Here is a 47031-nt window from a genome sequence, read left to right on the forward strand (position 1 = left end):
GCATGGCCTGTAGGTCCATGGACTGACCATCACCCCAACGGCCATGGTCAGTCAGCTACTTGGCCGAATAGGTCGAGAATCATGACCGAGCCCTGTCCACTCGCGCTGACACCGGGCCGACCGCGGACGGTGGAAGCCAGTCGGCGAGTATGGGCGCATGACTGCGGAACCGGCGCTGCCCCGCGAGGTGAAGGCCCTCGACACGCCCGCGCTGCTCCGGCTGGAGGAGCGGGCCCTCGACCTCGGCCTCAGCCAGCGGCTGGACCCGGGGTGGGTGCGCGCGAACGCCGCGCCCGACGGCCGGCACTACCTGCGCCCGGCCCTCTGGCACGGCCTCACCCACCGCCCCGAACTGCCGGGGCAGCTGCGCTGCGCGGTGCTGCTGGCCGTGCGCACGGGGGAGCATGTGCGGAGTCTGCTGGACGTCCTGCCCGAGGACTTCGCCGCGCTGCCGCGGGCCGTCCCGGGTGAGGAGGGCCTGCGGCGGGCGCCGGCGGGCGGCCTCCGGTCGGTCAGGGAGTGGCAACTGACGGAGGGCTGACGGGCGTCGGCGCTCGTCCGCAGTGGGCCGCGACGGTGTCGGCGAAGGCGCGGGCCAGCGGGCCCAGGGTGTCCCAGTCGCGCAGCGCCCAGCCGACGGTGAGGCCGGGCAGGTCGGGCAGCGGCAGCAGCCGCAGGCCCGGGTGGCCGGGGCCCTGCCACTCGGGGAGTGCGGGCACGACGGCCTGGCCGAGGCCGAGTTCGGCCAGCAGGATCGCGGTGTCCCAGTCCGTGACGCTGGTGTCGAAGACCGGGCGGATGCCCGACTTGCCCAGCCAGTCGTCCAGTTGGGAACGGGACACCGAGTTCTGCGGCAGCCCGATGAGCCGGGCGTCCTGGAGGTCGGCGGGCTCGACGCGGTCCCGGGCGGCGAGCGGGTCGTTGGCCGCGACGGCGAGGACCCAGGGCAGGTCGACCACCGGCCGCTGGTCGATGCCGCGCACGGGGCTGCCGAGGGTGATCCAGGCCAGGTCGACGTGGCCGGCGGTGAGCGCCTCCAGGCAGTTGCGGCTGGAGACCCCGGTCTGGAACTCCAGGCTGACCTGCGGGAAGCGCTGCCGGAAGTCCACCACGGCCGCGGACATGAAATGCCGGATACTGGTGGCGCCGGTGGTGATCCGTACCGATCCGCCCTCCCCGCGCGCGAGTTCGGCGAGGGTGCGCAGGGCGTGGTCGATTCCGCCCAGGCCGGTGGCCACGGCGGTCTGCAGGTGGTGTCCGGCCTTGGTGGGCACCACGCCACGCGGGTGCCGCTCGATCAGGGTGAGGCCGAGCTCGCGTTCCAGACGCTTCACGTGCTGGCTGACGGCGGACTGGCTGCAGTCCAGGTCGCGGGCGACGGCGCTGAGGGAGCCGGCCCGGCAGACGGCGGCGAAGACGCGGAGGTCGTCAAGGGTCACGGGGATCCAAGGTAGTGCTTGGAAGTGTCCCAGCAAACCGGTGGATTGACTTGGATGTTCGGCAGGATCGATCATCGATCGCAGGGCCCGCGAGAAGGGCGGCAACCCGCCCGCTGCCTTCGCGGTGTTCCGGACGCCGGGGCGGGGGTACGGCGGGTGCCGACCCGTAGGACCCGGCCGGACCGGCTACGACAGCCACAACGGCTGCAACAGTGACATCAGGCGTGGAGGGGGAGCGGGATGCGGTACGCCGACGATCCGGGTGCGCAGTGCGAGGTGTTCGTCCGGGCCGCGGTGGAGCGGGTCTGGGAGCCGGTGACCGACATCGCTCTGCCGGCCCGGCTCAGCCCGGAACTCCACCAGGTCGCCTGGCTGGACGGCGCGGACGGTCCCGCGGTCGGCGCGCGTTTCGAGGGACACAACCGGCGGGTGAACATGCGCGACTGGCGGACGGTCTCCGAGGTGATCGAACTGGCGGAGTGCCGCGCCTTCGCCTGGGCCGTCATGGACGTGGACGGACGCTACGGTGGCCCGGTGTCGGACGTCGCGGGCTCGCTGGCCCGGTGGCGCTTCGACCTGACCCCCGAGGACGGTGGCACCCGGGTGCGCCAGTCGGTGGTCATCGGCCCCGGCCGCAGCGGGGTCACCCTGGCCATCGAGGCCCGCCCGGAGATCGAGGAGCAGATCGTCGCCTTTCGGCTGGAGGAGCTGCGCGGTGGGATGGCGGCGACCCTGGCCGGCGTCAAGTCGCTGGCCGAGGAAGAGCGTTAGGCCGACATGGAGACGATGGACTTCGAACAGCTGGTGACGGCGGTCCGGGCCTCGGCGGAGCGGCTCGGCGAGAGCGTGGGGGCGCTGACCGACTGGGAGGCCCGGGAGCCGTCGCTGCTGCCCGGGTGGAGCCGGGGCCACGTCCTCACCCACGTCGCCCGCAGCGCCGACGCCTATCGGTGGATGCTCGCCGTGGCCCGTACCGGCACCCCGCCCGGGCCGCGCGCCGACTCCGCCGAGTTGGAGCGGCAGTTGCGCGAGGGCGCGGGGCGGGGCGCCGATGCGCTGGTCACGGACCTGCGGGGCAGCCTGGACGGGCTGCTCGCGGACGCGGCGGCGCTTCCCGCCGAGCGTCGGGCGGTGCTGGTCACCGCCCTGGCGGGGTGGCGACACCCGGTCTGGTACCTCCTGTGGCGCGCCCGGCGGGAGCTTGAGGTGCACCATGTGGATCTGAACATCGGCTACTCGCCGAGGAGTTGGCCGGACGACTTCGTCCGGCGGGCGCTGGACGAGAGCGTCGCGGCGCTGGCCGCCCGGCGGGTCGCGCTCGCCCGGATCGGCGCCGAGGACCTCGGCCGCACCTGGCCCCTCGGCGAGCAGGGCCCGGTCGTGCGCGCCCCGGGGCACACGCTGCTCGCCTGGCTCGCCGGGCGCGCCCCGGCTGCGGACCTGCGTTCGGACGGTCCGCTGCCGGAGCTGCCGCGGTGGCCGCTGCCGCCCGTGCCCGGCTGGGGCTGAGGCTCAGCCCGGCTGGCCGGCCTGGCACTCCTGGCCCGCCTGGCCCTCCGCCGCCCGCAGTGCGGCCGCGATGTCCGGGAAGCCCCGCCGCTCGGCGTGGGCGCGGGCCGTGGTGCCGTCGGCGTCCCGGGCCCCGACGCTCGCGCCCGCCGCCAGGGTCGCGCGGACGGCGTCGAGGTCGCCGCGCTCGGCGGCGTCCAGCAGGGGCCGGTCGGCGGGGGACAGCGGACGGTCGGTCATGGCGGGGCTCCTCCACGGGGTCGGTGCGCAGGTGCGGTCGTTACCAGCCTGCGGCCTCCGGACGGTTGGTCGGGTGGTCGCCCGCGAGGTGCGTCTCACGGCGTGACGCTGTCCGCCCGCTGTTCCTGGGCCCTGTTCTCCGGCGCAGGCGCGTCCGGCTCCGGCCGCGCGGGCGGCAGGTCCAGCGCCTCGACCTGACGGGCGGTGATGAGCCGGACGGCGACGGCGAACAGGACGGAGTGGAGCAGGTTGAGCCCTGTGGCGGTCAGGCCGGCTGCGCTCCCCAGGACATGGGCCTGTGTGAGCACGCCCAGGACTGTGGTGGCGAGGCTGGCGCCCCACCACAGGTGGATGAGCACCGGGGCTCCCCGGACGCCGCTCCCGCGCCAGAGCCCCAGCATGAGCGGCCAGCGCAGCACGATGCTCAGCCCCGGGACGAGCCAGCCCGCCGTCGCGAGGCCCGACCCGAACGGCTGGCTGCCGGGAGCCAACAGCTCGGCGTTCGCCCGGGAGCGGCGCAGCCAGACCGCGCCGACGGCGAAGCTGGCGACGGTGAACAGGACGAAGAGCAGCCCCATGAGGCCCACCAGCGGCTTCGTGCCACTGTCGAGGGACAGCACCCGGCCCGCGGCGAAGCAGAGGCCGGACAGCACGCCGGTCCACTGGAGCCAGAGCGCCACCTTGCGGGAGTCCTTCACGCAGCCACCGCCCGGGGCTGGACGAGGCCGGCCGGGAGGTAGCCGGAGGTTATGCCGAGTTCCCAGCCGTGGACCTGGACGGCCAGGGCGGCGAGGGCGATCGGGACGACCGGGAGCAGCGCGCGGGGCGGCGCGTCCGCGGGGGTGGTGTCGCGGTGGTGGACGAGTCGGGTGGTGAGGGCCTGTTCAAAGGTCTGCCGGTCGTTCGTCAGCAGGGCTCGCAGCAGGTGCTGGTCGGGGCTCAGCTCGCCTACGGCGTCCAGGGCCTGGGCGGCGGCCGCGCGCTCCTCGGCGTCCGGCTTGCGCAGCGCGGGGGCGCCGGCCGGGACGGGCGCGAGGTGCGGGAGGTCCGGGACGTTGGCGTACCGGCAGAGCGCGTCCATGGCGGCGAGGCTCGCCGGGTGGGAGACGGAGGTCAGGTCGGAGTACGGCAGGCCCTTGCGCACCGAGGGCGCGTAGCTCTCGGCGAGGACGATGTAGCACCGGTACGACCCGTCCCAGAACAGTCCGCTGATCACACACATCGCGAAGACGTCGACCCAGGTGTCGGCCGTGGGGGCGAAGTCCGCCGTGTCATCGAAGCGGAGCTCCTCGCTGTCCAGCGTCCGGCCGATGAGTGGGAAGTCGACGGTGAAGTCGCCCTCCGGGTAGGTGCCGAGGTCCAGGACGCCGAAGGAGCACTCGGCCGCCGTCCTCAGGACGAGACGGGCGTCGGCGCCGGTGAGCGCGGGGTCGGCGCCCGTGGTGAGCGCGCCGAGGTGGTCGAGGAGTTCGTCGGCCATCCGGCGGATGGTGGCGATCTCCAGCCCGTCCTCGTGGAGGGAGTTCCAGAGCGCGACGAAGCGGCCGCGCGTGCCTCCTGGATCGAGGGCGTGCACGAGCCGCTCGGGGGCCACCTCGTGACGCGCCACATCGACCACTGGATGCCACCTCTCCGTCGCGCTGACGTTGCATTGACGGAAAGGCACGCTACCAGCGACTACTGACATCGATCGGGCCACCGGTTCGCCTGCGGACAACTCCCTCAGGCGACGGAGTCGAGCGCGTGCCGGACGGCGGCGTCGCCGATCGCGCGGGTGGGCCTCGGGTGAACGGCGGCACTCCCCAGGTGAGTTCGTCGTCCCCGTCGTCGTCCGCCCGGCCGCAGGGGGCTGCCTGTCGGTGGTGTCGGCTAGGGTGCGGACCGGCTGCGCCTGTCCATCGCGGGCCGGCGTGAGGGGAGGGGCGTCATGGGTGACGGTGCACACGGCGGTGAGGGCCAGGGCGGTGACGGCATCCAGTGGCTGGCGGACGCCGGTACGCAGGTCGACGGTGTGGTGTTCGCCCGGGGGATCCCGCCCGCGGAGCTCGCCCGCCGGATGGGGGCCGACCCGGCGGGCGTGACCGGACCGATCAGCGGAACGGAGATCTGGGGCCTGGACATCGAGGGCTACCGCCCCGGCGACGACGGTGACGGCGTGATCCGGGTCGGCGCGGCGGCCGGCTGGTGCTTCGCGATCGAGTACGGCGACTCGACCGGCGGCGAGCTGCTCACCGAGATAGCCCGACACGGTGCGGAGGTGGTGCACTTCCGCCCGATGCCCGAGCAGCCGCCGGCCCTGCTCGACTACGCCCGGGACGGCGCGGTGCTGTGCGGGTTCGGCCTCGGTGAGGAGCGCTGGCGCTGGGGGCAGGAGCCGGACCTGCTGCTGCCGGAGTTGGTCGCCGCCAAGGTTCTGGAGGCAGACGGGGTCACCCCCTGCGCCCCCGGCGGAGAGCCGTACCAGGTCGTCCGCCGCCGGGCCCTCGGCGCGGTCGGGCGGCGGTTCGGGCTGCGCCTGCCCCGGGCGGTGCTGGGCGAGCTGCGGCTGCCGGCGTACGCGGTGCGCGGCACGCCGGGGCTGAAGCCGCGCTGAGCTCCCGGACCGGTTTCCGCCCGCGAACGGGAAACGCCGCCGCCGGGGCGTGTCGTGGCCGCGGGGGCGGATGTGATGTCGATCGCGGTCGGATCCGGCCAAGTTGCCGAGGATGCCGCCTGCGGACGGTAGTGTGCGCGATCATGGATGCCGCTGAATTCGACCGTCGAGCCCGCGGTACGTACGTGGACTGGATACCGTCCGACCTGGTCGCCCGACTCATTGAGCTCGGCCACCTCGACCGGGTGCAACAGGGAGCGTCGTTCGGCGACTGGCACTGCGCCCGGGCGTGGGTGGAGCAGTTGGCCGGCGAGGGCCGGCAGGACGACGCCCTGGCCGTGCTCGCGCCGTACATCGAGGCGGGGTCCTGGAACGCGGCCCGCGTGCACGCCGAGTTGCTGGAACGGTGGGGGTACGCGGAGGAGGCGATCGCGTTCGTCCAGGTGCTCTCGGAGGCCGGGGTCGGGAAGGGCTCGGCGTTCGCGTACCTCACCCGGCTGCTGGCGCGGCACGGGCAGGGCGAGGCGGCGTACGAGCTGCTCCGGCCGTACGTCAAGGAGTCGCAGTTCGCGGCGGCGCTGGTCGACGTGACCGAGGGGCTCGGTCGGGACGAGGAGGTCGCGGAGCTGCTCGCGGCCAGGATCGCTGCACCGGCCGGGGGCCGGCCGCACGTGGAGCTCGGGATTCCGGAGCCCGAGAACGTCGTCGGCCTGCTGGCCGTGGTCCGCGAGCGACAGGGCCGTGTGGACGAGGCGGTCGCCCTGCTGCGCACCCGGAAGGTCACCTCGGTCAACGGCCGTGACCAGCTGGCCGACCTGTTGGCCCGGCGCGAGCGCATCGAGGACCTGAGAGCGTACGCGGCGGAGGACCCGCTCGGGGGCGCCGCGACCGCCCTGGCCGAACTGCTGGAGCTGCGCGGGGACATCGAGGGCGCGGTCGACGTCTACCGGGCGGCCGCGGCGGAGTCGCCGAACCCGGCGGTGCTGCTCGCGCTACTCCTGGCCCGGCACGGGCGGGGGGACGAGGCGATCGGGGTGCTGCGCGCCCTGCCGTGGGCGAAGGGCGGCAGCGAGGACTGGGTCGTGGACATCCTGTGCACGCTGTACGTCGACCAGCGGCGTGCCGAGGAGGGGTTGACGTACCTGGACGGCGTCCTCGCTCGATTCGACTCCCCGTCGTGGGAGTACGTCCGGCTCCGGCCCCGCCTGCTCGCGGCCTGCGGCCGCCTGGAGCAGGCGATCGAGGAGCTGCGGGCCGGTGTCGATGACCCCTTCGTGGCCGAGGAGTTGGCGACGCTGCTGGCCGACGCGGGTCGTCCGGAGGAAGCCGTTGCGGCCCTCGGCTCGGCGGACCGCTCGCTGCGGGCCTCACTGCTCGTCACGCTCGGGCGGATCGACGAGGCCATGGCCCTCTTCCATCCGACCGCCTGACCCACCTCAGGCCGCGCCGGCGGCCGTGCGCAGCCGCGCCGCCGAGCGGGACAGCCGGAACGCCGCGAGCGGGCTCGGGCAGAAGCCCAGCGCGCAGGCGGTGAGCAGCGCGCCCGGGGTGAGCCTCCCGGCAGTGGCCGTGATGACCACGGCGAACAGCGGCACGAGCGGCACCGGGGAGAGCAGCAGCGCGGTCGCCAGCTGCTTCTCCCGCCGCGTCCACTGCGGGGACTTCGCCACCCGGACCGCCGCGATGACGGCCGACGCCAGCCCGAGCGCCGACCCGATGGCGGGGACCAGGGCCAGTGGCAGGGCGAGCACCGCGAAGGCGAGGGTGAGGGTGGTCCAGCCCGCCGTCTCCGGTGCGGGCAGGGTCCGGCCCTCCTCGGCGAGGGCGGCGTCGGCGATCTGCCGGGGCGTGCCCAGCTGCTCCAGTACGGTGCGGACGGCGTCGTCGCCGGCAGGGCCCTCGGCGAGCGAGACCTCGATGTGCTCGCGCAGGTCGGCGAGGAGCTCCCGGCGGCGCTCGGCCGGGAGCGTGGCGGTGTAGCGCGCGACCGCGTCGAGGTGGGCGCGGACCAGGGGGTGCTCGATGGGGTTGTTCACGGGTGGTCTCCCGGGGCGAGGACGTGGTCGACGGTTTCGCGGAAGGCCGGCCAGAGCGCGGTGAACTCCGCCAGAGCGCCGCGGCCCGCGTCCGTGAGGGTGTAGTAGCGGCGGGACGGGCCGCTGGCCGAGTCGCGCAGGAAGGTGTCGGCGAGCCCGGCGCGGCGCAGCCGGGACAGCAGCGGGTAGATGGTGCCCTGGCTGGTCGCCAGCATCGGGTGCCGGCCGAGTTCCTGGAGCAGTTCGACTCCGTAGCGCGGCCCGTCCCGGAGCAGTGCGAGGACGCAGTACTCCAGGACGCCCTTGCGCAGCTGGGTCGCCACCGGCCCGTCGGGCGCGCCGCCCTCGGGTTCGGGGTTGGTGATGCCAGGTACCATGCAATGCAAGATATCAGGTGAAGCAAGGTATGCGCACCGAACACGACGGCGGTGTCACTCCTCCCGCCGCGGCGGCCGCCGGCCGGCCAGGTGGCCACCCGGTGGGCCGGTTGAACCCTCACCCGGTCGGCCGGTGACAGCCCGTACGGCGCACGCCCCCCGTCCGGGGCTTCCAGCGGGCGCTGCCGCGCCCTGGCCCCTAGGGTCTGTGATGCGCCGACGGTGCCGCGCGCCGGGGCGTACGCCGCCCTGCCGCGCGCCGGTGCGGTCGGCATGCCCGAGACCGCGCCGCGCGGCAGACCCCGAGAGGTGGACCGCTCCATGCACACCGTCGTCCGCGGCGCCGGCACGCTCGGCTTGGCTGCAGTGCTGCTCGCCCCCGCCGCCGGCTGCCAGGGCGACAGCCGCTCCGCCGCCGAGCCCGCGCCGACCTCACCGGTCGCCGGCGCCGCCGTCGCCGGCCTGGCCGCCCAGCAGCTCGACTGGCGCGCCTGCCCGGCCCCGAGCACCGCCCAGGGCGGCGGCAGCGCGCCCGCGAGCGACTGGCAGTGCGCCACCCTCAAGGCCCCGCTGGACTTCAACAAGCCGGACGGCGGGACCATCGACCTCGCGCTGATCCGCGTGAAGGCCAAGGACGAGCAGCACCGGATCGGCTCGCTGTTCTTCAACTTCGGTGGCCCCGGCGCCTCCGGGGTGGCCACCCTGCCCGCCCTGGCCGAGACCTACTCCTCCCTCAACGCCCGCTACGACCTGGTGAGTTTCGATCCGCGCGGGGTCGGTGACAGTGCCGGGGTGAAGTGCCTGGGCGACCGGGCGATGGACGCCAGCGTGGCCGTCGACAGCACCCCGCAGACCCCGGCCGCGGTCAAGGCCCTGGATGACAACACCGCCCAGTTCGCTGCCGCCTGCGAGCACAACTCCGGGCCGGTGCTGCCGTACGTCGACACCGAGAGCGCCGCCCGGGACCTCGACCTGATGCGGCAGGTGCTCGGCGATCAGAAGCTCTTCTACTTCGGCATCAGCTATGGCACCGAACTCGGCGGCGTCTACGCGCACCTGTTCCCGAAGGAGGTCGGCCGGCTCGTCCTGGACTCGGTGGTCGACCCGACCCAGGACCCGCAGCAGTCCGCGCTCGGCCAGGCCCAGGGCTTCCAACTCGCCCTCGACGACTTCATGAAGGCCTGCGCCGGCCAGGCGGGTGCCGCCTGCCCGACCGGCAGCGGCGGCGCCGAGGGCACGGCGAAGATCACCGAACTGCTGCAGAGGCTCGAACAGTCGCCGCTTCCCACCGACAGCGGGCGCAAGCTCACCGAGAGCCTGGCCGTCACCGGCATCGCCAGCGCCCTGTACAGCCAGCTGACCTGGCCCGCACTGGCCTCCGGGCTCACCGAGGCGATGCAGCACGGCACCGGCGACACGCTGCTCCAACTGGCCGACGCGCTGCTCGGGCGCGACCCGCAGGGGCACTACAACAACCTGAACGCGGCCAACCGGGCGATCTCCTGTGTGGACGACCGGCAGCGCTACTCCGACCAGGACGTCCAGCAGCAGTTGCCGCGGTTCCGCACCGCCTCCCCGGTGTTCGGCGCCTTCACCGCCTGGGGCCTGACCGGCTGCACCGGCTGGCCCGTCCCTGGCAAGGCCGACCACCCGGAGGTCGCCGCCGAGGGCGCCGCCCCGATCCTGGTGGTCGGCACCACCGGCGACCCGGCCACCCCGGTCGAGGGCGCCCGCACGATGGCGCGGCAGCTGGGGTCGGGCGTCGGCGTCACGGTGACGCTGAACGGCGAGGGCCACGGCGGCTACAACACCGGCAACCCCTGCCTGAAGCGGACCGTGGACGCCTACCTGCTGGACGGCACGGTGCCGGCGGACGGGACCACCTGCAGCTGAGAAGTGGCCCATGGTGGCGGGTGGTGATTGGCTCTGGGGAGCGGTCCAATCGATCCCTAGGATCGTCCACGTGAACAAGAACGCCACCAAGGTCGACTTCTACTTCGATCCCGTCTGCCCCTTCGCCTGGATCACCTCCCGGTGGATCCTGGAGGTCGAGAAGCAGCGCGAGCTGGACCTCAACTTCCGGGTGATGAGCCTGTCCGTCCTCAACGAGGGCCGCACCGACCTGCCCGAGCGCTACCAGCGCCTGATGACCACCGGTTGGGGTCCCGTCCGGGTCTGCATCGCGGCCGCCGAGAGGCACGGCGAGCACGTCCTGCGCGACCTCTACACCGAGCTCGGCACCCGCCTGCACGACCAGGACCGGGCCGCCGACGACACCCTCATCCGCGAGGCCCTGGTCGCGGCCGGCCTGCCCGAGGAGCTCGCCGAGGCGGCCGACAGCACCGCGTACGACATCGCGCTGCGCAAGAGCCACCACGAGGGCATGGACCCGGTCGGCGAGGAGGTCGGCACCCCGACCATCCACGTGGACGGGGTCGCCTTCTTCGGCCCGGTGCTGAGTGCGATCCCGCGCGGGGAGGACGCCGTACGGGTCTTCGAGGGGGTCCGGCTGCTGGCCGGGTACCCGAAGTTCTTCGAGCTCAAGCGGACCCGGACGGGGTCGCTGGACTTCTCCTGAGTCGCCGGTTGATCCTGATCCGCCCCGACCGGGGGACGGCCGATGACGGTCGCGGTCGGGGCATCGGGCTTTCCGGACGGGGGCCGGTCGGCGGCGGGTCGGCTTCCGGTCTGGCGCAGGTCCCTGAGGGCCGCGGCGAGCGGCCGGGCGAGCAGGACCAGCAGGATTCCGGCGGTCAGTGCCGTGGCCGTGGGGCCGACCGTCCAGGTGGCCAGCAGGGTGGACCCGGCGAGGACCCCGGCGGCGGTGAGGGTGCCGAGGCCCAGCTTGAGCCGGACCGGGGACGGCGTGGCCGGCGCAGCCCGTCCCGCCGGGCCCGCCACCGTACGGCAGGTCTGCAGCGCGCCGACGGCCGGCACGGCCCACCAGCAGGCGAAGGCAGTGAGGCCGTAGCCGCCGGCCGCGACCGCCGAGCCCAGCGCCGAGTGCGCGAGCGCCACCAGGCCCGCGCCCGCAAGGGCGGGGGCGGCGAGGCGGCGGACGGCGGTGGCGACCAGAGCGCGGAACGCGGTGAGGTCGCGGCGGGGAAGCGGGGCGACCAGCGTCAGCCCGACCAGCGGCAGGGTCTGGGCGAGGTGCGCCGCCCAGTCGCCGCCAGGCGCGGCGACCCGGCGGGCGCCCTGCTCGGCGGCCAGTGCGCCGACGAACCCGGTCGCCAGCGCGACGGCGAGGGCCGGCGCCGCGGCCCGGTCGCGCCGTTGGGTGCGGTCGTCGGCGGGCCAGATCGCCGGGTGCAGCCACAGGTCCGCGATCGCGGTCAGTAGCCGGGGCCAGGCGCGCCAACCGGCCCCCGTACCTCCTCCGCCAGGTCCTCGCCCCAGCGCTCGCGCATCGGCGCGGGGTAGAGCCGGAAGAGGTCGACGGGTCGGCGGGAGCGTTCGCGGCTCACGCGGGGTTCACCCTGAGGCCGGCCAGTCCGGCGGCGGCCACCTTCGCCATCGACCGCAGCTCCTGCTCCAGCAGTCGCCGGCCCTGCGGGGTCAGCCGTACCGGCCGTTGGCGGGGCTGCGACTCGGTGTCGTCGGCGGGCTCGATCAGCTGCTTGGCCTCCAGGCGGGTCAGCGCGCCGTAGAGGCTGCCGGGGCCGAGCTTCTTGCCGATCAGCCGCTCGATCGCGGCGTTCACGGCGTAGCCGTGCAGCGGGCCCTCGGCCAGCGCGCAGAGCACCAGCGTCTGGGCGTCGTACGCCTGCATGGGCGCTCACTCCCTCGGATGCGGTCGTTCCCGCTCACGATACTACGCGCCGAGTACTACGCGACAGGTACTACGTGGCGTGTACTATGCCGTCACGGTCGCGAAGGAGACGCCTGCGACCGAACGCGCCCTGGGGGTGGGGAAGTTGACGCGAGGATGGGGATGGCTGCCGATCGCGACGGCACTGGCCGTGGTGGGACTGGTGGGACTGGTGGGACTGGTGGCCGTACGGATGCCGGTCGGGGTGATGGGCACGCTCGTCCGGGTCCTCCCGGCGGAGCACGAGTTGGCGCGGCACGTGGCCCCGGGGGTGCCGTGGCTGTCGCACCTGCTGGTGCGCGGCGGGAAGGGTGGTGAGCGGCGATGAGCGGAACACAACGGCGCGCGCTGTGGGGCGCCTTGGCGCTGGCGGTCGGCTTCACCGCCTTCGCGTACGTCACCACGCAGGCCCGAATGCTGCGCGCGGTGATTCCTTGGCAGGCCGATCCGTACGACGCGGTGGTGTCCTTCACGCTCTTCCTGGTCCCCGCGCTCGCCGCCCTGACGGTCGTACGGGCCTGGCTCTGCCGCGGCGGCGGGCCGCAACCCGGTTACCGGGTGGACCAGTTGCTGCGCGCGGCCCGGCTCGGCGCCGCGCTGGTCGCGGCGACCGTCGCCACCGACGCGACCGCCGCGGTCCTGCGGGCGGAGCGCGAGCTGTGGGACGGGCGGACGACCTGGCTGATCGCCGCGCTGCTGCCGCTGGGTACGGGCGCCGGGTGGTGCCTGACGCTGCTGCGGCGGGCGGTCCGGGAGCTGCCGCCCGAGGAACGGCGGCGGCCTGGCGGCGACTGGTTGGACGACCTCGCGCTGCTCGCCGCGCCACTGGCCGACCTCGGGGCCGTCACCCGCTTCCTGCGCCGGCACACCGTGGCCGCCGCGGCGGGGTTGAGCCTGTCGGCCGGGGCGCTGGTGGTCAGTGGGCAGGCGGCCGGCGAGGGCTGGCCCGGCTGGCAGCTGGCCGTGGTCGAACTCGCCGTCTTCGTCAGCGGGTTCTTCGCCTTCTGCCTGCTCAGTGACGTCCTCCTCCGCATCGCCGTGACCCGGCCGAGGCCCGGCGCGGGGAGGGCCGCCGCCTTCGCCGCCGCACTGGCCGTGCCGGTGAGCGGCGGTCTGCGGGACGCCGTGTGGTCGCTGGCCGGGCTGCCGGGCGAGGTCGACTCGCCGGCCCGGCTGCTGGCGCTGATGGCGGTGTGCGCGCTGCTCGCGGGCGCCGTGACCCTGGTCGCCGTACGGGTGCGGGAGGCGCGATGAGCGACCGGGTCGAGCGGGTCGACGAGCACGACCGGGTGGTCGGCGTCGTCGACCGCGCCGAGGCGATCCGCCGTGGCTGGCTGCACCGGGTGGCGACCACCGTCTGCCGGGACGCGGCCGGCCGGGTGCTGGTCTACCGCCGCCCCGACACGGTGAGCCGCTTCGCCGGGCACCATGACGTGATGCTGGGCGGCGCCGTACAGGTCGGGGAGTCGTACCACGCGGCGGCGGAGCGCGAGCTGCGGGAGGAGCTGGGGCTGGCCGTCCCGGTGCGGCACCGGTTCACCTTCCGCTGCCGGGGCGTGATCGCCCCGTATTGGCTGGGCGTCCACGAGGCGGTGCTGCCGCCGGGCCCACTGACCGTCGATCCGGCCGAGATCGCCTGGCACGGCTGGCTGACCCTGCCCGAGCTGGCCGAGGCCGTGCGGCGGTGGCCGTTCGTGCCGGACGGACAGCTGGCGTTCGGTCGGTACCTGCTCGGTCTCCCGTCCGGGCCCGGAGCGTCCGACCATGGAGAGGTAGGCCCCGAACAGGGGCCAGAACAGAGACCAGAACAGAGACCCGAACAGGGACCCGAGCAGGGACCCGAGCCATGGGTCGAACAGGGCCCCGGCCAAGGGCCCGACCAAGCCCCCGAGCAGGGCTCAGGCTAGAACCCGGCGGTGGCCCGAGAGGCGGTGAGCGTGGATGATCCTACGAACGCGTCTGCGCACCGCCCACCACCGTGCGACCCCGCCCGGTTCGGGCCCCACCCCCGGCGGCCCCGGCAAAGGCCCGGGCCAATGGCAACGGCCAGGCCCCGGCCCCGGAGGCCCCCCACCCAAGCCCCCCGCCCCCTCATGGCGCCGCTGGCTGCTGCCGCTCGCCGTCCTCGCCACCCTGCTCGTGCTCGTCCTCTTCTCCAAGTCGACCCCGACCGGCACCAGCTACGGCTACACCGACTTCCTGAACCGGGTCGGTGCCGGTCAGGTGCAGACGGTGGACGTCAACGACACCGGCGGCGTGAGCGGCACGCTCAAGGACGGCACCCGCTTCACCAGTCAGATCCCCACCGCCCTGGACACCTCCCAGCTCAGCCACGCGCTCTCCGACCAGCACGTGAACGTCACCGCCAGCCGCTCCAACAGCGGCGGCTCGCTCTGGTCCACCCTGCTGCTGTTCCTGCCGCTGCTGATCTTCGGCGGGCTGTTCCTCTGGTCGGGCCGGATGGCCGCCCGGTCGCTCGGCGGCGGGCTGAGCGCGATCGGCCGCTCCCGGGCGAAGATCATCGAGGCCGAGCGGCCCGACACCGGCTTCGCCGACGTGGCCGGGTACGAGGGGGTGAAGCAGGAGGTCAGCGAGGTGGTCGACTTCCTGCGCAGCCCGGAGCGGTACGCCGCCGCCGGGGCCAAGGGGCCGCGCGGGGTGATCATGGTCGGCCCGCCGGGCACCGGCAAGACGCTGCTCGCCCGGGCGGTCGCCGGGGAGGCCTCGGTGCCGTTCCTCTCGGTGACCGGCTCCGGATTCGTGGAGATGTTCGTCGGCGTCGGGGCCTCCCGGGTCCGCGACCTGTTCGAGGAGGCCCGCAAACGCGCGCCGTCCATCATCTTCATCGACGAGATCGACGCGGTCGGCGGCCGCCGCGCGGGCGGCTCCCGGATCGGCGGCAACGACGAGCGCGAGCAGACCCTCAACCAGCTGCTCTCCGAGATGGACGGCTTCGACCAGAGCACCGGCATCGTCGTCATCGCCGCCACCAACCGGCCGGACGCCCTCGACCCGGCCCTGCTGCGCCCCGGCCGCTTCGACCGGCAGGTCACCGTGCCGCTGCCCAACCAGGCCGAGCGGGCGGCCATCCTCGCCGTGCACATCCGGGGCAAGACCCTCGCCCCGGAAGCCGACCTGGACCGGATCGCCCGCGGCACCCCCGGGTTCTCCGGCGCCGATCTCGCCAACCTGATCAACGAGGCCGCCATCAACGCCGTCCGCGCCGAGCGCGCCACCATCACCGCCGCCGACCTCGACGACGCCCGCGACCGGGTGCTGCTCGGGCGCCGGGAGTCCTCCAACGCGCTGCTGCCCGAGGAGCGGCACGCCGTCGCCGTGCACGAGTCCGGGCACGCGCTGATGGCCGCGCTGTGCGAACACGCCGACCCGGTCGCCAAGGTGACCATCCTCCCGGCAGGGGTCGCGCTCGGCGCCACCGAGCAACTCCCCGAGGCGGAGCGGCACCTGTACAGCGAGAGCTACCTGAACGACCTGCTCACCGTCCAACTCGGCGGACGGGCAGCCGAGTTGACGGTCTTCGGTGAGGGCTCGACCGGCGCCGCCAACGACCTCGCCAACGCCACCTCGGTGGCCACCCGGATGGTCCGCGAGTTCGGCCTCTCCCCGGACCTCGGCCCGGTCGGCTACTCCAGCGGCTCCCCGCAGTACCTCGGCGAACACCCCGAGGACCTGCTGCGTCGCCCGTACTCCGAGCAGACCCAGCGCGCGGTCGACGAGGCGGTGGCAGCGCTGCTGCGCCGCGCCGAGCGCCGGGCCGTCGAGCTGCTGGGCGAACACCGGCACCACCTGGACGAGCTGGCGGCGATCCTGGTCGCCCAGGAGACCGTGGACGGCGGCGTGGTGCTGGAGATCCTGCGGCACCCCGCGCCTGTGACCGAGACCGGGGCGGAGGCTTAGGGCTTGGGCGGGCGCTCGAAGAAGGTTCGACGGCCGGCTCTGGGCGGCCGCCTTCGAGGACGGCGTCCACTGCTACGCCTCCGACGGCTCCCTCATCGGCCGTATCCTCGTCCCCGAGCCCGTCTCCGACATCACCTTCGGTGGCCCGAAGAACAACCGTCTGTTCATCACCGCCACCACCTCGCCGTACTCGCCGGTGACGACGATGACGGGCACCCACCGTGTGACCTTCCCGAAGGAGTCGGCATGACCGAGACCCCGCCCGCGGACCTCCAGCGGCAGATCGCCCTCGCCCTCGGCGTGGCGCCCGTCCCCGATCCCGCGAAGGAGGCCGAGCGGCGGGTGGCCTTCCTGGCCGAGCAGCTGCGGGTCGCCGGCGCCCGCACCCTGGTGCTGGGCATCAGCGGCGGCGTCGACTCCACCACCACCGGGCGGCTCTGCCAGCTCGCCGTCGAGCGGCTGCGCGCCGAGGGGTACCGGGCCGGCTTCACGGCGATGCGGCTGCCCTACGGCGTCCAGGCGGACGAGGCGGACGCCCAGCGCGCGCTCGACTTCATCCGCGCCGACGAGGTGCTGACCGTCGACATCAAGCCCGCGACGGACGCCGCCTTCGACGCCCTCCTCGCCGCCGGGCTGACCTTCACCGACCACGCCCACGAGGACTTCGTGCGCGGCAACGTCAAGGCCCGCCAGCGGATGGTGGTCCAGTACGCGGCCGCCGGCGCCAACGGCGGCCTGGTCGTCGGCACCGACCACGCGGCCGAGGCCGCCGTCGGCTTCTTCACCAAGTACGGCGACGGCGCGGCCGACGTGATGCCGCTCTCCGGCCTGACCAAGCGGCAGGTGCGCTCGATCGCCGAGGTGCTGGGCGCGCCCGTCGAGCTGGTCGGCAAGGTCCCCACGGCGGACCTGGAGAACCTCGCCCCCGGCCGCCCCGACGAGGACGCCCTCGGTGTCGAGTACGACGCCCTGGACGACTTCCTGGAGGGACTGCCGGTCAGCGAGCAGGTCTTCGCGACGGTCCTCGGGCACTACCGCCGCACCGAGCACAAGCGCGGCCTGCCGATCATCCCGGGCCAGGTGTGAGCGAGCGGGACGCACGCGCGGCCGGGACCGTCCTCGGATCGGCGGTGGGCGACGCCCTCGGCCGCCCCTACGGGTTCGGCCCGGCCGGCGCCCTCGCCGCCCGCTTCCCGCCCGGCCCGGTGGCCCTGGTCGCGGGCGGCGGCCCGGTGCTGCGGGCGCCCGAACCGCTGCGGACGGCAGCTCAGTTGACGGCCGGGCGACCTGACGGCGCTACGGCCTGACGGTCACCGGAGGAGGTGGCCCCAATGGGCGGCCACCGCGACGATCAACGCCAGCGGCAGCAGCAGGTGCGAGGCCAGCGCAGTGATCATCGCGCAGAACCAGCGGCGGTGCGGCGTGGACCGCTGGCCCGCTATGGCGACGCCGAGCAGGGACGCGAAGACCACGACCCCGACCAGGACGGCGGTCTGGGCCACCGCCGCCCGGTGCTCCGCCGCGGTCTGCTCGCCCGCCCAGCGCCAGATCCGGGTCAGCAGGAAGCCGTCGAGCGCTCCGGTCAGGACGCCGAACACCGCGGCGCCGACCGTGTCCCCGGTCTCCGTGCCCAGGCCCCTGATCTCCGTGTCCGCCATCGTGCCGCCCCCCTTGATCGTCCGTGCGTACGGCTCGCTACCGTACCGAGTGAGCGGTTCGACGCCGAAGGGGGAAACGGCATGGGTGAAGTGACGGTGCGTCCGGTGGGGTGGGTGGTCGGCGGACGGGACGATGTCCGGGACGACGGGTGGGGGAGCGTGGGGGCGGTGATCCGGCTGGACGGCGGGCGGTTCGGGGAGGAGGCGCTGTACGGGCTGGCGGACTTCTCGCACCTGGAGGTGGTGTACCACTTCGACCGCGTCCCGGCCGGGAAGGTCGAGACCGGCGCCCGCCACCCGCGCGGCAACACCGACTGGCCGCTGGTCGGCATCTTCGCCCAGCGCGGCAAGAACCGCCCCAACCGGCTCGGGGTCTCCCGCTGCGCGCTGGTCCGGGTGGACGGGCTGGAGCTGCACGTCACCGGCTTGGACGCGGTGGCCGGTACGCCGGTGCTCGACATCAAGCCGTACCTGGCGGAGTTCGGCCCGCGCGGGGAGGTCCGTCAGCCCGCGTGGTCGACGGAGCTGATGCGCGCCTACTACGACTGCGAGGACTGACCGTGGCCCAGGACCGACTCGCGGTGGTGTCCGGCGGCGGGACCGGGATCGGGCGGGCGATCGCCGCCCGGCTGGCCGGGGACGGTGGCCGGGTGGTGATCCTCGGCCGCCGGGCGGCCGTGCTGGAGCAGGCCCGGGAGGAGATCGAGCGCAGCGCCGGAGCGGGCACGGTCGTGCCGCTGGCCGGCGATCTGTCCGACCCGGCGGCGGTCGGGACGGTGGCCGCCCGGATCGCCGAACTCGGGCCGGTGGACGTGCTGGTGAACAACGCGGGCGCGATCATCACCCCGCCCGAGGACGACAGCCTGGCCGCCCTGGCCGCGTCCTGGCGGCGGGACCTGGACACCAACCTGCTCACCGCGGTGCTGCTGACCACCGCCCTGCAGGGCGCGCTGCGCCGCCCCGGCGGCCGGCTGGTGGTGATCAGCTCGGCGGCCGCCCAGCGCGGCGGCGCGGGCCCGCACTCGGCCGGCTCGTACGCGGCCGCGAAGGCCGCCCTGCACGGCTGGGCCTTCGGCCTGGCACGGCAGTTGGGCCCGGACGGCATCACGGTGAACGTGCTGGCGCCCGGCTACGTCGAGGACACCGAGATCTTCGGCGCCGACTGGGACGAGGGTTTTCACGCCCGGAAGATCGCCGACACCCTGGTCGGCCGGGCCGGCACCCCCGGCGACGTGGCCGAGGCGGTCGCCTACGTCGCCTCCCCGGCGGCCGGCTACCTCACCGGCCAGGTGATCGGCCTGAACGGCGGGGCCGTGCTGGGCCGTTGAGCGTGGGGTTCGGCTCTCGCCCGCGCGTTCAGCGAACGTCTACCGACTCTCCCTACGGTGGCTCCGACCGGCGCAGCACGCCCAGTCGGATCCACCGCGTACGATCACAGGAGCATCCGTTGTCCAGGATCATCACCACCGCCATCCCTGCCCACGGGCACGTCAGCCCGCTGCTGGCGATCTCCGCCGACCTCGCCGCCCGCGGGCACGAGGTGGTGTTCCTCGGCGGTGCGCGGTTCGCCGGGGCGGCCGAGCGGGCCGGGGCGCGGTTCGTCGCGCTGCCCGCCGAGGCCGACTTCGACGACCGCGACCTTGACGCCCGCTTCCCGGGCCGGGCGAGTCTGCCGCCCGGGCCGGAGCGGATCGCCTTCGACGTCCAGCACGTCTTCCTCGACCCGATCCCGCACCAGTACCGGGCGCTGCTCGCGCTGTTGGAGGAGTTCCCGGCCCGGGCCGTGATCGCGGACGCCTTCTTCCAGGGCGCGCTGCCGCTGGCGCTGAGCCGCCCGAGGGCGGAGCGCCCGGCGCTGATCGGCATCGGCCCCACCCCGTCGATGCTGCCGAGCGTGGACACCGCGCCCTTCGGGCTGGCGCTGCCGCCACTGCCGGGCGAGGAGGGCCGGGCCCGCAACCGGGCGCTGCAGGAGGAGATGGACCGGCGCGGCGAGTCGCTGCAGCGCTACACCGCGAAGGCGTTCGCGGGGGTGGGCGTCCGGGTGCCGGAGGGCCCGCGCGGGCAGGCGATGGTGACGGTGCCGGACGAGTTCCTGCAGCTGACCGTGCCGGGCTTCGAGTACCCGCGCAGCGACGCGCCCGCCTCGTACCGGCTGATCGGCGCGCTGCCGGGGATCGTCGGCAACGAGCAGGCGCTGCCCGAGTGGTGGGACGAGGTGACCGGCGAGCGGCCGGTCGTGGTGGTCACCCAGGGCACGCTGGCCAACACCGACCTCGGCGAGCTGGTCGCCCCGACCGTCCGCGCCCTGGCCGACCGGGACGATGTGCTGGTGGTGGCCGCCACCGCCCGCCCGGACGGGCCGCAGCGGCTGGCCGATCTGCTGGGCGGCAGCCTGCCGGGCAACGTCCGCGCCGCCGGGTACGTCCCGTTCGACCGGCTGCTGCCGCACACCGCCGTGCTGGTCAGCAACGGCGGCTACGGCGGGGTGCAGACCGCGCTGCGGTACGGGGTGCCGCTGGTGGTGGCCGGGGCGAGCGAGGACAAGCCGGAGGTGGCGGCCCGGGTGGAGTGGGCCGGCGTCGGGCTCGACCTGCGGACCGGCCGCCCGGCGCCGGAGGAGGTGCGCCGGGCGGTCGACCGGGTGCTCGGCGAGGGCCGGTTCCGCGAGCGGGCCCGCGCGCTGGGCGCGGAGTTCGCGGAGTACCGGCCGTTCGACACCATCGCCGAGCTGGTGGAGTCGCTGTAGCCCCGGAAGACGCCGGGGAAACGATTCGTCAGTCGTCGTCCGCGTCCGCCTCCGGGGTGGGCGCGGCGGCGGGCTTGAGGCCGAGCTTGGCCTCAGCGGTGGTCCAGTCGGCGGCGATCGCGGTCTGGGCCGCGGCCAGGGTGACCTGTCCCTTGCAGATCGCGGTGTGCAGGTGGGTCTCCACCGAATCCTTGGGGTTGTTCGGCCCCTTGCCCGGGACGTGGCCGGGGGAGGGCGGCTGGATCCAGAGGTTGCGCGGGTCGTTGGGGTCGCCGCCGAGCTGCAGGCTGATCAGGTGGTCGTACTCGGCGTCGCCCATCGGGCCGCTGTAACCGTAGGACTTGGCGTTCTCGGCCTTCTCCTTGCCGGTGATGTTCGCCGGCGGACGGATGGTCGAGGTGTAGCCGCCCGGCTTGCAGATGGTGTCGTTGATGTTGCCCTGGTTGACCGCCGGGCTGATCGCGCCCGGGGTGCAGTTCGGGTCGGGCAGCGGCTGCTTGTCCGCCGTGTAGCGGTAGTGGCAGCTGCCGGCCGCGGGCTGCGGCTGGACGTCGTACGAGGGCTTCGGGCCGGGCCCGGTCACGATCGCGGCCGGGGCGGGCTGGGCGGCGCCGCCGCCCGCCGGAGCGGAGCTGTGGGCGCTCTCCTTGCCGTGGCCGCTGTCCTTGGCGGTGTGGCCGCCGCCGGACGAGCAGCCTGCGGCTGCGGCGAGCAGGACGGCCGCGGCTATGGCGAGGGCGCCTCGGGCAGGAGCCGGCACGGAATTCCTCCAGGTCGTTGCGGGGTGACGCGCGGCCGGCCGGCGATGGTGCCGGAGGCCGCGCCAGCGGACACTACCGTGTCGAGGGGGCCGAAGGGGTGACGCCACGTCCGGGCGCGGGAGGACTGGTGCGGGCATGCAGAATCGTTTCTGCATCCTTGACGCGACAGCCGGGGGTTCGACGGCCCCGACGGCCGGTTCCACATCTGTCGGAGTCGTGAAGGAGCGGTGTTCAGGCAGGGTTCGAACGATCCGCCCGCCGAGTTCGCGGCCGTGCCGCAGCCTGACGTCGATCGCGGCGAAGTCGCGGTACGAACAGTCGGAGGGGAGTCATGAACGGACTTGCGCGGAAGGCACGTTGGCCGGGTGCATCGACCGCGGCGGGGGCACTGCCGCTCACCGGGGCGGGGGCCGCGGCAGCCGCCCCGACCGCCCCGAACGCGACGGTACGGCAAAGCGCCGCCCAGGGCACCGTCGCGCTCGGCGGCCACGTCGAGTCGACGACGGTCACCCCGGACGGCGCCCGGGCGTACGCGGTGGTCGGCTTGGCCGACAGTCGCGGCGGGATGGTCCGGGTGCTGCGCAGTGTCGGCACCGGCGCCGCCGCCGCCAATCCAGGCCCATCTCGTCGGCCAGCCGCTCGGTGTACAGGCCCCACCCCTCGACGTGGGCGGTCAGCTGGCCGCTCGGCTTCTGTCGGAACTACGGCAGGTGGTGCAGGGTCTGGGTGACCGCGAGCTGCAGGTGGTGGCCGGGCACGCTCTCGTGGAAGGCGATCGCCTCGTACTCGTAGGTCAACTTGACCCGGCCCTACAAGGATCGGGCTTGTGGGTAGGGCGCGGCTGGCTGTCGCGTGGCCTCCCGCGTCTGAGAGCTGCCGTCAGGCGGGCTCCGGGACGCATGACTGACGCCCCGCTGTCCACGCGGCAGCGCCGCGAGCGGCGATGTTGCGGGAGCTGTTGTGGTCCGCGTGCATCATGACGCCGCAGGCGCGGCATGCGAACTCTGCTTGGTTCGGCCGGTTCTTCCGGTCGATGTGTCCGCACACGGAGCATTGCCGGCTGGTGTACGCCGGGTCGACGTACACCAGCGGTACTCCGGCCCGCTTGGCCTTGTACGCGATGTACTGGCCGAGCTGGTGGAAGCTCCACGAGTGCACTGAGGTCCGCCGGTCCTTGCGGAGCCGTACCCTCTCGCGGATGCCGATCAGGTCTTCCAGAGCGATGCCGCGTGAGGTGCGTTCAGCGGTGGTGACGATGGACTTGGAGATGCGGTGGTTGACGTCCGCCGCGTGGCGGGCTTCCTTTCGGGCACGCTTCTTGAGCAGCCGCTTCGCGGACTTGGTTCCCTTGGCCTGCAGCTTGCGGCACAGGTCGGCTTGGCGCTTGCGGCGTCGGTTCAGGCCGCGCCCGGCGTGCCGGGTGCCGTCGCTGGTGGCGGCGATGTTGACGATTCCGAGATCCACGCCGAGGAACCCGGCAGGATTCTCGTTGAGCGGCTTCTCGGGCACGTCGCACGTGGCGATCAGGTAGAACGCGCCGTCACGCCGGATCAGGTCGCTCTCACCCCGTCGGTTCTCGCGCAGGATCTCGAGCGCGTCCGGGGAGTACGCGAACCGCACGTCCTTGAGACGCCCGGCGGTGGTCCAGATGCTCACCGTCCGGGCGTCGTACTGCCAGCTCAGGCACCGGTCGTCGAAGGGCTGGGCCGCCTCGGGCCGGAAGGCGATCGGCTTCGACTCCGCCTTGGTCCGGCGCTTGCCGCCGGGCCTTGAGAGGTTCCCGGCGCGGATGTTCGCCTTCAGCGTGGTGTAGGCGTCCCGGACTCTCTTGATCGTGTGCTGGGCGGCCTGAGCCCCCAGTCCACGGGCCTTCAACTCGGCGTAGGTGTGCTTGCGTAGCTCGTACTCACACGGGACACCGCGCTCGTAGGCGACGCTGGACACCCAGTTCGCCGCGTCGTTGACCGTGCGCAGGGTGTACTCCAGCGCCGACGCCTGATCAGGCGTCGGCAGGAGCTTCACCTGCGTCACGATCTTCACGAGCGCGATCGTGCAGTTGCTCTGTGTCATTGCGGGGCCAAACCCCGATATCCGCAGGGGAGGGATCGTCGTCTACGCTCTCCATGCGCATTTGGCCTTCATGTCTACGCACCGGCGCAATCCATTCACCGACGAGATCCCGCGACGCTGTGAAGAGATCATGCGAGCCGTCCGCGCCGAATTTGGGAGCGAGTTGGTGGAGTTCAATAGCGAGCGATTGCGCCGAAGCGGAATTCAGGATTCAGCCGGACCGGGCGCGATGCTCAGCGGTAGGACTCCGGCGCGGCCGGCCTGCCCGCGTCCTGCACCTCCACCAGGTAGCGCCAGCAGTCCGGACGGCTGCCGTCCCGGTCGGTGAAGCCGTACACCCGCGCCAGCTGACCGCTGGAGAGCGACTGGCCGTTCCAGCGGGCGACCTCGGGGTCGGCGGCCAGCGCGGCGACCGCCCGGCCGACGAAGTACGGGGTCTCCGAGATGCCGAAGTGCGGCTCCCGGGCCACGGCGTCGCGCCAGTTCTCCTCGGTCACGCCGAAGTGCTCCAGCATGAGCTCGGAGCGCATCCACCCGGGGGTCAGCGCGACCGCGGTGGCGCCGCGCGAGCCCAGCTCGTGGCCCAGGGAGAAGGCCATCCGCAGGACGGAGGACTTGGCCAGGTCGTAGAAGAAGGAGTTGCGGTAGTTGGCGCGGTTGTACTCCTCCGTGCCGTCCGTCATCTCCACCAACAGGCCGCCCGGGTTCTTGAGCAGCAGCGGCAGCGCGTAGTGGCTGGTGATCGCGTGCGTCTCCACCGCGAGGCGCAGCAGCCGCAGGCCGTCGTCCAGGCTGTGTTCCCACACCGGGGTGTTCCAGCCGAACAGCTTCTCGCCGCCCCAGATGTCGTTCACCAGGACGTCCAGCCGGCCCTGCTCGGCCTCGATCCGCTCCACCAGGGCGGCCACCCGGGCCGGGACCAGGTGGTCGGTCGGCACCGCGATGCCCCGGCCGCCCGCCGCGGTGACCAGCTCGGCGGTGTCCTCGATCGTCTCGGGCCGGTCGTACTCCGAGCGCTGCTCCCGGGTGGTGCGCCCGGTCACGTACACCGTCGCGCCCGCCGCGCCGAGCTCGACCGCGATGCCCCGCCCGGCGCCCCGGGTCGCTCCCGCGACCAGGGCGATCCGACCGTCCAGTGCCCCTGCCATCCGCCTGCCCTTCCGTTCGAACGTACTCATGGCTGTGCCGACGCCCGTCCGTGGACGAACGTCGGCACCATCCAAGCGCAGGGGTACGACAGTCGGCGCCGCAGCGTGCGAGCCGGCAGGTCAGCGGGCCTGGGACGCCCTAGGACTCCTTGGCGGCCTTCGCGGCGGCGTCCTTCTCGTGCTTCGCCTTGATCCGGGCGGTCTCCTTGCGGACGTCCACCTGGTTGGCGCGCTCGTGCTGGAGCCAGAGCGGGTTCTCGGCCTTGACCGCCTCGATCTGCTCGGTGGTGAGCGCCTCGGTCACACCGCCGCGGGCCAGGCCCGAGATGGAGATGCCGAGCTTGGCGGCGACCACCGGACGCGGGTGCGGACCGTTCTTGCGCAGGTCCTGGAGCCACTGCGGCGGCTCGGCCTGCAGCGCGTTGAGCTCCTCGCGGGAGACCACGCCCTCCTGGAAGTCGGTCGGCGCCGCGGCGAGGTAGATCCCCAGCTTCTTGGCCGCCGTGGCCGGCTTCATGGTCTGGCTGGTCTTCTGCTTGAGCGATGTCATGGAGACAAGGGTAAGGGAGTGCGCGGGCGCTTCCGGTCACGGTCGGTAGCCTTGCCCTGTGACAGACATGCAGGTGAACCCGTCCTTCCGGCTCGCGTACGTCCCCGGTGTGACCCCCGGCAAATGGGCCAGGGTCTGGGGCGAGCGGCTCCCGGACGTCCCGCTCGACCTCGTCGCGGTCCCCGTCGAGGACGGCGAGCGGACCGTGCGGGAGGGTGCGGTGGACGCCGGGCTGATCCGGCTGCCGGTCGACAAGGACGTGCTCAGCGCGATCCCGCTGTACACCGAGACCACCGTCGTCGTCTTCCCCAAGGACCACTGGCTCGCCGCCGCCGAGGAGGTCGCCCTCGGCGACCTCGCCGACGACGTGGTCTTCCACCCGCTCGACGACACCCTCGGCTGGGCCGCCGACGCCCTCCCCGGCCGGCCGGCGATCGAGCGCCCGGCGACCACGGCGGACGCCGTCGAGCTGGTCGCGGCCAACGTCGGCGTGCTGCTGGTCCCGCAGTCGCTGGCCCGGCTGCACCACCGCCGCGACCTCACCTACCGGCCGGTGGCGGAGGCGCCGCAGTCCCAGGTGGCGCTGTCCTGGCTGCAGGAGCGGACGACGGACCTGGTGGAGGAGTTCATCGGGATCGTCCGCGGCCGTACGGTCAACAGCTCGCGCGGCCGGGGAGCCGGGCAGGCCGCGGCCGCTCCGGCCGCGCAGCCGAAGAAGGCGGCGGCGCCGCGCAAGCCGCAGCAGCAGAAGGGCGGCGGACAGCGGGCCGGCGGCCAGAAGAGCACGGGCCAGAAGAGCGCGGGGCGGGGCGGGGCGGCCGCAGCCCGGCGGGGCAAGCCGAAGCGGCGCTCGTAGCGGGCGCGTGGCGTAGCGTCGGCCCCGTTCCGGACAGTCGCGGTGGGAGGAGCGGGGCCGTGTGGCATGACCTGGTGGTCGTCCAGATTCCGATCGTGGAGAAGATCCTCCGCACGATCGCCGTCTACGTACTGATCCTGATCCTGTTCCGGTTCGCCGGGAAGCGCGGACTGGCCGGACTGAACACCTTCGACATGGTGGTCGTCTTCCTGCTCTCCAACGTGGTGCAGAACGCGATCATCGGCAACGACAACAGCCTGCTCGGCGGCGCCATCGGCGCGGTCACCCTGATCGCCGTCAACTCCGCCGTCACCCGCTGGCTCGCCCGTGACCCGCGCGCCGCCCGCCTCCTGGAGGGCACGCCCACCACGGTCGTCCGCGACGGCAAGCTCGTCCCCGGCGCCCTGCACAGCCTGGCGCTGCGCCCGTCCGAGCTGGAACACGCCATCCGGGTCCAGAACGGCGACAACATCAGCGACGTGGCCCGCGCCCGCCTGGAGCCGGACGGGCAGCTGCTGGTCACCCTCCGGGCGGCCGAACAGAGCGCCACCAGGGGCGACGTCGAGGAACTGCGCGATCGGCTGGAGGCGATCGAGCGGCTGCTGACCGGCATGGCGGCCGGCGGCCGGCCGCCGCGCTGACGGCGGGCGGGGGCGGCGCCCCGCTCCTGCCCGCTACTGGCCCGCGTTCCGCTCCCGGGTCTTGCGCCGCATCTCCTCCAACATGGCCAGGGTCTCGGGGTGAACCGTGGGCTCCGCCTCGTCCAGGTCGTCGTCGAAGTCGTCCAGCTCGTCGTCGTCATCCGCTTCCTGCGGATTCAGCCGGGCCTGCGTGAGCAGTTCGTCGTAGCGGGGGTTCCCCGGCTCGATCTTGTGCCATCCGTCGGAGTCGGCGGCGCTCGCGACCTTGGCGAGGCCCGCGAGGGCGACGGAGACGCCTTCGGCGCGTTCGGCGGCGTTGGCGACGACGCGGCCGCCGGCGCCGAGGCCGCCGCCGGCGCCGCCCATGATGCCGCCGGTCTCGGCGGAGTCGAGGGCTTCCTTGGCGCTGTAGCCGCCGTCGTCGAAGAGTTCGACGCGGATGGGCTGGGCGACGGCGAGGTCGACGGTGATGGCCTCGACGGCGCCGAAGGCGGCGCCGACCAGGACGGTGGCGGCGATGGTGGCGATGGTCTCGGAGACGGCGACGCCGAGGCCGGCGGCGGTGGCGACGATGCCCGCGGCGGCGCCCGCGGCGACGCCCTCGGAGATGCCGGCGGTGAAGAAGGCGAGGGCGGTGCCGGCCACCAGGGTGGCGCCGACGATCGCGGCTTCCTCTTCGAGTTTCTTGATCGCCTTGTCGACCTCGGTGGCGAAGTCGCGCAGCGCCTTGGCGAGGGCGCGGCAGGCGTCGGCGGTTTCGGGGAGCCAGCCCTTGCCCTTGCCGGCGCTGTCCTTGCCGCCGTAGTACTGGCCCCAGAACTTGCCGAAGGCGTCGATGGCGGGGCCGTGGTTGTTGGCGACGATGGCGGCGGCGGCCTGGTTGGTGGGCACGGTGACGTTGTCGATGGCGGTGGCCATCGCCTCCCAGGCGTCCGCGACCTTGCGCAGCTTGTCCGGATCGGCGTCGGGCCACCACATGCCGGTGAGCTTCTGGACGGCCTTCGCCGCCGTGGACTCACCCATCGACCGCCCCCGTCCGGGAGCGGTCGCGGTCGTTCAGGTTCCCCGGCGGGAACCCGTACCGCGTGCCGCTCGCTTTCGGTCCGTCATCTGCCGTGGTGCTTTCCCCGTACGTGCTGGTTGCGCTGATCGCTCTGGTGATCAGATCGAGGAACGGAGTGACGAGGTTTCAGTGCCGAACTGTGACGTCGGTCACGTCCGTGAGGGCGGGCCTGCGCGGTGGCGAGCGGTGACGGCCGTGACGGCGGCGAGGGCGAAACCGAGGGCGGCGGCGAGGAGGTGGCCGACGGTGGTGAACTCCGGGAGCGGGCCGACCCACTCGGCGCCGCCGCCGAGCGGCCAGGCGAGGACGAAGGCGGCCCAGGGGAGCCGGGCCCAGCGGGGCAGGGCGAGGATGACGAAGGCGAGGGCGGCCTGCGCGCCGTAGCTGATGCCGTAGTCGGAGGCCTCCCGCACGCTCTCGGGGTACCAGCCCTGGTGCAGGGCGAGCAGGATGACCAGGGCGGTGATCAGGGTGGCGCCGATGTGCCCGGCGAGGAACACGGCGGCGGCGCGCAGTGTCCCGTAGCGGTGCTCGGCCCAGGCGAGGCTGACGACGATGCCGAGGCCGAGGGTGATCAGGGTGCCGCCGAAGCCGGTCGAGGTGATGTCGGTGAGCGTGCCGTCGTAGAGAAGGGCGCTGCCGAACAGTGCCCTGAGCGGATGGTCGTGCAGGTTGTCCAGGTTGGTGCTGATGTAGTCCCGCAGGTCGTCGGCCCCCGTGTCGGAGAGCCCGTACTCGACCCAGGCGTGCCCGAGCAGGAGCAGGCCGACGTAGACGAACGTCAGCGGCGAGCGGCGCGGGTAGGTCCGGACGGCGCGCAGCAGCCCGGTCAGGAGCCCCAGCGGGGATCGAGCGTTCATGGCGTGATGGTGTCCCGGTCGAACGGCAGGTCCGGCCGGCACACCTGTGGCCGGCCCCGCCGGGACAGTACCGAACCCCGATCACCCTCCGACCCGCGCGGGCCGACTCACCGTACCCGGCGGGTCAGCGTCGCCTGGAAGGGGCGAGGCGACATCGAGGAGCTCCGCTGCGGCCGGACCGGCTGCCGGGGCGTCGGGGTGACGGTCCAGCGGCCGGCGATGGTGGCCAGGGCGAGGGCGGCTTCGGTGGTGCCGAAGGTGTCGCCGATGCAGCGGCGGGCGCCGAGGCCGAACGGGGTGTAGGTGCCGGGGGCGGGGCGGGCGGTGGTGAGCCAGCGGTCGGGGTCGAAGCGGTCGGGGCAGGGGAAGAGGTCGGCGCGGCGGTGCAGCAGGTAGGGGCTGTAGAGGACGGTGGTGCCGGCCGGGAGGGGGTGGCCGCCGAGTTCGGTGTCGGCGGTGACGGTGCGGCTGAGGATCCAGGCGGGCGGGTAGAGGCGCAGGGTCTCGCTGATGATTCTGGAGGTGAGCGGCAAGGCGGGCAGGTCCTCGTGGCGCGCGGGGCGGCCGTCGAGGACGGTGTCGAGTTCGGCGTTCAGGCGGTCGCGGACGGCGGGGTTGGCGGCGAGCAGGGTCCAGGTCCAGGAGAGGGTGGCGGCGGTGGTCTCCATGCCGGCGAGCAGGAAGGTGACGACCTGGTCGTGGATCTCGCCGTCGGACAGGCCCCGGCCGTGCTCGTCGCGGGTGGTGAGCAGCGTGGAGAGCAGGTCCCGGTGGTCGGTGCCGGCGGCGCGGTAGTCGGCGATCAGGCGGCGGGTGATCTCCTTGAGGCCCCGCTGGGCGCGCTGGAAGCGGCGGTTGCCGGGGGTGGGGATCCGGTCGGCGCCGGGCAGCGGCATCATCATCCGCCGGGCGACGCCCCGGGTGACGACGTTCATGAACTCGTGCACGGGCAGGGAGCCGGCCCGTTCGTGGGCGGCGAAGAGGCAGCGGGCGGTGACGGCGGTGGTGAGGCGGTACATCGCGGCGGGCACGTCGACCACGTCGCCGTCGCGCCAGCGGGCGGTGGTGCCGGCGATCTCCTCGGCCATCATGGCGGCGTAGCCGGGGAGCCGGTCGCGGTGGAACGCGGGCTGCAGCATGCGGCGTTGGCGCCGGTGGTCGGCGGCGGGGCAGGTGGCGAGGCCGTTGCCGAAGGCCTCGCGGACCTTGTCGATGATGATCCCCCCCTTGTCGTAGGTGCGGTCCTCGGTGAGCAGTCGGCGCACCAGGTCGGGGTGGCAGGCGACGTAGGCGTCGAGCGGGCCGAGCCGGACCTTGACCAGGTCGCCGTGGGCGGCGAGGCCGGCCACGAAGTCGAAGGGGCGGCGGACGAAGGCAGGGGCGTGGCCGAGCAGGGGGAGGGCACCGGGAGCGGTGGCCGAGGTGTACTGGGCGGTCGGGCGGTAATGGGTGGTCAAGGGCGTCACCTCGGGTGGGGGATGGCCGGATCGGTGGGTGTTCGGGATCTTTCCCGGAGATCGTCGGTCAAACGGTTCGAGACCGGCGGGTGGGGTGAACGCGGGGGCGCATGCCGAACGTCCGTGCGCCGCCGAATGGTTGACGGCTCGCGCGCGGCCGCCCGGCGTGGGGGTACCCGGGGGCGGGGCGGCGCGCCTACACTGCGAAGCTCGGCGGGATTACCGGCCAGTACTACTAGTCGGTATTGCCAGTCAGTATTACCAGTCCGTAGGAGCAGGGCAGCAGCCGGGCGGCAGAAGGCCCGGCGGGGAATGGGGAGTTGGGATGACCGACGAGCGGGCCCACGCGTTCACCGACGACGCCCTCGGCGCGCATGACGCGGTGGCGCTGGCCGCCCTGGTGCGGGCCGGTGAGGTCAACCCCCGGGAGCTGGTCGCGGCGGCCGTCGCCCGCGCCGGGCGGATCGACGGCGCGCTGCTGCCCGTCGCCCACGCCTCGTACGACCGGCCGCGGATCAGCCGGGAGGGCATCGGCGGCCCGCTCTGGGGCGTGCCGACCTACCTCAAGGACAACGTGGACCTGCGCGGACTGCCGACCGCCATGGGCAGCGAGGCCTTCCGTGCCCGCCCGGCCCGCCGCAACGCGCGCTTCACCGACCAGTTCCTGGCCACCGGCCTGGCCGTGCTCGGCAAGACCCGGCTGCCCGAGTTCGGCCTGAACGCCTCCACCGAGTTCGCCACCGCTCAGCCGGTGCGCAACCCCTGGAAGCCCTCACACTCGTCGGGCGCCTCCTCGGGCGGCTCGGCGGCCCTGGTGGCCTCCGGCGTGGTGCCGATCGCGCACGCCAACGACGGCGGCGGGTCGATCCGGATCCCGGCGGCCTGCTGCGGCCTGGTCGGGCTCAAACCCACCCGGGGCCGGCTGGTGGTCAACGCGCAGGGCGGCAAGCTGCCGATCGACCTGGTCACCGACGGGGTGCTGACCCGCTCGGTGCGCGACACCGCCGCGTTCTTCGCCGCCGCCGAGCGCCACCACCACAACCCCAGGCTGCCCCCGCTCGGCCTGGTCGAGGGGCCGGGCGCGCGCCGGCTGCGGATCGGGCTGGTGGTGGACTCGCCGATCGCCAAGACCGACGAGGCGACCTGCCGCGCGGTCGAGGAGACCGCGGCCCGGCTGGAGGCGATGGGTCACCGGGTCGAGCCGGCCACCCTGCCGTTCGGCGAGGAGTTCTCCCGGGACTTCCTCTCGTACTGGGGCTACATCGCCTGGGTGATCGCGCTCACCGGCCGGGTGATGTTCGACCCGAGCTTCCGCAGTGACCGGCTGGACGGCCTGACCAGCGGCCTGCGCCGCCGTTTCCAGACCGAGTTCCCGCGCACCCCGGGCGTGCTGCGCCGGCTGCGTCAGGCCGAGGCGGTGTACGCGGGGATCTTCCGCGACCACGATGCGATCCTCTCCCCGGTGCTCGCCCACACCGCCCCGCCGATCGGCCACCTGAGCCCGAACGTGGCCTTCGACGAGCTGATCGAGCGGCTGCTGCGCTACGTCGCCTTCACCCCGGTCAACAACGTGACCGGCGGTCCGGGCATCGCGCTGCCGACCGGGGAGGCGCCGGGCGGCCTGCCGATCGGGGTGCACCTGTCGGCCGCGCACGGGCAGGAGCGGCTGCTGCTGGAGCTGGCCTTCGCGCTGGAGGCGGACCGGCCCTGGCGGCGCATCCAGGACTGACCGCGACCGGGGGTCACGAGGTCCGGGGGTCACGGCGACCAGGAGTCATGGCGACCGGGGGTCACGGAGCCGCGATCGACCGGGCCGCGTGCACCTCGTGGTGCAGCCGGGCCAGCGCGCAGTGCGGCGCCGGCGCGGCCAGGTCGCCCGCGGGTAGCGGCACGCCGGAGCGCAGCGCCTCGGCCAGGTCGGTCAGCTCCCTCGTGACGGCCTCGACCTCGGCCGGGGTGGGGACGGGCGCGCCGTGCTCGACCCGGACCCGGGTGGCGGTGGTGGTGTCCACGATCCGCTCCACCGCGATCACCAGCGGCCACCAGGCCTCCGCCCGGGCGCCGACCGGTGGCGGCTCGGTGAGCGCGCGCTGGAACTCGCCGCGTACGGCGGACAGGTCCCGGTAGAGCCGCCGCCGGTAGCGGGCCCGGGCCGGCCCGTCGCGGCCGGGTGCGGTGGTGAAGGCCATCGACACGTACGAGGCGGTGTCCTGGACCGCGTCGGCCAGCCGGTCGCCGATCCGGGTGTGCCAGGACTCCGGCCACAGCAGGTAGCCGGCCAGCAGCGAGATGCCGCAGCCGATCAGTGAGTCGTAGAGCCGGGGCAGCACCAGGTGGAAGCCCTGGTGGTTGAGCAGGTCGGAGAGCAGCAGGATCACCGGGGTGATGGCGGCGGTCTGGAAGGCGTACCCCTTGGCCGACAGCGCCGGGATCAGCGAGGCCAGCGCCGCCATCACCGGGACGTCCCACCAGCCGTGCGGCACTTCGGCCAGCACCGGCATGGCGAGCAGCAGCCCGGCGGCCGTCCCGAGCGCACGCAGCACCGCGCGGGAGAACACCGAGCCGAAGTCGGGCTTCATCACGAAGGTCACGGTGAGCGTCACCCAGTACGAGCGGGGCACCGCGATCACCGACACCAGCACCTGCGCCAGGCCGATGCACAGTGCCAGCCGCAGGCCGTACCGCCAGGACGCGCCGGACAGCAGCAGCGCCCGGACCGCCCGGCGGGCCCGGACCTCCAGGCCGGCGGGGCGGCCGAGCCGGTCGTCGGCGGCGTACGGGTCCGGTTCGGCCTCGTGTACCACGACGGCGGCGTGCCGGATCGCCTCGGCCAGCGCGCGGGTGGAGGGGCCGCGTGGTTCGGGCAGGTCGGGCGGGGGAGCGGGGCCGGTGCGGCCCAGTTCGACGGCCTCGGCCAGCGTGCGGACGGCGGCCGGGTAGCCGGGCGGCAGCGGGCCGAACTCGGGCGGGCGCAGCCACACCGCCGAGGTGCCCTCGACCACCGGGATCACCGCGTTGAGCTGGGCGAGCAGGCGGACCAGGGTGGGGGAGCGGCCGTGCTGGCGGGCGCGGCGGGCCAGCAGCAGGTCGTAGGAGTGGTTGAGCGACTGGGTGAGTTCGCGCCGCTTGGCGTCGTACGTGGGTGAGCCGGTGGCCTCCAGCAGTTCGGCGACCGTCCGGTAGGTGTCCGCGACGACCGCGCGCTCGGGCGTGCCGCGGCGCAGTGGCCAGGCGAGCAGGGTGAGGGCGAGCACCACAAGGCCGCCGAGCAGCAGCAGGGCGGGCGGCAGCCACCAGGGGGAGGGCAGTGGCAGGCCGGCCCCGATCACGGCGTCGAGCAGCAGGAGCAGTCCGGAGAGGGAGGCGACCGCGCCGATCGAGGAGATCATGCCGGAGACCAGTGCGACGACGGTCAGCGCCGCGACGGCCGTCCAGCCGGAGCCGTACACCTGGGTGCCGAGCAGCACCCCGAGGGCGCCGACCAGCTGCGGCACGGCGATGTTGAACACCCGCATCCGGTAGGCGTCGGCGGTGTCCCCGATGACGCCGGACAGCGCGCCGATCGACACCAGCGCGCCGTAACCGGGCTGCCCGGCGGCGGTGCCCACGGCGAGCGGGGCGGCGAGCGCCACCGAGGCGCGGGCCACCGCGGCCCAGGGGATCGGCGCGTCCCGGGGCCGCAGGCCCTCGGTCAGCCAGCCGGGCGGGGCGGGCCGGGTGCGTGCCAGCCGAGTGCGTGCCACAGTCCCAAGCTACGGCGGGCGGGCGGGCGGTGCGTGCCCGGTGTACCGGTTCGGCGGGCCCGGCACAACGGTTCGTGCGGCGCCGCGGTTCACCACTTCCGGTTATGTCAATTCACCAAACTTGCCCGCCCTTATGTCGGTCTCCGAAACATAAAGCGGCCCCCGAGAAGCGCCGTGAGCTGCGCTGATCTCCCAATCGGTGACCCGCGGGAAAGGGTTGACACCGCCAGTTGGTCTAGTCCAATGTATGGGGAGCGCAGTTCTGCAGGGCTGACGCGGGGTGAGCTGCCTTGCTGAGCGGGAGGGTTGGCCCTCTGGGGCGGCGCCGTTGCGCTCTCGCGGGCCGAGGCGAGAAGGGGCACATGCGGACGGACACCCGATCCGCGCACCGAATCTCCCTCTGCGCCACCCGTATCCGCTGGCCGCAGCCCGCCACTGTCGTGATGGACCCCCGGCAACCGTGCGTCAGGGGCAAGCCCGGCGGTCGGGAAGGTGTCTGACGGTGTGTGCGGGAGACGGGTCTTCTAGAGTCGCCTGCGGTGCGACCGTATGACCCTGAGCCGCACGAGCCGCGTGAGAGGGAAGAGCAGCATGACCGAGCAGGCCCCCGAGTCCTTCGAGCACGTCGACGAGGACTGGCAGACCGCGGTGGCGATCGTCGCGCACCCCGACGACATGGAGTACGGCGGCGCCTCGGCCGTCGCCCGCTGGACCTCGCAGGGCAAGAAGGTGATCTATGTGATGGTCACCAGCGGCGAGGCCGGGATCGACTCGATGAGCCCCGAGGAGTGCGGGCCGCTGCGGGAGGCCGAGCAGATAGCCTCGGCGCGGGTGGTCGGGGTGGAGACCGTCGAGTTCCTCGGGTACCCGGACGGAGTGGTGGAATACGGGCTGCCGCTGCGCCGGGACATCGCCCGGGTGGTGCGCCGGCACCGGCCGGACATCGTGATCACCGGCAACTTCCGGGAGACCTACGGCGGGGTGTTGCTCAACCAGGCCGACCACATCGCGGTCGGCCGGGCCGCCCTGGACGGGGTTCGGGACGCCGGGAACCGCTGGGTGTTCCGAGAGCTGCTGGACGAGGGGCACGAGCCGTGGAACGGGGTGCGGCAGATCTGGGCGGCGGCCTCGCCGGAGTCCAAGCACGCGGTGGACACCAGCGACCACTTCGACGTCGGCGTCGCCTCGCTGGAGGAGCACAAGGCGTATCTGGCCGGGCTGGGCGGGGCGATGGCGGACGCCCGGGAGTTCCTGGAGGGCTTCGGCCGGGGCGCGGGCACCCGGCTGGGGACGCGCTTCGCGGTGCCGTTCGAGGTGTTCCCGCTGCGCTGAGTCAGGACTCCGCACCGGAGTCGGCGCCTTCGCGGCGCTGACGCCGGTAGCGCAGCACCTGCCGGAGCAGGAAGGCCGCGACCAGCAGCCCGAGGCCGACAGCGAACCAGAGCTGGTAGCGGATCGCCGTCCGGTAGACCGTGCCGATGTTGGCCCCGGCGACATAGCCGAAGGTGCCCCACACGCCGGTCCACAGCGCGGCACCGATCAGGTTGAAGACGGAGAAGCGGCGCCAGGGCATCTCGGTGGTCCCGGCGATGATGCCGTTGTACTGGCGCAGCCCGTCCACGAAGCGGGCGACCGTGACCACCTTGCCGCCTTGCCGGGCGAAGAAGCCGTCCGCGCGTTCCATCCGGGCCGGGGTGAGCAGCACGTACCGGCCCCAGCGGTGGACGAAGGCACGCCCGCCGGTGTGGCCGATCAGGTAGCCCAGGCTGTTGCCGAGGGCGGCGGCGCACACCGCGATCAGCAGCACGGCGGCGAAGTCCAGGTGCCCGGTGCCGGCGTACACCGAGGCGAGCACCAGGATGGTCTGCCCGGGTACCGGGATGCCGCAGTTGTCCAGCAGCACGAGCAGCGCCACCGCGAGGTACCCGTAGTGGTCCAGCAGTGGCGAGAGCCCGGCGAGCGCCCCGGGCAGCGGGGGCGAGGGGGTGGACACCGTTCCTCACCACCTCGCCCCGGTGGTCGGGCACGGGGTGGTGGGGGAGTCGGTCAGCGTTCCGCCAGACGCGGTTCGATGTTGCAGTCGGGGCCGGGGTAGATCAGGCCCTCGTGGCCGTCCTCGAAGCGGACGACGTACGGGGGCTCGCCGTTGGTGCCGCGCACCTCGATGATCTCGCCCTTCTGGTCCACCATGCCCACCGACCTGCTGTGGATGTGGAGCTGGTCACCTACCGCTGCGTGCATGGTCGTGCTCCTCGGGTCGTGGAGGCCGCCTCCGCAGCCGTTCCGCTATCCACTGTGCTGCGGGCGCGCCGTGCTCGCAACGGCTCGGGCGGACGGGACGCGTCGGGCCCGTGGGCCCTGCGTCAGAGGCGGGACGGCTGTTGCGCAAGGTAACCGCGCACCAGCCGCTTGCACTCGGCGATCAGCGCCGGATCGCCGTCCGGATCCCCCCGGAAGGCCAGCTTGAGCACCGCGTCGGCGGCCTCCAGGGCGACCCGCAGGGTGAGTGTGGTGGCCGCCGGGTCCCCCGCCGCGAACAGTTCGCCGCCCAGGGCCTGCAGTCGCAGGGCGACGGCGGTGTTGTTGTCCACGCCCGCGTCCAGCAGGTGCTGCTCGTCCCGGACCCCGGTGGGCACCCCCGCCCCCGCCAGTCCGAAGTCCACCTGGCCGAAGCCGGGCACCGCGCGCTTCATCGCCACGAACTCCTCCACCGCGAGGTCGGAGAAGCCTGCCGGGCCCACCGGGGCGGACTCGGCCAGCCGGGTGTCCAGGCGCTGGAGGTACCGGTCCAGGTTGCGGGTGGCGAGCGCGGCCAGCAGGTCCTCCTTGCCGGCGAAGAACTGGTACAGGGTGCCGATCGGCACTTGGGCGCGCTGAGCGACCTCCTTGGTGGTGAGCGCGGTCGCCCCGACCTCGTCCAGCAGCCCGGCGCACGCGTCCAGGATGCGGCCGTACCGCTCCTGGCTGCGCTGCTGGACCGGCCGGCGGCGGGTCGTTCCGGGGCTGTGGTGACTCCGCGCGTCCGAGCTCATGTGGCAACTCTGCCGCATCCGCTGTTCCGACGGCGAATCACCGGGACTCGGCACGACCCGAGTTTCCGGTGGGGGAGGAGCCGACTGGTGGCCGGAGCTGAACGACACGGTGGCGGGAAGGTGTCCACGGGTTGGCTTTGGTCTTGTCGTGGACGCGAAGGCCGGTTCATACTCCTGAGGCGGATCACCTTGCGTGATCAGAGCATTCCTCTTCGTGGTGCCCGTGGATTCCGGTGGCCGCGAATCTCAGCTGTCCGTGGCGACGACGGGCGACACCGCCGCCACCTGAGGTCTGGATGAACCCGTGTGCCTCTTGGCTCGTACCGCATTCCCATGCGCGTCCCGTCCCTGTGCGTCCCGTCGAACGGAAGGAGGGGGTCGGTTCGGTGACCTTGCACTCCGCTGGGCGTGAGGCCCTCGACACCGAGCACCGCCGCCAGTTCCTGGAGTCCGGCTACCTGGTCCTGCCCGGACTGCTGCCCGAGGAACTGCGCGAACGCCTCGTCCCCGAAGTGGACCGCTGGGTGGACGAGGGCCTGCGGGCCCGCTCGATCCAGGCCTGCGCCGCCCCGGACCGGCACGGGCCGCCCCCGCTGCTGGAACTGGAGCTCCCCGCCCACGGACAGCTGCTCGCCCACCTGCCGCTGCTGCGGGCGCTGACCGGACTGATCGGGCCCTCCTTCGTCTTCCACCACCTGCACAGCGACCGCCAGGCCCCGGGCATCCCCGGAAAGCCCTGGCACCACGACTGCGAGCCCAACGACGGCTCCGATCCGTCGCTGCTGATGGTCCACGCGCTGCACTACCTCGGCGGCCTGGACGGGAAGGTCGGCAGCCTGGCCGTGCTGCCCGGGTCGCACCGCAGCACCGTCGGCAAGACCGCCTACGCCCACCACGGCACCGCGGAACTTCCCGGCGAGGTGGTCATCGACCGGCTGCCGCCCGGCTCCACCGTGCTGCTCAACTCGGCGCTGTTCCACACCCGCAGACCGGCACCGGACGGGCCGGGCGGAGCCCGGTACTTCATCGACGCCTCCTACTGCCAGGTGGGAGCGCGCTGGCGCCCGGTGAAGCCCTACTGGCGGCGGATGCTCGCCCGGGCCCGCGAACTGGACCTGGCCGACGGCCAGTGGCCCGAGCTGTTCGCGGAACACCACTTCACCGAGTACCCCGGAACCGTCTGAGGAGCACTGCCGTGGAGATCGTCACCGCCGTCGCCTACCCCGAGGTCCACGACGCCTACCTGCGGGACCACCCGGTGGAGCGGGCTCACGAGGCGAACAGCAACCTGTACGGCGAGGAGAACATCGAACGCGCCGACCGGATCCCCGGCGGCTGGTGGCGGGTCCGGTTGAGCCGGGTCGACATCCTCCGCGTCCTCCTGCCCTGGCACCTCAGCGAGGGCGGCGAGCTCGAACTCGTCCCGCGGACCGGGCTGACCGTGGCCCAGGCGGCCGAACGCGTTCGCTCCGGCGCAGCCGCCTGGGCGACGGCCAACCCGGTCTGCGCGGCCAAGCTACGACTGCTGCGCCGGGCGCCGTTCACGCCGCTCTTCCTCAGCACCGGGCCGGTCGACCACTCCGACTACGCGGACCTGCTGGTCCGGGAGGGACTGATCCACATCGACGGCCTGCACCGCATGCTGGCCTGGGAGTTGGCCGGGCGTCTGCCCGAACGGGCCGGGCTGGACGGGTACCTGGTGGGCGACCCCGGGGTGCTCGCCCGGCCGGTGGGAACGGCACGGACGGGGGACGAGTCGGCGTGACCTCCGCGACGCAGCACCTCTGGTCCGCGTCCGCCACCGGCTCGCTGACCGCGCTCCTGTCGCACCTCGCCCGGTCCCACCCCGACCGGCCCGCCGTCACCGACGGCGTCCGCGCCTACGACTACCGCACGCTCGACACCGCCGCCGGGCGGATCGCCGCCCGGCTGGCTTCCGGCGGCACCGGCCGGGGCGACCGGGTCGCCCTGCTCGGGCCCCGGGACGCCCGGATGCTGGTGCTGCTGCACGGGGTGCTGCGCTCCGGCGCGGCGGCCGTGCCGGCCGACCCGGACTGGTCGGCGGCAGACCTCGCCCGGCGGCTCGCCGCCGTTCGGGTCGGGCGGGTGCTCGCCACGGAGGGCGGGCTCGGCGGCGAAGTGGTGGACGTCGAGGCGGCCGGTCCCTCGGGGCGGGGTGGGGAGGCGGCCGGTTCCTCGGGGCGGGGTGGGGAGGTCGGCGCCGAGGACCTCGCCTACCTGTCCTTCACCTCGGGGTCCAGCGGCGAGCCCAAGGCGGTGGCGGTCACCCACGCCAACGCCGTGCACTACGCGTTGTCGCTGGCCGCGCGGCTCGGCCTGACCTCGGCGGCCGCGCCCCGCCTGGCGCACGTCACGACGCTGGCCGCCGACCTCGGGCACACCGCCTGGCTGCTCGCCCTGGCCACCGGGGGCTCGGTACACGTCGTCCCGGACCGGCGGGTGCGCGACCCGGAGGCCTTCTGGGCCTCGCTGCGCCGGGCCGGGGTCGACACGCTGAAGACCACCCCCTCGCATCTGACCGCCCTGCTGGAGGGCCGCCCGGGCGACACCGCGCCGCTGCGCACCCTGCTGCTGGGCGGCGAGGCGCTGCCGCGTCCGCTGGCGGCCGCGCTGCTCGACGGCGGGGTCACCGAGCGGCTGGTCAACCACTACGGGCCGACGGAGACCACGGTCGGGGCGACCTGCTTCCTCGCCACCGCCGCACGTGAGCTGCCCGTCGGGGAGCCGACCGTGCCGATCGGCAGCGGCATCGGGGAGGCGCTGCTCACCGTGGTGGACGGGGAGGGACGCGCCGCGCCGGAGGGCGAGCTGCTGATCGGCGGGCCGGGCGTCAGCGCCGGGTACTTCGGTCGGCCGGACGAGACCGCGCGCAGCTTCGTCCGGCGCGGCGGGCAACTGATGTACCGCACCGGTGACCTGTGCCGTCGACGGGCGGACGGTCACCTGGTCTTCCTCGGGCGGGTGGACCGGCAGGTGAAGGTCCGCGGCTACCGGGTCGACCTCGCCGAGGTCGAGCGGGCCATGGACGGCTACCCCGGCGTCGCGGGCTCGGCGGCGCTGCTGCGCGAGACCGCGGTGGGAAACCAACTGCTCGGTGCGGTCAGGCTGTTGGACGGCTCGGGTGTCGACGGCCTCGGCGTGTACCTGCGCGACCGGCTGCCCGGCTACTCGGTGCCGGAGCCGATCCTGGTGCTGCCGGAGTTCCCGGTCGGGCCGAACGGCAAGCTGGACCGGCGTCGGCTGGGCGCTCTGGTGTCCGAACTGGTCGAGGCCCGAGCGGAGTCGTCGGGCACGGCCGGGGACGGCCTGGCCGGGGAGATCGCCCGGTTCTGGGCCGGCGCGCTCGGACTGTCCGGCGTCGGACCGCAGGCGGACGTGCTCGGCCTCGGCGGGGACTCCATCCTCGCCATGCGCACCATCGCCTTCCTGCGGCGCTCCGGACTGCGGGTCGCCTACGAGGACTTCTACCGGCACCCGACGCCAGCCGGGCTGGCGTCGGTGGCCGAGCCGGTGGTTCCCGCCGTTCCGGTACCGCGTCGCGGCGACAGCGGAGGCCAACTCGCCCCTGCCCAGCGCTGGTTGTTCCAGCAGCGGTCCGTCGAGGATGTGCGGCACTGGAACCAGTCCGTGCTGCTGCGCTGCCGCACCGCCGTCGACCCGGCCGCGCTCTCGGCGGCGGTCGAGGCCGTGCTGGAACGCCACCCGGCACTGCGCCGCCCCGTCTCGCCGGAGGGGTACGGCGAACCCAGGGAGGTGGCCGACCTCGACCCGGTCTCCCACTCCCGCATCCCGCGCGCGGCGGGCGCGATCGCCGACACCGTCGCCGGGGTCTGCACCGCACTCCACCGCAGCCTCGACCCGCTGGCCGGACGGCTGCTGCGCGCCCACCTGTTCACCGGGCCGCCCGGCACCGACGACCGGCTGGCGCTGATCGCCCACCACCTGGTGGTCGACGGGCTGTCCTGGCGGATCCTGCTGGACGACCTCGCCCACGCCTACCGTGCGGTGCTCGACCGGACTGTGTTCGATCGACGACCGGCCGACCTGCCGCCCACGCCCGACTTCTACCAGTGGGCGGCAGCCGCCCCGCCGACACCGGTGCCGGAAGCCTCCGAGCCCGTTCCGCCTTCCCGACCGGCCGCGCTCAGCTGGGCCCTGGACGAGGAACCCACCGCCCGGCTGATCGCACGACACGGCGGCGGGGCCGGGTTGGAGGCCGTCCTGCTCGCCGCCTTCACCGGGGCCGTCGCGGAGTGGCGGGGCGAGCCCCGGCTCGCCGTGGAGGTGGAGACCCACGGCCGGGACACCGCCGGCGACCCGGGTGGATTCCTGGACACCGTCGGCTGGTTCACCGCCGTCAAACACGTCGAGCTGGAACCGGCGGCGGGCGCGCAGACGGTCGCGCAGCGGCTGCGCGAGGCGCCCGTCCGACCGATGGACACGTCCGGCGAGCGCCCGACCGTCGGGTTCAACTTCCTCGGCACCTTCCGGCTGCCCGAGGAACCCGCGCTGGACTGGACCGTCGCCGACGAGCAGGCGGGCGTGGCCCGCTGCGCCGGGGGCGACCCGATCTACCGACTGCGGCTCACCGCCAGGGTGGTGGAGCAGCGCCTGGTCGCCGACCTGGTGTACGGGTGGCCCGGTGTGGCGCACCCCGCCGCCGAGCGGATCGTCGCCCGGTTCGCCCAGGCGCTCGCCGGGCCTTCGGCGGAGCGGCCCGTGCGGGCGTCGCTGTCCACCTCCGGGCAGCTGCTGCACGCCCGGGTGCCGCGCACCGCCCGGGTGAGCGTACGGGAGCCGGCCCGGGTGCTGCTCACCGGCGCCACCGGCTACCTCGGCCGCCACCTGCTGGACGCCTTCCTGCGGCGTGGAGCCGAGGTCACCTGCCTGGTCCGGGCCACCGACGAGGCGGAGGCCTTACGGCGCCTGGCCGTCGGCCGGGCCCGGGCCGTCGCCGGGGACATCGGCCGGGACGGCCTCGGCCTCTCCCCGGCCGGGCTGGAGCGCGCCCGGACCGCTCGGATCGTGGTGCACGCGGCGGCGGACGTCCGACTGGTCGCCTCACCCGACGAGCTGGAGCGCACCAACCACGCGGCGGTGCGTCGGCTGCTCGGCTGGGTCGAGGAGCACACCCCGGCCGCCGCGGTCCACCACGTCTCCACCCTCGCCGTCTCCGGCGGGGTGGACGGCCCGTCGCGCCGCTTCAGCGAGGCGGACCTGTGGATCGGCCAGCACTTCCGTACCCCGTACGAGCGCACCAAGTACCGGGCCGAGCAGGCCGTTCGGACCTGGGCGGCCACCGGGCACGCCGCCTACCTGTACCGCAGCGGCCACATCGCGGCGCACAGCCGGACCGGGGCGTTCCAGGCCAACATCGGCGACAACCGGATCTACCAGCTCATCCGCGGCTACCTGTTGGCGGGCGCCGCCCCCAGCCGACCGGACACCGCCTTCGCGTTCTCGCACGTGGACACGGTGGCCGCAGGGATCGCCGCGATCGCGCTGGACCCGTACGCCGCACCCGGGGCGTACCACGTCGAGAACCCCCACCTGACACCGCACGATGAACTCGTGGGCCGGCTCGCCGAGTTCGGCTACCCCGTCCGGATCACCGACGACGGGACCTTCGCGGCCGCCATCGCCCGGGCCGAGCGCCGGCACCCGACAGCCGCCCGACTGGCCGCGGCCTGGGCCCAGCAGGAGGAGCGCAACGTCCGGGTGGACGGCGCCTACACCACCTCCGTACTCGACCGGCTGGGCGTCCGCTTCGCCGCGCCGACCCCGCAGTGGTGGTCGGCCGCGCTCACCTGGGCCGCCGAGGCCGGCTACCTGCCGCCCCGCTGACCCCATCCCCTCCAGAAGAAGGCAGACTCCGTTGTCCCAGCTCTCCCCGGTGCTCAAGCAGGCCACCCCGGTCGTCGCCGTCCGCGGCGAAGGCCTCCACCTCTACGACGCCGACGGCCGCCGCTACCTCGACTTCACCTCCGGCGTGGGGGTGACCAGTACCGGCCACTGCCACCCGCGCGTGGTCGAGGCCGTCCGCGAGCAGGCCGGCCGGCTGATCCACGGCCAGTACACCACCGTCCTGCACGACCGACTGCTCACCCTCACCGAGCGGTTGGGCGACGTTCTGCCGCCCGGCCTGGACTCGCTGTGCTATGCCACCGCCGGGACGGAGGCCGTGGAGGCGGCGCTGCGGCTGGCCCGGCACGCCACCGGGCGGCAGAACGTGATCGTCTTCGAGGGCTCCTTCCACGGCCGCACCATGGGCGCGGCCTCGCTCACCACCGCCGGGACCCGCTTCCGGGCGGGCATCGGCCCGCTGGTGCCCGGGGTCGCGGTGGCGCCCTTCCCCGCAGCCTTCCGGCTGCGACTCTCGCTGGGGCTGTCGGATGAGGAGGCCGTGGCGCACGCCCTGCGCGGGCTGGACGAGGTGCTGGCCACCGTCTCCGCGCCCGCCGAGACGGCAGCGATGTTCGTCGAGCCGGTGCTCGGCGAGGGCGGCTACGTCCCCGCACCGGCCGGATTCCTGGCCGGACTGCGCGAGCGGGCCGACCGGCACGGCATCCTGCTGGTGGTGGACGAGGTGCAGAGCGGTTTCGGCCGCACCGGCCGGTTCTGGGCCCACCAGTACGAGGACGGGGTGGTGCCCGATGTGCTGATCACCGCCAAGGGCCTGGCCAGCGGCTTCCCGCTGTCCGCGATCGCCGCGCCGACCGAGCTGATGCGGCGCGCCTGGCCCGGCTCGCAGGGCGGCACCTACGGCGGGAACCCGGTGGCCTGCGCCGCCGCCCTGGCCACCCTGGACGTGTTGCGCGAGGAACGGCTGGTCGAGAACGCGGCCGAGCAGGGCGTGCGGCTGCTGGACGGCCTGCGGACGGTCGCCGCCGAGGCGCCCGGCATCGCCGACGTCCGCGGCCTCGGGCTGATGGCGGCCAGCGAGTTCTGCCGCCCGGACGGCACACCGGACCCGGACGCCGCCCGGCGGGCCCAGCAGGCCGCGGCCGGCCTCGGTCTGCTGCTCCTGCTCTGCGGGATCCACCTCAACGTGGTCCGGATGATCCCCGCGCTGGTCGTCACGGCCGGGCAGATCGACGAGGCGCTGGCGCTCTGGTCCAAGGCCGTCGCGGCCGGGGCCCGGTAGAAGGAGGCATCATGAGTGAGCACACGGTCGCCGAGATCGGCTGGAGCAGCCTGGAGTTGGAGGCCCGGCGGGAGCTGTGGTCGCTGCCGCTGGGGGACGAGGAGCGGCGGCTGCTCTGGGCCGACGCGCGGGCCGAGCGCTGGGGCGCGGCCGAGCCGGTGCGCCGGCGGCTGCGCGGCTTCGTCCGGGACGGCATCGCCTCGGTAGGCCTCGCCCACGTCGGCCGACTGGTCGACCCGGCGCAGCCGGAACGGGAGATCACCGAGGCGCTCTCCTTCCTGCTGCGGGACTTCGGCCGGATCGTGCCGCAGAACGGGCGCGGCGACCTCACCTCGGTGCTGCGAGACCAGGACGGCGACGGCAACACCGAACTCGGCTTCCACTGCGACACCTGCGACCTGCTCGTCCTGCTCTGCATCCAATCCGCCTACCACAGGGGCGGATTGACCAAGCTGGCGAGCGCCCGGCACGTCCACGACCTGATCGAGCAGGAACGGCCGGACGCGCTGGCAACCCTCGGTGAGGACTGGACCTTCGACCGGACCGGCCGGGCGGGCCCGCAGGTCGTGGTCACCCCGATCCTGTACCCGCAGAAGGACGGGACCATCGGCTGCTACTACCAGACCCGCACCGTCCGTTCCTCCCCTGATCGGGGCGCACCCGAACTGACGGACCGTCAGTGGGAGGCGCTGGGCGTGCTGGACGAGGTGCTGTACCGGCCGGAGATCGCCTTCGGGCTGCCGATGGCCGCCGGAGACCTGCTGATCATCCGCAACAGCCGGGTGCTGCACGGGCGTTCACCGTACGTGGACGAACCCGGACCGCACGCCCGGCGGATGCTGCGGATCTGGCTGAACGAGGGGGAGACATGGACACCCTGAACGGAAGGATCGCCCTGGTCACCGGCGGCGGCAGCGGGCTCGGCCGGGCCTCCTCGCTGGCCCTGCTGGAGGCGGGCTGGACGGTGGTGCTCGCCGGGCGGCGCAAGGACGCCCTGGAGGAGACCGCGGCGCTCGCGGACGTCGACCCGGCACGGGTGCTGACCGTCCCGACCGACATCCGCAGCCCCGAGGAGGTCGCCCGGCTCTTCGACGCCGTCCGCGGCCGGTACGGCCGTCTCGACCTCCTCTTCAACAACGCGGGCGCGGCCGCCCCACGCCGGCCGATCGTCGAGACCCCGTTCGAGGACTGGAACCGGGTGCTGGACACCATCGCCACCGGCAGCTTCCTGTGCGCCCGGGAGGCCTTCCGGCTGATGAGCACCCAGTCCCCGCAGGGCGGCAGGATCATCAACAACGGCGCGCCCTCGGCGTACGTGCCGCGTCCCAACTCCCTGGCGTACACGGCCGCCAAGCACGCCGTCCTCGGCCTCACCAAGGTGCTCGCCCTGGACGGCCGTCCGTACGGCATCTCCTGCGGGCAGATCGACGTCGGCAACGTCACCCCGCTGGACGGTGGCCCGCAGCCCGCCGCGATGCAGGCCGACGGGACGATGGCGGTGGAGGCGACCATCCCGGTGGACCGCTTCACCGAGGCCCTGCTGCTGATGGCCTCGCAGCCGCCGGACACCACCATCCAGTCCCTGGTGGTGCTGCCGAGCACCATGCCCTTCGTCGGGCGGGGGTGAGCCGTGCTGGTCAGCGCCCGTTCCTTCGCGGAGTACCGGGCGATGTTCGCGCTCACCGACCGGGACTTGGAGCAGCGCATCCTGGACTGCCCGGGCGGCGCGGCGAGCTTCGTGGCCGAAGCCGGGCAGCGAGGCATCGACGCGGTGGCGGTGGACCGTGAATACGCCTCTAACCGCGAGGAGCTGGGGCTGCTGGTCGAGCGGGAGACCCTCTTCAAGCGCGGGCAGCTGATGCGGGAGGCTGCGGACTTCGTCTGGTCCTGGTACGGCGACCCGGCCGGCCTGCTCCGGGAACGGATCGGCAGCGCCCGGCTGTTCCGGGCCGACATCACCGCCCGGCCGGAGCGCTACCTGGCCGGGTCGCTGCCGCAACTCCCTTTCGCAGACGACTCCTTCGACCTGGTTGTCAGCTCGCACCTGCTGTTCTCCTACGGCAATCGGCTCGGCAGGGGCTTCCACCGGGCGGCGCTGCTCGAACTCGCCCGGGTGGCACGGCGGGAGGTCCGGATCTTCCCGGTCGTGGTGTACGACACCGGGGAGCGGTACGACGGGCTGGAGAGGCTGCGGGAGGAGCTGGCCGGGGTCGGGATCGGGAGCCGGGTGGAGCGGGTGGCGTACGAATTCCAGCCCGGGGGTGACGAGATGCTGGTGCTCTCCTGCGCCGGATATCGGGCGCAGGCCTCGTCGGAACCCCGGGTCACCGCCTTCGATCCGGTGCGGTGGCGACACCGGGAGGGGGTATCCAGGAGAATCGCTTGATCAACCACGGTCTTGCCGGTCATGGGTGACGGTATGAAAGGAGGGGAGTGCAGCCGAGGCGGATGGCGACCATGTGTCATGTCCCGGGGGCGTGGATAATCCCCTGGGGCGCCACGGAGCCGGCCCGCTACGGTGACGATCATGGTGAACTTCGTACTGGTGGCGGGCGCGCGGCTCGGGGCATGGGCATGGGACGACGTGGTGCCGCACCTGCGGGCGGCCGGGCACGGCGTTCACCCACTGACCCTCTCCGGCCTCGCCGACAAGCAGGGCGTTCCGGCCGGGCAGCAGACCCACGTCCAGGACATCGTGGCCGAGGTCGAGCGACTGGATCTGCGCGAGGTCGTCCTGGTCGGCCACAGCTACGCGGGGATCCCGGTCGGCCAGGCCGCGGCGCGGATCGGCGACCGGCTGGCCCACGTGGTCTTCGTCGACTCCAGCGTCCCGGTCGACGGCCAGTCCTTCGCCGCGAGTTGGCCGGACGGCGGAGCGGCGCTGACGGCGGCGATCACCGGGAACGACGGCTACTGGCCGCGTGCCACCGCCGCCCACTTCGAGGGCCACGACCTCACCGACGAGCAGATCGCCCGCATCGTCACCGGCTCCACCCCGCACCCGGGCGCCACCCTGACCGAGCCCGCCGTCCTGACCCGCCCCCTCGGCGAGCTGCCCGCGACGTACCTGCTGTGCCTGCTCGCGGGGGAGGAGCCCGACGAGGACGTGGTCGAGCTGCTGGCGGGTGGGCGGTGGCGCTCGGTCGAACTGGCCACCGGACACTGGCCGATGTTCTCCCGGCCCGCCGAACTGGCCCGGATCCTGCTGGACGCCGCCGGGGAGTGACGGACGTCATCAGCCTGGCCGTGGACGCCGTGGACGCCGCGCAGCCCCGGCCTGGACATTGACGGCGAGGACCAGCTGTCGCTCACCGTCGGCGGTGGCGAGCGCAAGGCTGGTGAAACCGGCTCCGCC

Annotated in this window: 49 protein-coding genes and 1 pseudogene; 30 read left to right on the forward strand and 20 right to left on the reverse strand. The window is 73.7% G+C overall.

Going from position 1 to position 47031, the window contains the following annotated elements; genetic code table 11:
- Positions 1–157: 157 nt before the first annotated feature.
- Positions 158–541, forward strand: a complete 384-nt coding sequence (locus ABZW30_RS36485) for a hypothetical protein (protein ID WP_355675559.1) — start codon at positions 158–160, stop codon at positions 539–541.
- Here the strand turns inward: ABZW30_RS36485 and ABZW30_RS36490 are convergent.
- The gene (locus tag ABZW30_RS36490) at positions 513–1439 is read right to left on the reverse strand and encodes a LysR family transcriptional regulator (protein ID WP_355675560.1); all 927 of its coding nucleotides are present in this window, start codon (positions 1437–1439) and stop codon (positions 513–515) included. The two genes, ABZW30_RS36485 and ABZW30_RS36490, sit on opposite strands and share 29 nt — an antisense overlap.
- A 240-nt stretch (positions 1440–1679) precedes the next feature.
- Here ABZW30_RS36490 and ABZW30_RS36495 point away from each other — a divergent pair, with 240 nt between their 5' ends.
- Together ABZW30_RS36495 and ABZW30_RS36500 are read left to right on the forward strand one after the other, a co-directional pair.
- On the forward strand, positions 1680–2210 hold the full coding sequence (locus ABZW30_RS36495) for an SRPBCC family protein (RefSeq protein WP_355675561.1): 531 nt from the start codon (positions 1680–1682) through the stop codon (positions 2208–2210).
- 6 nt (positions 2211–2216) lie between these two features.
- Positions 2217–2948, forward strand: coding sequence for a maleylpyruvate isomerase family mycothiol-dependent enzyme (locus ABZW30_RS36500; protein ID WP_355675562.1), 732 nt, complete (start codon positions 2217–2219; stop codon positions 2946–2948).
- Positions 2949–2951: 3 nt separating this feature from the next.
- Here the strand turns inward: ABZW30_RS36500 and ABZW30_RS36505 are convergent, their stop codons facing one another.
- From ABZW30_RS36505 to ABZW30_RS36515, 3 genes are all read right to left on the reverse strand, one after another.
- Positions 2952–3188 (reverse strand): ankyrin repeat domain-containing protein, encoded by a 237-nt coding sequence (locus tag ABZW30_RS36505; RefSeq protein ID WP_355675563.1) that lies wholly within the window; start codon positions 3186–3188, stop codon positions 2952–2954.
- A gap of 95 nt (positions 3189–3283) precedes the next feature.
- The gene (locus tag ABZW30_RS36510; RefSeq protein ID WP_355675564.1) at positions 3284–3886 is read right to left on the reverse strand and encodes a DUF4328 domain-containing protein; all 603 of its coding nucleotides are present in this window, start codon (positions 3884–3886) and stop codon (positions 3284–3286) included.
- On the reverse strand, positions 3883–4797 hold the full coding sequence (locus ABZW30_RS36515; protein ID WP_355675565.1) for an immunity 49 family protein: 915 nt from the start codon (positions 4795–4797) through the stop codon (positions 3883–3885). Before ABZW30_RS36515 ends, ABZW30_RS36510 begins: the two co-directional genes overlap by 4 nt.
- Positions 4798–5115: 318 nt before the next feature.
- Between ABZW30_RS36515 and ABZW30_RS36520 the strand changes: the two genes are divergently transcribed.
- Positions 5116–5781 carry a DUF6461 domain-containing protein gene (locus ABZW30_RS36520; protein ID WP_355675566.1) on the forward strand — a complete coding sequence of 222 codons (666 nt, stop codon included), beginning with the start codon at positions 5116–5118 and terminating at the stop codon, positions 5779–5781.
- Between the two features lie 143 nt (positions 5782–5924).
- Positions 5925–7211 carry a hypothetical protein gene (locus ABZW30_RS36525; protein ID WP_355675567.1) on the forward strand — a complete coding sequence of 429 codons (1287 nt, stop codon included), beginning with the start codon at positions 5925–5927 and terminating at the stop codon, positions 7209–7211.
- 6 nt (positions 7212–7217) lie between these two features.
- On the opposite strand, the gene ABZW30_RS36530 is transcribed toward ABZW30_RS36525, so the two are convergent.
- The gene (locus tag ABZW30_RS36530; protein WP_355675568.1) at positions 7218–7817 is read right to left on the reverse strand and encodes a hypothetical protein; all 600 of its coding nucleotides are present in this window, start codon (positions 7815–7817) and stop codon (positions 7218–7220) included.
- Positions 7814–8194, reverse strand: coding sequence for a PadR family transcriptional regulator (locus ABZW30_RS36535; protein ID WP_355675569.1), 381 nt, complete (start codon positions 8192–8194; stop codon positions 7814–7816). Before ABZW30_RS36535 ends, ABZW30_RS36530 begins: the two co-directional genes overlap by 4 nt.
- A 321-nt stretch (positions 8195–8515) precedes the next feature.
- On the opposite strand from ABZW30_RS36535, the gene ABZW30_RS36540 reads away from it, so the two are divergent.
- The 3 genes from ABZW30_RS36540 to ABZW30_RS36550 all read left to right on the forward strand — a co-directional run bounded on the left by ABZW30_RS36540 (position 8516) and on the right by ABZW30_RS36550 (position 11536).
- Entirely contained in the window at positions 8516–10087 is a 1572-nt protein-coding gene (locus ABZW30_RS36540; RefSeq protein ID WP_355675570.1) for an alpha/beta hydrolase, read from the forward strand.
- 70 nt (positions 10088–10157) lie between these two features.
- Positions 10158–10772 carry a disulfide bond formation protein DsbA gene (locus ABZW30_RS36545; RefSeq protein ID WP_355675571.1) on the forward strand — a complete coding sequence of 205 codons (615 nt, stop codon included), beginning with the start codon at positions 10158–10160 and terminating at the stop codon, positions 10770–10772.
- Positions 10773–11197: 425 nt separating this feature from the next.
- Positions 11198–11536: a hypothetical protein gene (locus ABZW30_RS36550; protein ID WP_355675572.1), complete on the forward strand. Its 339-nt coding sequence runs from the start codon at positions 11198–11200 to the stop codon at positions 11534–11536.
- Here ABZW30_RS36550 and ABZW30_RS36555 read toward each other — a convergent pair.
- Both ABZW30_RS36555 and ABZW30_RS36560 read right to left on the reverse strand, forming a co-directional pair.
- Positions 11530–11661, reverse strand: coding sequence for a hypothetical protein (locus ABZW30_RS36555; protein WP_355675573.1), 132 nt, complete (start codon positions 11659–11661; stop codon positions 11530–11532). The two genes, ABZW30_RS36550 and ABZW30_RS36555, sit on opposite strands and share 7 nt — an antisense overlap.
- Positions 11658–11966, reverse strand: a complete 309-nt coding sequence (locus ABZW30_RS36560; RefSeq protein WP_355675574.1) for a helix-turn-helix transcriptional regulator — start codon at positions 11964–11966, stop codon at positions 11658–11660. Before ABZW30_RS36560 ends, ABZW30_RS36555 begins: the two co-directional genes overlap by 4 nt.
- Before the next feature lie 145 nt (positions 11967–12111).
- On the opposite strand from ABZW30_RS36560, the gene ABZW30_RS36565 reads away from it, so the two are divergent.
- The 7 genes and pseudogenes from ABZW30_RS36565 (at position 12112) to ABZW30_RS36595 (ending at position 17230) form a co-directional block, all read left to right on the forward strand.
- Positions 12112–12333, forward strand: a complete 222-nt coding sequence (locus ABZW30_RS36565; RefSeq protein ID WP_355675575.1) for a hypothetical protein — start codon at positions 12112–12114, stop codon at positions 12331–12333.
- Complete coding sequence (locus tag ABZW30_RS36570) at positions 12330–13259, forward strand: hypothetical protein (RefSeq protein WP_355675576.1); 930 nt, start codon at positions 12330–12332, stop codon at positions 13257–13259. The genes ABZW30_RS36565 and ABZW30_RS36570 overlap by 4 nt, the downstream gene beginning before the upstream one ends.
- Entirely contained in the window at positions 13256–13912 is a 657-nt protein-coding gene (locus tag ABZW30_RS36575) for an NUDIX domain-containing protein (RefSeq protein WP_355675577.1), read from the forward strand. The genes ABZW30_RS36570 and ABZW30_RS36575 overlap by 4 nt, the downstream gene beginning before the upstream one ends.
- A gap of 34 nt (positions 13913–13946) precedes the next feature.
- Positions 13947–15923, forward strand: a complete 1977-nt coding sequence (gene ftsH, locus ABZW30_RS36580) for an ATP-dependent zinc metalloprotease FtsH (RefSeq protein ID WP_355675578.1) — start codon at positions 13947–13949, stop codon at positions 15921–15923.
- 28 nt (positions 15924–15951) lie between these two features.
- Positions 15952–16173, forward strand: a pseudogene (locus ABZW30_RS36585) (SMP-30/gluconolactonase/LRE family protein); the annotation flags it as partial.
- Entirely contained in the window at positions 16170–17009 is an 840-nt protein-coding gene (gene nadE / locus ABZW30_RS36590; RefSeq protein ID WP_355675579.1) for an ammonia-dependent NAD(+) synthetase, read from the forward strand. The pseudogene ABZW30_RS36585 and the gene nadE, both read left to right, overlap by 4 nt.
- Entirely contained in the window at positions 17006–17230 is a 225-nt protein-coding gene (locus tag ABZW30_RS36595) for an ADP-ribosylglycohydrolase family protein (protein WP_355675580.1), read from the forward strand. Before nadE ends, ABZW30_RS36595 begins: the two co-directional genes overlap by 4 nt.
- A 3-nt stretch (positions 17231–17233) precedes the next feature.
- Here ABZW30_RS36595 and ABZW30_RS36600 read toward each other — a convergent pair whose 3' ends face one another.
- The gene (locus ABZW30_RS36600; RefSeq protein ID WP_355675581.1) at positions 17234–17581 is read right to left on the reverse strand and encodes a hypothetical protein; all 348 of its coding nucleotides are present in this window, start codon (positions 17579–17581) and stop codon (positions 17234–17236) included.
- 81 nt (positions 17582–17662) lie between these two features.
- On the opposite strand from ABZW30_RS36600, the gene ABZW30_RS36605 reads away from it, so the two are divergent.
- The 3 genes from ABZW30_RS36605 (at position 17663) to ABZW30_RS36615 (ending at position 20330) form a co-directional block, all read left to right on the forward strand.
- The gene (locus ABZW30_RS36605; protein WP_355675582.1) at positions 17663–18139 is read left to right on the forward strand and encodes an SAM-dependent methyltransferase; all 477 of its coding nucleotides are present in this window, start codon (positions 17663–17665) and stop codon (positions 18137–18139) included.
- A 2-nt stretch (positions 18140–18141) separates the two neighbouring features.
- Positions 18142–18909, forward strand: coding sequence for an SDR family oxidoreductase (locus ABZW30_RS36610; protein ID WP_355675583.1), 768 nt, complete (start codon positions 18142–18144; stop codon positions 18907–18909).
- Between the two features lie 119 nt (positions 18910–19028).
- The gene (locus ABZW30_RS36615; protein WP_355675584.1) at positions 19029–20330 is read left to right on the forward strand and encodes a nucleotide disphospho-sugar-binding domain-containing protein; all 1302 of its coding nucleotides are present in this window, start codon (positions 19029–19031) and stop codon (positions 20328–20330) included.
- A gap of 28 nt (positions 20331–20358) precedes the next feature.
- Here ABZW30_RS36615 and ABZW30_RS36620 read toward each other — a convergent pair whose 3' ends face one another.
- The 4 genes from ABZW30_RS36620 to ABZW30_RS36635 all read right to left on the reverse strand — a co-directional run bounded on the left by ABZW30_RS36620 (position 20359) and on the right by ABZW30_RS36635 (position 24859).
- Positions 20359–21090 (reverse strand): hypothetical protein, encoded by a 732-nt coding sequence (locus ABZW30_RS36620; protein WP_355675585.1) that lies wholly within the window; start codon positions 21088–21090, stop codon positions 20359–20361.
- 880 nt (positions 21091–21970) lie between these two features.
- On the reverse strand, positions 21971–23131 hold the full coding sequence (locus ABZW30_RS36625; RefSeq protein ID WP_355675586.1) for a transposase: 1161 nt from the start codon (positions 23129–23131) through the stop codon (positions 21971–21973).
- 263 nt (positions 23132–23394) lie between these two features.
- A complete protein-coding gene (locus tag ABZW30_RS36630; protein WP_355675587.1) occupies positions 23395–24309 on the reverse strand; it encodes an SDR family oxidoreductase in 915 nt (304 codons plus the stop codon).
- Between the two features lie 139 nt (positions 24310–24448).
- A complete protein-coding gene (locus tag ABZW30_RS36635) occupies positions 24449–24859 on the reverse strand; it encodes a DUF5997 family protein (protein WP_355675588.1) in 411 nt (136 codons plus the stop codon).
- A gap of 58 nt (positions 24860–24917) precedes the next feature.
- Between ABZW30_RS36635 and ABZW30_RS36640 the strand changes: the two genes are divergently transcribed.
- Together ABZW30_RS36640 and ABZW30_RS36645 are read left to right on the forward strand one after the other, a co-directional pair.
- On the forward strand, positions 24918–25715 hold the full coding sequence (locus ABZW30_RS36640; RefSeq protein ID WP_355675589.1) for a LysR family substrate-binding domain-containing protein: 798 nt from the start codon (positions 24918–24920) through the stop codon (positions 25713–25715).
- Between the two features lie 59 nt (positions 25716–25774).
- Positions 25775–26356 (forward strand): YetF domain-containing protein, encoded by a 582-nt coding sequence (locus tag ABZW30_RS36645; protein WP_355675590.1) that lies wholly within the window; start codon positions 25775–25777, stop codon positions 26354–26356.
- Between the two features lie 33 nt (positions 26357–26389).
- Here ABZW30_RS36645 and ABZW30_RS36650 read toward each other — a convergent pair whose 3' ends face one another.
- The 3 genes from ABZW30_RS36650 to ABZW30_RS36660 form a co-directional block, all read right to left on the reverse strand.
- Entirely contained in the window at positions 26390–27379 is a 990-nt protein-coding gene (locus tag ABZW30_RS36650; protein WP_355675591.1) for a hypothetical protein, read from the reverse strand.
- A gap of 189 nt (positions 27380–27568) precedes the next feature.
- Positions 27569–28279 carry a rhomboid-like protein gene (locus ABZW30_RS36655; RefSeq protein ID WP_355675592.1) on the reverse strand — a complete coding sequence of 237 codons (711 nt, stop codon included), beginning with the start codon at positions 28277–28279 and terminating at the stop codon, positions 27569–27571.
- A 107-nt stretch (positions 28280–28386) separates the two neighbouring features.
- Complete coding sequence (locus ABZW30_RS36660) at positions 28387–29736, reverse strand: cytochrome P450 (RefSeq protein WP_355675593.1); 1350 nt, start codon at positions 29734–29736, stop codon at positions 28387–28389.
- 325 nt (positions 29737–30061) lie between these two features.
- Between ABZW30_RS36660 and ABZW30_RS36665 the strand changes: the two genes are divergently transcribed.
- The gene (locus ABZW30_RS36665) at positions 30062–31465 is read left to right on the forward strand and encodes an amidase (protein ID WP_355675594.1); all 1404 of its coding nucleotides are present in this window, start codon (positions 30062–30064) and stop codon (positions 31463–31465) included.
- Between the two features lie 61 nt (positions 31466–31526).
- On the opposite strand, the gene ABZW30_RS36670 is transcribed toward ABZW30_RS36665, so the two are convergent.
- A complete protein-coding gene (locus ABZW30_RS36670; RefSeq protein ID WP_355675595.1) occupies positions 31527–33479 on the reverse strand; it encodes an FUSC family protein in 1953 nt (650 codons plus the stop codon).
- 591 nt (positions 33480–34070) lie between these two features.
- Here ABZW30_RS36670 and ABZW30_RS36675 point away from each other — a divergent pair.
- Positions 34071–34811 (forward strand): PIG-L deacetylase family protein, encoded by a 741-nt coding sequence (locus ABZW30_RS36675; RefSeq protein ID WP_355675596.1) that lies wholly within the window; start codon positions 34071–34073, stop codon positions 34809–34811.
- 1 nt (position 34812) lies between these two features.
- Here the strand turns inward: ABZW30_RS36675 and ABZW30_RS36680 are convergent, their stop codons facing one another.
- The 3 genes from ABZW30_RS36680 to ABZW30_RS36690 all read right to left on the reverse strand — a co-directional run bounded on the left by ABZW30_RS36680 (position 34813) and on the right by ABZW30_RS36690 (position 36511).
- Positions 34813–35472, reverse strand: a complete 660-nt coding sequence (locus ABZW30_RS36680; protein WP_355675597.1) for a DedA family protein — start codon at positions 35470–35472, stop codon at positions 34813–34815.
- Between the two features lie 53 nt (positions 35473–35525).
- A complete protein-coding gene (locus ABZW30_RS36685; protein WP_355675598.1) occupies positions 35526–35720 on the reverse strand; it encodes a DUF1918 domain-containing protein in 195 nt (64 codons plus the stop codon).
- A gap of 122 nt (positions 35721–35842) precedes the next feature.
- Positions 35843–36511: a TetR/AcrR family transcriptional regulator gene (locus ABZW30_RS36690; RefSeq protein ID WP_355675599.1), complete on the reverse strand. Its 669-nt coding sequence runs from the start codon at positions 36509–36511 to the stop codon at positions 35843–35845.
- A gap of 386 nt (positions 36512–36897) precedes the next feature.
- Between ABZW30_RS36690 and ABZW30_RS36695 the strand changes: the two genes are divergently transcribed.
- The 8 genes from ABZW30_RS36695 (at position 36898) to ABZW30_RS36730 (ending at position 46902) form a co-directional block, all read left to right on the forward strand.
- Positions 36898–37695: a phytanoyl-CoA dioxygenase gene (locus ABZW30_RS36695; protein ID WP_355675600.1), complete on the forward strand. Its 798-nt coding sequence runs from the start codon at positions 36898–36900 to the stop codon at positions 37693–37695.
- An 11-nt stretch (positions 37696–37706) separates the two neighbouring features.
- On the forward strand, positions 37707–38276 hold the full coding sequence (locus ABZW30_RS36700; protein ID WP_355675601.1) for a DUF6309 family protein: 570 nt from the start codon (positions 37707–37709) through the stop codon (positions 38274–38276).
- Positions 38273–42376 (forward strand): AMP-binding protein, encoded by a 4104-nt coding sequence (locus ABZW30_RS36705; protein WP_355675602.1) that lies wholly within the window; start codon positions 38273–38275, stop codon positions 42374–42376. Before ABZW30_RS36700 ends, ABZW30_RS36705 begins: the two co-directional genes overlap by 4 nt.
- A gap of 31 nt (positions 42377–42407) precedes the next feature.
- Positions 42408–43676 (forward strand): aminotransferase class III-fold pyridoxal phosphate-dependent enzyme, encoded by a 1269-nt coding sequence (locus ABZW30_RS36710; protein ID WP_355675603.1) that lies wholly within the window; start codon positions 42408–42410, stop codon positions 43674–43676.
- Positions 43677–43687: 11 nt separating this feature from the next.
- Entirely contained in the window at positions 43688–44557 is an 870-nt protein-coding gene (locus ABZW30_RS36715; protein WP_355675604.1) for a TauD/TfdA family dioxygenase, read from the forward strand.
- Complete coding sequence (locus ABZW30_RS36720) at positions 44545–45303, forward strand: SDR family oxidoreductase (protein ID WP_355675605.1); 759 nt, start codon at positions 44545–44547, stop codon at positions 45301–45303. Before ABZW30_RS36715 ends, ABZW30_RS36720 begins: the two co-directional genes overlap by 13 nt.
- Positions 45304–45306: 3 nt before the next feature.
- Positions 45307–46062 (forward strand): methyltransferase domain-containing protein, encoded by a 756-nt coding sequence (locus tag ABZW30_RS36725; RefSeq protein WP_355675606.1) that lies wholly within the window; start codon positions 45307–45309, stop codon positions 46060–46062.
- A 141-nt stretch (positions 46063–46203) separates the two neighbouring features.
- Positions 46204–46902 carry an alpha/beta hydrolase gene (locus ABZW30_RS36730; protein WP_355675607.1) on the forward strand — a complete coding sequence of 233 codons (699 nt, stop codon included), beginning with the start codon at positions 46204–46206 and terminating at the stop codon, positions 46900–46902.
- Positions 46903–47031: the final 129 nt, after the last annotated feature.

The organism is Kitasatospora sp. NPDC004669 (assembly GCF_040609455.1).
GTDB lineage: Bacteria > Actinomycetota > Actinomycetes > Streptomycetales > Streptomycetaceae > Kitasatospora.

Coding starts and splice junctions, on each gene's coding strand:
- ABZW30_RS36485 (WP_355675559.1), top strand. CDS start 158: ATGACTGCGGAACCGGCGCTGCCCCGCGAGGTGAAGGCCCTCGACACG.
- ABZW30_RS36495 (WP_355675561.1), top strand. CDS start 1,680: ATGCGGTACGCCGACGATCCGGGTGCGCAGTGCGAGGTGTTCGTCCGG.
- ABZW30_RS36500 (WP_355675562.1), top strand. CDS start 2,217: ATGGAGACGATGGACTTCGAACAGCTGGTGACGGCGGTCCGGGCCTCG.
- ABZW30_RS36505 (WP_355675563.1), bottom strand. CDS start 3,188: ATGACCGACCGTCCGCTGTCCCCCGCCGACCGGCCCCTGCTGGACGCC.
- ABZW30_RS36520 (WP_355675566.1), top strand. CDS start 5,116: ATGGGTGACGGTGCACACGGCGGTGAGGGCCAGGGCGGTGACGGCATC.
- ABZW30_RS36525 (WP_355675567.1), top strand. CDS start 5,925: ATGGATGCCGCTGAATTCGACCGTCGAGCCCGCGGTACGTACGTGGAC.
- ABZW30_RS36535 (WP_355675569.1), bottom strand. CDS start 8,194: ATGGTACCTGGCATCACCAACCCCGAACCCGAGGGCGGCGCGCCCGAC.
- ABZW30_RS36540 (WP_355675570.1), top strand. CDS start 8,516: ATGCACACCGTCGTCCGCGGCGCCGGCACGCTCGGCTTGGCTGCAGTG.
- ABZW30_RS36560 (WP_355675574.1), bottom strand. CDS start 11,966: ATGCAGGCGTACGACGCCCAGACGCTGGTGCTCTGCGCGCTGGCCGAG.
- ABZW30_RS36570 (WP_355675576.1), top strand. CDS start 12,330: ATGAGCGGAACACAACGGCGCGCGCTGTGGGGCGCCTTGGCGCTGGCG.
- ABZW30_RS36575 (WP_355675577.1), top strand. CDS start 13,256: ATGAGCGACCGGGTCGAGCGGGTCGACGAGCACGACCGGGTGGTCGGC.
- ftsH (WP_355675578.1), top strand. CDS start 13,947: ATGATCCTACGAACGCGTCTGCGCACCGCCCACCACCGTGCGACCCCG.
- nadE (WP_355675579.1), top strand. CDS start 16,170: ATGACCGAGACCCCGCCCGCGGACCTCCAGCGGCAGATCGCCCTCGCC.
- ABZW30_RS36600 (WP_355675581.1), bottom strand. CDS start 17,581: ATGGCGGACACGGAGATCAGGGGCCTGGGCACGGAGACCGGGGACACG.
- ABZW30_RS36605 (WP_355675582.1), top strand. CDS start 17,663: ATGGGTGAAGTGACGGTGCGTCCGGTGGGGTGGGTGGTCGGCGGACGG.
- ABZW30_RS36630 (WP_355675587.1), bottom strand. CDS start 24,309: ATGGCAGGGGCACTGGACGGTCGGATCGCCCTGGTCGCGGGAGCGACC.
- ABZW30_RS36635 (WP_355675588.1), bottom strand. CDS start 24,859: ATGACATCGCTCAAGCAGAAGACCAGCCAGACCATGAAGCCGGCCACG.
- ABZW30_RS36650 (WP_355675591.1), bottom strand. CDS start 27,379: ATGGGTGAGTCCACGGCGGCGAAGGCCGTCCAGAAGCTCACCGGCATG.
- ABZW30_RS36655 (WP_355675592.1), bottom strand. CDS start 28,279: ATGAACGCTCGATCCCCGCTGGGGCTCCTGACCGGGCTGCTGCGCGCC.
- ABZW30_RS36665 (WP_355675594.1), top strand. CDS start 30,062: ATGACCGACGAGCGGGCCCACGCGTTCACCGACGACGCCCTCGGCGCG.
- ABZW30_RS36675 (WP_355675596.1), top strand. CDS start 34,071: ATGACCGAGCAGGCCCCCGAGTCCTTCGAGCACGTCGACGAGGACTGG.
- ABZW30_RS36685 (WP_355675598.1), bottom strand. CDS start 35,720: ATGCACGCAGCGGTAGGTGACCAGCTCCACATCCACAGCAGGTCGGTG.
- ABZW30_RS36690 (WP_355675599.1), bottom strand. CDS start 36,511: ATGAGCTCGGACGCGCGGAGTCACCACAGCCCCGGAACGACCCGCCGC.
- ABZW30_RS36715 (WP_355675604.1), top strand. CDS start 43,688: ATGAGTGAGCACACGGTCGCCGAGATCGGCTGGAGCAGCCTGGAGTTG.
- ABZW30_RS36720 (WP_355675605.1), top strand. CDS start 44,545: ATGGACACCCTGAACGGAAGGATCGCCCTGGTCACCGGCGGCGGCAGC.
- ABZW30_RS36730 (WP_355675607.1), top strand. CDS start 46,204: ATGGTGAACTTCGTACTGGTGGCGGGCGCGCGGCTCGGGGCATGGGCA.